Below are 57,671 nucleotides of genomic sequence, written 5' to 3'. Positions count from 1 at the left end.
AATATACCGGGAAAGTTGTGCGTGTAAATGGCAGAGTAGATCAAACCACACAGACTATTAAAGTATTTATTGAACTTGAAGGGTCAGACTCTTTAAAAGAAGGAATGTTTTTGCAAGCTAACTTAGATGCTAGAGATGAGCTTGAAGCGATAAGTGTTCCAAGACAGCTACTGGTAGATAATTCTCAAATTTATATTGTTAAAGATGGCCTTCTTGATCTTATAGAAGTTAATCCAGTTTATTTTTCAGATAAAGAAGTGGTAATAAAAGGTATTCCTGATGGCACTAAATATTTGGCTAAATCTGTACCCGGAGCATATGCTGGTATGCGGGTAAAAGTCTATGATGAAACTACTAACACAGAAGATACGGAATAGTTTTTATGAAGAATTTAATAAGTTATTTCATAAAATACAGTGTAGCCGTAAATGTGGTTATAATGGCTTTTGTGATTTTTGGAATCATTGGAGTTTTGAGGATGAAGTCCTCATTCTTTCCATTAATTGACTCGCAGATTGTAACTATAAGTGTTACCTATCCGGGAGCTTCTCCGCAAGAAATAGAAGAGGGGATAATACTTAAGATCGAGGATAATTTAAAAGGACTAGTTGGGATTGATCGTGTAACATCTACTTCACGCGAAAATGGAGGTAGTGTCACTATAGAAATTGATCAAGACGAGGATATAAATGTAATTCTTGCTGAAGTAAAAAATGCGGTAGATCGGGTTCCTAGTTTTCCTACGGGAATGGAGCCTCTGGTTGTTGCAAAAGAAGAGGCTATACGGCAAACCATTGGATTTGCGGTAAGTGGAGAAACTATAGATCTGGCAACCCTAAAGCAAATAGCAAGATCTATAGAATACGATCTGCGGGCTATGGACGGAATCTCGCAAATAGAAATAAGTGGATATCCAGATGAAGAAATAGAAATCGCTGTGCGCGAGAATGATTTACTCGCTTATGGATTAACTTTTACTGAAGTTTCTCAAGCCGTATCCAGAGCAAATATTCTTACAACAGGGGGGAATATTAAAACAGAGAAAGAAGACTATTTAATACGAGCAAATAATCGAGCTTATTATGGCGATGATCTAACTAATTTAATTGTACGTGCAAATCTAGATGGCTCTTTAGTTAGATTAGGAGATGTTGCAGTAGTACGAGATCGGTTTTCAGAAACTCCCAGTGCATCTTATTTTAATGGAAACCTTGCTGTAAATGTTGAAATTAGTAATACTAATAATGAAGATTTACTCACTACAGCAGAGCAGGTTAAAGAATATATAGAAGATTTTAATGCGAAATATGATGCGGTAAAAATAGATATTACCTCAGACTCTTCAATACGTCTCGAGCAGCGTACAAATTTACTAGTAGTCAATGGGGCAGAAGGAATTTTGCTGGTAATGCTTTTTCTATCTTTCTTTTTAAATACACGTCTTGCTTTTTGGGTGGCTGCAGGTATTCCGGTAGCTTTTTTAGGTATGTTCATCTTTGCAGGAAGCTTCGGAGTTACTATAAACGTTTTGTCGCTCTTTGGGATGATTATCGTTATAGGTATACTCGTAGATGACGGAATTGTAATTTCAGAGAATATCTACCAGCATTATGAAATGGGTAAAACACCTATACGTGCTGCAATAGATGGTACAGTAGAGGTTATTCCACCTATAATTTCAGCAATTATTACTACTGTTCTGGCATTCTCCACATTTTTATTTCTCGATAGCCGCATCGGTGAATTCTTTGGAGAAGTATCCACAGTTGTAATTCTCACCCTTGTAGTTTCTCTAGTGGAAGCTTTAATCATATTGCCTGCGCATATTGCGCATAGTAAGGCTTTGGTACGAGAATCAGAACTGGATATATCTAAGAAGAAAGGTATAGAAAAGTTTATGTATAAACTGCGTTACTTCAATAGAAAGGGAGATCAGTTTATGAGTTATATGCGCGATAAAATTTATACGCCGGCATTACGATTTACTCTTAGAAACCAGCTTATCTCTTTCAGTATTATAGCAGCATTTTTAATACTTACCATAGGATCTATAATGGGAAGTGTGATAGGTGTCACTATATTTCCTAGTATTGCCAGTGATACCGTTTCTATAGAGCTTTTAATGCCCGAAGGAACAAATCCGCAGCGTACCGATAGTATTATTACGATGGTAGAAGAAGCCGCCTGGCGTGTAAATGAAGACTACACAAGCAGACAAACTGATAATATGCAGGTGGTAGAAAACATAATTAAAAGAGTAGGACCGGGTAATAATAAAGCTTCTCTGCGCATAAATTTATTGCCTGGAGAATTCAGAGATTTTTCTTCACCAGATATTACAAACTCAATACGTGATGAAGTAGGTGAGGTTTATGGTGTGGAGCGGTTGACGTTTGGGTCTGGAGGTAACTTTGGAGGAAGTCCTATATCTATTTCCTTACTAGGTAACAACACAGAAGAACTTGAGGCAGCCAAAGATGAGCTACGTGCAAATCTTGAAAATAATGCCCTGTTACGTGATGTAGTAGATACAGATCCTGAGGGAATAAAAGAAATACAGATAGAATTAAAGGAAACAGCATATACATTAGGTTTAGACCTAAGTAGTGTGATGACTCAAGTGCGTAGTGGTTTTTTTGGTACACAAGCACAGCGGTTTCAGCGGGGTCAAGATGAGATACGTGTATGGGTACGTTATGATCGCAGTGACCGTAGTAGTTTAAATGACTTAGATGATATGCGTATTATTACACCTGGTGGAGAGCGCATTCCATTAAGTGAGATTGCAACTTATACAATTTCCCGGGGAGATGAATCTATAAGCCACCTCGAGGGACAGCGTGAGATACAGGTTAATGCAGACATGGCAGATCCTAATGGCAGTACCACCGATATTTTAGCCGAAATTAAAGCGACCGTAATTCCTGATATTTTATCTAAATATCCTACGCTATCAGTTTCTTATGAAGGGCAGAACCGGGAGGCAGAAAAATTAAGCAGCTCTGCTAACGAAGTTATTTGGGTGATATTGTTTCTAATTTATGCGACAATAGCGTTTACCTTCCGTAGTTATAGTCAGCCTTTTCTATTATTATTTATGATTCCATTCAGTATTATAGGAGTAGCTTGGGGGCATTACATACACGGGTTCCCTATAAATGTACTTTCAGCCTTAGGTATCATTGCGCTTATAGGAATTATGGTAAACGATGGTCTTGTACTTATAGGTAAGCTCAACGGATATCTAAAAGATGGGATGAAATTTGAGGAAGCAATATTTGAGGCGGGACGTTCACGATTTAGAGCAATCTTCTTGACCAGTATAACTACAATTGCGGGGCTTGCTCCTTTATTATTGGAAAAAAGCAGACAAGCTCAATTTTTAAAACCTATGGCGATTTCAATTTCCTATGGTATAGGTATCGCAACGGTATTAACCTTACTTATGCTTCCGCTGTTATTATCTATGTCAAACTGGATCAAAACAAAGTCTATTTGGGTGCGTACAGGTAATGAGCCAAGCAAAGAGGATGTTGAACGCGCTATTAAAGAATTAAAAGAGGAAGATGAAGAGCATTAATCTGAAAGTTGTAGTTATAAGTTGCTTCATTTTTACCAATAGCCTTTTGAGCTTTGGTCAGGATGAATTTCTTTCGAGATCTGAAGCGATAGCGTTAACCCTAAATAATAATTACGGAATCGCTATTGCAGATAATAATGTACTCGTATCTGAGAATAATGCAGATTTATTAAACTCAGGTTATTTGCCTACCGTATTTGGGTTGGCAGGAATGAATTATACAGTAGAAGATCAACGTACAGATCGTGATGACGGCGAGTCATTTGTTCTGGAAGGGGCGCAGTCAGAAAGCTATAACGCTTCTGTAAATCTAGATTATACCCTTTTTGACGGACTGGGAAGACTTTATAATTTTAAGCGTTTAAAAGAGAGCTATAATCTTTCTAAGCTTGAAGCGCGAGAAACAATCGAGAATACGATGCTGCAACTGTTTTCGGTTTATTTTGAGGTTGCGAGGCTTACCGAAAATGTCGAAATTTTAGAACAGACTCTTGAAATATCTAAAAATAGGGTAAAACGTGCCGGATATCAATTTGATTATGGTCAAAATACAAAGTTAGAAGTGCTTAATGCTGAAGTTGATGTGACTAATGATAGTATCAACTTAATGAATACACGTCAATCTCTTTTGAATACAAAGAGAGACCTCAATGTAGTACTTGCTCGTGATCTGAAGCTTAATTTTAATGTGGATACACTGGTATCATTTATTCCTAAATTGGAGCTTGATTCCTTTTTAGAAATGGCGAAGGAAAATAATGTAAGACTATTGCAGAGTAATTCTAACATAGCCCTTAGTGAATATGACATACGCATCTCTAAAGCACAATTTTTACCTACTGTAGGGCTTACTGGTTCATATGGATGGAATGAATCTATAAGTCCGGCTTCTGCTTTTTTTACCGGTAGTACTCGACAAAATACAGGGTTTCAGGGTGGGCTTAACTTACGATGGAATCTATTTGATGGAGGATCAAGTGTTACTCAGCTAAAAAATGCCAAAATCTTAAAAGACAACCAAATTCTCCTTAAGCAGCAAGTAGAGATTGAAGTGCAGCGAGATATTGCAAATGCACTGGGTAATTATGAGAATTTAATAGCGGTTTATAATATCCAGGAGCAAAACGTAGTTACTAATAAAAACAATTTTGAACGATCTAGAGAGCGGTTTAATCTCGGTCAGATAACTTCTATTGAGTTTAGGCAGGCACAGATAAATTTGATTAATGCCGAAACAAATAAGAATCTTGCAAAATACGAAGCGAAACTAGCAGAATTACAATTGCTACAACAAGTAGGACAGTTGTTAAATATCCAATTTTAATGGAAGAGCATTTTTTTCAATGTCCGTATTGTTGGGAAGAGATATCGATGTTGCTTGATGTGTCTGTCTCTCATCAAGTATATGTTGAAGATTGTGAAGTTTGTTGTAATCCTATTGAACTTACTGTAGCTTATGAAGATGTTGTTTTAACTACGTTTTCGGCCCAGAGTATCGAGCAATAAAGCTTTACCCTTAACCTGTGAGTTAGGGAGTAATTAAATATTCCGTAATTATTATATTTACTGAAACGCCCCCTCAAATGCTTTTAAATTTCAATTTATCTGATAATGCTATAGGTTACATTGTTGAAGGAGCAATGAACTATTCAGCTATAAACGAATTAAAAGCCGCCATTTTAAAAAAGTTTGAAGAGCACGAGACTATAAATTTATATCTGGAAGATAATAATATTAACCGTTTTACGCTCGACGCTGTTTTTATTGCAGGTATATTTCCTATGCAGCACAAGCACAGGCTTAATAAGATAGCAATTGTAACTAATAGAAAATGGATTCACGCAATTACGAACGTCAATAAATCTATTTTGGGTAAAGATTTTAAAAACTTTACAGTAGATCGACGTTTAGAAGCAATAGAATGGATTTCTTCTAGTTAATCTAAAGCAGTAACCGTTTTAAGCATTCCCTCTTTTAAGTTTATCCATAAATAATTAAAGAACGACTTTGTCTGATTTCTGGTAACTTCACCTGAACCTTCTTTAAAACCTGAATCCTCATTTTTACTTGTTTTAGCTATAAAAATATTAGCAACAGTAGAAGCAAACCATTTTTTCTTTTGCTTTTCTTTATTCAGAATACTTACTTTAAAATCATCATAAGTCATTTGCATATCTATGTGTGAATTGTAGTTATCGCCATAAATAGTAAAATAGGTATGTTCTAAATTTCCTTGCAGTTCTACCCCTAAATTAGGCGATGTAAAAGTGTCAAGATTAGTAACTGGCAGCTTGCTTACACTACCTACAAGATAAAATTTATCCTGAGGGTTTTGAACGTCAAATTCCCACTCTAGACTCATCGGACTTTGCTTCATAAAAATAGCTTTTATGTCTATTTTGGTTTTTTTCTCCTGCTGGCTATAGGTATTTCCTATGTTTGTTAAATTAGCGTTGAGGTTTTTAAAATTTATTGAGCCAGGTTTAGATTGAGTATTTACTTTTTCAGTATAAATGATAGAACCATTTTTGATTTTTAAGGAATCTATCATTAAGTCAAAATTAAGTTCTCTCAACATTTGTGAATACAGCGGTTTAGTAGTGAGATCATCAGGGAGTAATTTATCTCTATAAATATCTAAAGCAGGTTCTACTAAGATCATTGAGGGCGCATTCATATAAAATCTTCCGGTGCGATCACCATATTTTAAAGAATCGATTACAATTTGCTTGATTTTTAAATCAACATGATCTCGTTCTTTATCAATGCGATTGCTTAATTGCTTGCGTGAGATCGAGGTTTTTAATTGAGTATTAGTTAATTGTAAAGAAGAACCATCCCAATGAACATGATCTACGGTAAGATTATCAAATTCATTCATTTGATAAAATAACGATTCATAACTAATATCTATCTGCTTGTAATTGAAGGGTCTTGTTATTGTTTCAGTAATTGTGGGGCTTATATGCTCAAGTTTCAGATTAAAGTGAGCCGTTTTAAGAAGGAGCTCTTCCGTTTTCGGCTTGAATATTTGGATATAATTTGTCACTAATTTAAATTCATCAATTTGAAACGTACTATTTAAGTTTTCAGACTTTATAGGATTTGTTACAGAGCTGTCTTGTTTTGTTTTATTTTTTTTCTTGGCTTGTTGATAGTGAGAAAGACTGTCGGCGTGAATAGTGATTTTTTTAAAATGAATATTTTTATTTTTAAAATAATCCCAATGATCAAGGCCGCGCAAAGACACACTTGCGTTACTTACTTCACTTCTTGGCATAGAGTCGTTTGCTTTTATGCGCACAGTTGCATTAGTCATACTCGCATTGCCACCCCAACTATCAATATCGATATCTTCGTATTCAAGAATAATTGAAGCAGGTAGATCATTTTTTATGATTTCCTGAAGTTGATTTTTTAAATAGGTATTGAGTAAAATAGCTGCAGCTCCTAAGATTGTAAATAGGGCGAAAAGAGTAAGTAGTAGTTTTTTCATTTGGACTAAAGGTATCTATATTTCAGCGCATTAATGTTAGTGAAAATATAATTTTAGAAAATCTGTAAAATATTTTTAAAAAGGCCTTGTGAGAACCAAAGAAGTGTTCTATATTTGCCGTCCAATATCGCGGGATAGAGCAGTAGGTAGCTCGTCGGGCTCATAACCCGAAGGTCACTGGTTCGAGTCCAGTTCCCGCTACTAGTAAAACCAAGGCTTCACAGAAATGTGAAGCCTTTTTTTATGGACTAGGTACAACATAGGTACAACATTTTGCTGTTTTTCTTGAATACTTTTAGTTTGTTATATTTTGGTCTCAAATGCCTATATATTCTATTTTCCTTGCTTTGTTTTCATAAAATTTGGTATTCGTAAACACTCAGCCCATTCCCCTATGATCCGTGAAAAACTGTATTACGGGGGGAAAGCGCTTGATTATAGAGGTCTTGGACACGACCCCCAAAACTTCCTATTCCCATTCCACTTGTCCGCTTATTCCCGAAAAAGTCGGGAAGCGGTCAAACTCCATTTCAATCTACAATTTTAAAGTCAAGTCCGCCTTAAATCATACTTCTGATGGATAATATAGTTTCATAACTCGGTAAGCACATTCCCCTGCATTACGCGAAAAAGCTTCATTTCGGGAATAGCGCTTCCCTATAATAATCTTGGACACAACTCTAAAGCTTCCGTTTTCCATTCCACTTGCCCGCTTCCCGAGAAAAGTCGGGAAGCGGGCAAACTGCATTCCAACCTACACCTTTAAAGTCAAGTCCGCTTTAAATCCTGCATAATCATAATAAATCGCAATAATAAATCCCCTCAGCACATTCCCCTACATTCCACGCTCGCCTGCTGAAAAAGCAGGCAACCACTACACTTCGGGCAAAGAGCTTCACTACACAAGTCTTGGACACAATTCCCAATTTCAGCTTTCCATTCCGCTAACCCTTCCCGCTTCTCTGGGAAGGAACACTTCATTCCAGAGCCAAAATTGTGTATTAAGTCCGCTTTTACATCGGAAAGCCATCGGCTTGATTTTCTTGACAGGATTTTCGGCGCGGCCTTCTTGAGCCCTCACTCGAAAGTCCTTAAAAACCAAACCGCTGTCTTACACATTTTAAGGGGTTTATAATGGATAAAGCCTTTGTTGTTTTTCGGGTCATCGAAAAACAGGCACGACATAACCAGTTCTAATTTAACCACAGCCTCTTATTTCGCTTAACTGTCGGTACGCTCAAACGCAACTGCGTTTAAAAGAATTGCTAATGCCCTTATGGAACTTGTCAAGACTATACAAGTTTTAGTGAAAAATAAGGTTTCTACTTCCTTGAAAATCCAAGGATTTTTCTACGTCGCAAACACACCTGATTTATTCCCTAAAAGTCTTGACAAAACCCACTCTATCCATTGTGCGATGCACAGAAGAAAAGAACAAACACCCCTTAAAATTTAATCTGTTTTAAATCAATAGGGGAAATACAAATCACTTAAATATTTTATTATGACTACTATTAGAAATCACGTACAATTGATTGGAAACGTTGGACAAGAGCCAACAATCACGAACCTTGAAAGCGGTAAGAAAGTAGCTCGTTTTTCATTAGCCACAAACGAGTATTACAAAGACAGCAAAGGCGAAAAGCAAACGGACACTAATTGGCATACCGTAGTAGCTTGGGGTAAAACTGCTGAAATCGTTGAGAAATTTGTTGAAAAAGGCAAAGAAGTAGGAATTACAGGGAAACTAAAGACCCGAACCTACACCACCGATGATGGCAACCAACGCTATGTAACGGAAGTTGTAGCCGATGAAATCCTTTTACTTGGAAGCAAAAACGACAAGTAAACTTCAAAATTATAGAGGACGTTCCTCTCGAAAGTTGCGCCCTCTTTTTCATTATTCACACATTTAAATATATTCACAATGAAAGCACAAGTTAACGAAATAAAAGAGCGATTGCAATATTTTACGGGAACGGAAATGTTCTATCAAATCCCATTATTGCGAACCCGTTTTACGGACGGATTGAAATATTTATCGGAAGCAGCAGAATGTTTTTGGCTCATTACAGACACGTCCGTAATTGCAAAAAGTCTGATGAACCGAAGCGAATTTATCACAATCGATTTTAAAAGATTGCCCGAAGAAAAACAAGATTATTCGGGATATGAAGCCGAGATAATTTACAGCGATGGCAACGATAATATTTTAGAAAAACACGATTATCGATCAACCGATTTTCCACTCGATGAACTGCGGTTATTTTTTGTAAATGATACGCTGATGTTACCAAGCGAATACTAAAATTTTGAAGTTATGATTTACATTAAATTTCAAGATTTGAGCGAGGAAAAACAAGAGGAACTCTTACAGGTTTCGAGAGAACACGTTACACATCTTTTTGGGGAATCTATTCAAAAATATGTTGACGAAACTGGTGCAGATTATGAAAAGTTAATAGATGAAGAAATGATTAAAAATCTATACACCTACGATTATGTTTTCAATATCTGACTCATTAAGATTATATGTGGAACACCTCTGAAATTCCAGGGGTGTTTTTATTTTGAAACAAATCCAAGTCAATAAAAAAGCGTATCTTTATGTCGCTAGAATTCAGCATTCAAATTTACGTAGGGTTATCCACTTTTCGACTTTCGCCGATACCCTTACACATCGAAAAATAACATACTGGAAAATCATTTTCCTTGAAAATGGCAATCGGCTTTTTAGCCGGATTGTATGGATTTTTGTCCCGCGAGCGGGACGAAAAGGAATAGCAAGAGGGTAACACGCTGCGCGATGTTTTGGATTCCTTTTCGTTTTTAAATAGCTGATTATCAAAAATTTAAATATCTTTTAATTTTTTAACAATCAACGATTTGCGACAAACGGGCTAAGAACGCCCACTTTTAGGGATGATTTTGCGACAAATCGGCGAAATATGGACTCATATACTGGAATTAGATTTAAAAAGGAAACCGCAAAACGTTTCCAAACATTCTCGCGTACTTACTTCAAATCGCACACTGAAGCAATGTCCACAATGCTCGATTTTTTCTTTTACAACGAAATATCGCCAAAGGAAAAATTAGGACCAACAGGACGAACTATTGAGGCTAAATTACTCAAAAGAATCAATGCGGTTATTGCAATAATGCGAGACGTAGAAAAGACACAAACCAAACCTACGGTGGCTATGATTCAGTCCCTTTTTGAGACCGAAGAGCCAACCAAAAAACCGCTGATTGTAGAAAAGAAATATGCCGAAGAAAAGAAGGAAATCCGTTTTCGAGAAAAGAAAAATCAAAGCAACCAACTCTAAATTTTAGAGCTATGTACATTACGATAACACCTCAAAAATTAGGCAACAATTATTCACAAAGTTCAGCAGATTTTGTAGGCTATTTGGAAAAGGAAAATCAAGGTTTGGAACAGCACGAAATGGAACATTTTTTCAATCAATATGGCGATGAGATTTCCGCTGAAGAAGTGGTCAAAGAAATTGATGGAAACACCGCAAAATTAAAAAAGAAAGAACCCAAGTTTTATTCGATTACGGTTAGTCCTTCAAAATATGAATTGCGAAAACTTCAAAACAATAGTCAAGATTTAAAAACCTACACCCGTGAGCTGATGAAAGATTATGTTGCCAGCTTCAATAGGGAAATAAACGGGCGACCTATAACCATCGATGACATAAAATACTATGCGAAAATTGAACACCAAAGAACATTCAAGGGAACAGATTTTCAGATAAAAGAGAACCAACCGTTCGCAACAAAAATACTTCAGCTGAAAACCGAAATCAGAAACATTAAAGAAGGACGAGCTGAAGGGAATATTAAAAGGATGGGAAAGGAAATTGCCAAATTGGAACGCCAAGCACCACATCAGCAAAATGGAAAACGAATTGTCCAGGGAATGGCGAAAGATGGAAACCAAAGTCATATCCATATCATCGTGAGCAGAAAGGATGCTTCTAATACGGTCAGTCTTTCGCCTGGAAGTAAACACAAAGCTTCTGAAGTTGAAATGCACGGCAAAAAGGTAAAGCGTGGTTTTGATAGGGATGCCTTTTTCGCCAAAGCGGAAAAAACGTTTGACAAAACTTTTGGCTACAAACGCAACTTTGCCGAGACCTACAAAGCAAAAAAAGATTTTGTAAAGAATCCCAACCTGTATTTCGCCGCCTTGATGAAATTACCAGCCAATGAAAAAGCTTTGGCTTTCAAAATGATTACCAAAAGTGGCTTGCCAATTGTTCCAAGTATTCCAGTCAGTCAAGCACAAATCGCACTTCGTGTTTTCAAACGATTAAGACGTGGTGCTGAAGTGGCCATTAAATCAAGTTCAATAGGAATTTAGCGTATGGAAATAGACAATCTCATAACGATACTCTCAATTATTGGTGTGGCCAGTACTGTTTTCTATGCGATATTTAGAGTGAGCAAGTATGCACTTTTCTTGAATTTCTTAATGCTTTCCTGCTTAATTTTCTATTTAACTGAACAGAACGAATTAGTATCGCTATTACTTTATCTGGTGTGTCCTCTAATGTTAATTAATATAGGACTGTATGTTTTTTTGCATAAAACTGAAAGCTTGCAAAATGGCGATAAAAAGTATCAAGTCAATTTTGCTACGACTAAAGGAAATTTCAAGTTAGATAATATTAAACGTGGCGCATCCATCATCGGATCTGCAGGAAGTGGAAAGACCGAAAGTGTAGTGTATGGATTTTTAAAACATTTCCGGAAAGAGCACTTCTGTGGAATCATTCACGACTACAAGGATTTTGAATTAACCGAAATGGCGTATCCGCTTTTCAAGGATAGCGATATCCCGTTTAAGGTCATTTCCTTCGATAAAATCATCCATAGGGTAAATCCTATTGCACCACGCTATTTAGAGAACGAGGAAAGCGTAAATGAGGTGTCACGAGTATTAATCGAAAACCTTTTGGAACAAAGGGAAAGTGGAACAACCGGAACGACAAAATTCTTTAACGATGCAGCTGAAGGCTTGATTGGAGGATTGATTTGGAAACTGAAAACGGACTATCCCAAATACTGTACGTTACCGCATCTAATAGCCATTTATCAAATACTCGATACCGACAGCCTTATCCAGTTTTTGGAAACAAATACCACATCGAGAGCGATGGCAGACGCTTTTATTAGTGGTAAGGATTCCGATAGACAGACCGCTGGTGTAAAAAGCACATTGGCAAACGCCCTGAAACGAATTAGCACACAACGCATTTTTATGGCATTGTCCGCAGACGAAGTGCCCTTGAATATCAATAGCGAAGAAAACCCTGCAATCATTTCTGTAGTGAACAATCCAAAATATGAGACATCCTATTCGCCAGTAATTGCCACAATCATTCACACCATTACCAAGCAAATGAGCGTTAGGAATTCCAGACCCTCGTTTTTACTAATGGAAGAAGCGCCGACAATTCGGCTATTAAATATGCATCGTATTCCAGCAACTTTAAGAAGTTATGATATTGCTACCATCTACGTAATGCAGGACAAAATCCAGAACGATATGATGTATGGCGACAAAGCAAGCAAAGCAATATTAAGCAATTTATCCTATCAATTTTTCGGCAAGGTCAACGACCCAGATACTGCCAAATATTACGAACGCTTTTTTGAAATCATCAAAGACCCAACTAAAAGCATAAGCCGTGGCCATAATCTCGATTTTGATACCCGAATCACAACGGGCGAAAAAGAGATACCGAAGATAAGAGCAGACGTTTTCTTTCGATTAAAACAGGGCGAATTTATAACCTATGCTGATGGTAAGGATAAGAAAGTGCAGTTTAAATTGTCAAGAATACAGCGGCAGCTTCCTGAAGAATCCAAGCAATATTCTCAGGCAGATTTATCTACTAATTTTGATAGAATTTATGATGAGGCGAAGTCGATATTTAATTGAAATTTGATGTGAATTTTCAAAGAATATTTTATCTGTTAAGAATAAACAATGATTTCTTTTGGCATCAAGCTAATTTTATTGCATTATTAGAGTTTAAAAATTCGGCAATTTATGACTAAAGGGGCAAGATTTCTTAGAGCAGATTTACACATACATTCATACGGGGAATTTGGATCTTACGATGTTAAAGATACCGCAATGACACCAGAGGCGATTGTTGATACCGCCATCGCGAAAGGATTGAAGATTATTAGTATTACTGACCATAATGAGATATTTAATTCAAATACAGCGATAAATTACGCTGCAGATAAGGATATTTTGGTCATTCCCGGAATTGAAGTAACCACTACGCAAGGTCATTTGCTATTGTACTTCGACACTTTTCAAAATTTAAGGTCATTCGCTGGTAAATTAAATATAAGTGAGGATAAGAAAACCACTACACAAGGAATCGTAGAGTGTTTGGATTTTGCCCATCAATGTAGTGGTGTTGGCATATTAGCTCACATCGAACTTGATTCAGGTTTTGAAAAAACTATTGGGCGGTTTGGTCCGCCTATTGAAGAAATTTTTAGCCACCCAAACCTTTTAGGACTTGAGATATCCAAAAAAGAAAATTTCCATTTTTATTCCAATAGCGATGAAGATGCGAATAGGAAGAGGCTTGTGGGGCTGAGGCGCGACAATTTATTAATGGATGATGACCAAATCCTTCCTAAATTGATGGGTTCAGATTCCCATAATTTAAATAAGTTGGGAACCAATGCCGAAGGAAATGAAAAGTTGACCAGGATAAAAGTTGATGAACTAAATTTCCACGCCTTTAAGGTTGCGCTGTTGAGCCACGAATCAAGAATTCGACTGGAAGATTTTATACCTGAGCAACGACCGGTATTTAATAAGATTTTTATAGAAGGTGGATTATTAGATGAAATGGATATAGACCTAAGTCCTAATTTAACCTGTATAATTGGCAGTAGAGGTGCGGGAAAGTCAACCTTATTAGAAACTTTACGAGAAACATCAGGGAATCAATCTTCTTCAAAGGTTGTTGATTCCGATGTGTGGCCTCAGAAAATAACACTTCAATATACTGATGAAGCTGGGCAAACTATTGAATTTTCAAGAGAAAAGAATAATGGTACTCAGAATATAACAGACCCTATAAATGGAATATCACGTGTTGAAATTGAAAGTTATGGTCAAGGCGAAACAGCTGATACTATACAGCACAGCGATGAAAACCCAACGGTTTTGATAGATTTTCTTGATGGGTTTTTAGACTTAAAACCCCTCATTTCCGAAGATAAAGAAATCATCACAGATCTGCTCGAAAACCAAAGCGATGCCAGAAAATTAAGACTCGAATTACTAAGTCTTGATGAAACAAGAAAAGCTCTTAAAAACGAGCAGAAAAAATTAGAGAATTTAAAAAAGCAAAAAGCAGGGGAATTGGTAAAATACCAAAACGCATTAATAAAGGAAAGACAGATACGTCAAGATCTAATTGCCGACCTTAAGCTACTAATTCAGACTTATAAGGATATTTTAAATGATGAAGAAACCTTTGAAAATTTCGAAAAATTATCAGATGAAGAAATAGTCGTTGGTAAGGATTATTTTCAGAAAGTAAAGAATATTGTTAGTGATTTTTCAGCTATTGTCAAATCCAAGGCAGGGGAATTAAATGAAGCCCTCGGAACAAAAGTAGAAGAGCTTAGAACAGAACTTAAAAATTGGGCTTCCAAGGAAAAAGCGATTCAGGTACAGATGGACGCCAAAAAGCAAGAGTTGGCAGCTCAAGGTATTCCTTTTGATTTGGGTAAAATCAACCAAATATCGAAAGATATTATCGATTTAACCAATAGGGTAAAAAAACTTGAAAACAGCAAAAAACTTTTAAATGAATTACAAACTGTGCGTAAAGAATTGATTGGAAAAAGAAAGGACATAAAACAACGAATTTTCTACTACAGAAATGCATTTGGACAAACTATAAATGACAATCTTAAGAATACGCTCGATGGATTATTTATAAATGTAAAATATGACCAGGGAAACTATTCTGACGAATTTGAGCAGTTATTAAAAACGACTATGGATTGGCGAACATCCCAAGTTCCAAGAGCATATTTAATCACTAAAAATTTATCGCCATTTGAGTTCGTCGATATTTGTATGCGCAAAAACAATGATGCATTAAAAGCATTGACAGATGATGAAGGTAAAAGATTTATTGGGGATTATGAAGCTCAAACTATCGTGGAAAAACTTCTTAAAGACCATACTTATGAAGATTTTGAAGCCTTGCCATTTGAAGATAGACCTTCAATTTCCGTTACACGATTATATAAAGATGATGTAACGGGTAAAACATTAAGAAATACAAAGTCGATATCGCAATTGTCGTTAGGTCAACAACAGTCGGTTTTACTTGGAATTTTAATGCTTTCAAAAAGTACTACGCCGCTTATAATTGACCAACCAGAGGATAATTTAGATAGTGAATTCATATTTAAAACGATTGTTAAGAATTTACGTAAAATCAAAGAATCAAGACAGGTAATCATTGTTACCCATAACCCTAACATTGCCGTACTTGGCGATGCAGAATTAATAATTCCATTAAAAAGCACAAGCGTAAAATCACACGTTTTGGAAGCAGGTTCTATTGACAGGAAAGGAACAAGGGAAATTAGTTGCGAAATTCTCGAAGGTGGTAAATCTGCATTTAAACAACGACAATTAATATATGGCATTAAGTAGGCGTAGTGAGAAACCAAATCTATTCCCACAATTTAATATCATTATCTTTACTACCAGATTTTTTTATTTAAATAATGACCTAAACAAACCGCATAGAATACAAACGAGAACTGTCCGATGGACTTGAAAAAGAGGTCATTGCTTTTTTAAACTATCGTGAAGGCGGCATTATTTATATTGGTATTAATAAGGAAGGGAACACTTACGGTCTGGCTGATGCGGATGGCGACCAACTAAAAATTAAAGACAGGTTAAAGAACAATATCCGCCCTTCAGCTTTGGGATTATTTGATATTGTAAGTGAAGAACGAGATGGCAAGAATATCCTGAAAATCATTGTGGCGAGTGGTCCTGAAAAACCATATCATTTCAAAAAATATGGGATGAGCGAAAAGGGTTGTTTTATCCGTCTGGGTTCTGCAGCTGAACCGATGCCACAAAAAATGATTGACGAGCTCTTTGCCAAACGTACCCGAAATTCCATCAGCAAAATTAAAGCCGGTCGGCAGGATTTAAGCTTCGGACAGCTGAAAATATACTACGAAGAATCAGGACATACCCTCGGAAAAGCTTTTGCAAAGAACTTGGAACTATTGACCGAAGATGGCACATTCAATTACGCTGGCTATCTTTTGGCAGATAAGAACAATACTTCTATTAAAGTAGCCAAGTATTCGGGCAAAACCCGAACAGACTTGATAGAAAGCAACGAGTATGGTTACGAATGCCTTTTGAAAGCCACCAAGCAAGTGATTGATAAAATTGCAGTTGAAAACAGAACCAACACAAAAATAACCGCCAAAGAAAGACAGCAAGCCAACCTTTGGAATCCCATCGCATTGCGCGAGGCCATTATCAATGCCTTTGTGCATAACGATTATACCAATGAAATTACCCCAAAGTTTGAAATCTTTGCGGATAGAATTGAAATCACATCGGCAGGCGGTCTTCCGGAAGGATTGAGCAAACAGGAATTTTTCGAGGGCTTTTCAGTTCCACGGAATAAAGAACTGATGCGGATTTTTAAGGATTTGGAACTTGTGGAACAGTTGGGTTCTGGCATCCCTCGTATTTTGGAACACTATGGCAAAGAGAGTTTTGGCTTTTCAGATAACTTCCTTAGAATGACTTTTAACGCTAAAGAAACTGCTGTTGAAGAAGGTGGTCAAATAGGTGGTCTAAAAGGTGGTCAAATAGGTGGTCAAAAGGATGCTGAAATTGATGATATTAAAAAATTAACGCATAGACAAAAGGAGGTTCTAAAATTAATTACTTCAGATAACCGAATAAGCCGTTCAGGAATTGCAGAGGTTTTACACATAAACGAATCTGCAATCCAAAAGCATCTAAACAATTTAAAGAATGCTGGTTTTATAGAGCGTGTAGGTGGTACGAGAGGTTATTGGGAAATCAATCTCGATAAAAATTAAAAAAAAACTTTTAAAAAGGCCCTTTTTCTCTTGGTCCTTTACTGGTCACTTTCCATTGACCGTTTTCCTTAGTCAGTTTAAAAATGCCTGTTTTTCCATCGTAGGTCGTGCTGTATTTTACCCAGGCAAGTTCGCCATCAATAGATTCGTCTAAAATTTCTACCTTGATATCTTTATCAGAATCTGGCATCATATTCTGTACGGTAATCAAACTGGCATAGCCTTCAGAAGTGGTGTGCTTTTTTAAGGCTGATTCATCTTTTGAAAAAAAGCTTGACGCAACAACTTTGGCAGTTTCAGAAGGGGATTTTGTTGTGCTTCCTGAACAAGAAAGGAACAACAATACAAGCGAGCAAATGACTAATCTTTTCATAACAGTATTAATTTGGGTTATTGATATATCTATGTGATAATTTCAGTTCTATGTTTCGCTCGCCATTCTTTTCATTCAATTCTAAAATTGCCCTGCGGTCGTTGGACAATGAAATTTTAGGCATCACATAAACAAATCGTACCGTTTCACTTTCCTTGATTTTAGACGGTAGATTATGTTTGTATATCGGTTCTTTATAGAGTCGTTGCAACGATTTCCTTTTCCCTTTTTGCCGAGTTTCAATCGAAAGGTTCAAGAAATTCAAATCGTAATCCAACGTAGAATTATTTTCAATCTCGATAACAAAATAGAGCTTATCTTTATCAAAAACAATATTCTCTACATTCAAGATAATACCTTCGCTTCGTTTCTTGATGCGCCCTATGCGCTGTTTTCTATTGAGAAGATATGAGCAGAATTTTTGGTAATAATAAGTGCTGTTATCTACAAGTTCTTCAGAAGATTCAACAAGAACCGAATCCTTTACAATCGGTTTTTCATTACCGATACTATTGGATAGCGGAATGAAATAATTGAGCTTAGAAAGCTGTTTTTTATACCTTACAATATACGAAAAAATTGAACCATTTCTGTTGATTACCAGCAAATTACTTTCCTTCCCAGGCTTTGCCTGAAGCAGTCCAAAATACTGTTCTTTTTCACGGTTGTAGGTAAATATAAAATTATCTGAACCGGTTATGCCTTGCCGTATGGGTTCTGGGAAGAATAGCGCAACGTTTTTGGTGTCGTTGGCATAAATGGTGTCGAGTGGTATGGGTTGCTGTTGTTCTGTAGCCTGTGCCGAGCAAAGTCGAGGTGCGAAAGCGGAAATCAACACCGCCAATATTAGGATAAATGTTCTCATAATTTAGGTTTTAGAATTAATCTGTAATTGTTCAATACCGTAACTTTCACGTTTCGGTTACTACGTCTTAGCACTTTGGTTACACCACCAACTTGCGGAACTGTAGGTATGTTGATATCGCCAATAATATCGTCCAACACTTCAGTAGTGGCTTCTGCCCGAAAATTGTTCTGTACGTAGATACCTTCGCTGCCATCAGATAAATCAAAAGCTTTAAGTTTTGTAGGATGGTGCTTTATGTTTTCAATTTCAATTAAAGCTCGATTAGGCTGAAAACTTATAAAACCGAAAATGGGTGTGTTCTTAGGCATTTCTTTACCGTTGATTGTAGCAGTTTTGGTCAGGCGCATTCGCAATCTGGTATTCGCTTTTACTACTTGGTCGCCATCTACCACCACGTAAATTGTTTCATCTGTATTGCCGATGATGGATACCTCATTGGGTTTAGGCGCAGCAGCGAAGAACAGTTGATGTTCCAGGCCCAGTTCTTTCGCTTGGATTTTTTGTTCCCTTTTTACTTCAGCAGAATCGATTGTTGATGCCACTTGGCGAACTGTTCTTCTCTGTCCCAAATTTTGGTATCGCTTTTCTGAATATTGAATCTTACCCGCTTCATAGATGCTATCTACGATACGCTCTTTTTCGCGTTCCGGAAGATCTGGGTCGTAAAATCCCAAGGAATCAATCAACTTTTCATCATAGATGCTGGGCGCATTGTTTTCACGTACTTTTTTCAAATCGTTAATCGCATCCAGTTTGGAATCGTACTCTTTTTGGTCTTCTTCCAAATCTGGCACTAAGGTCTGCTTAAGATTTTCAGTTTCACTTTCATCATCGCCCATTACCATTCCCGAATAGGAAATAAGGAATATGAAAATCACGGCCAATACCGCTGAAAATACTATCTTGTTTTTTTCTACTTTCATAAGAGTGAGTTTTTAAGTGCCGATTATCGGCTTTCAACTTTCATCGTTTAGTTTTTTTAGAGTGTTCTCGAAATAGTTGGTAATCAAAAGTCCGTGTGGATTGTTGGGAAAGTTTCGGTCAACCATAATCAAGTTTCCGGTGGAAACCAATTCGTAAGTGTCGATAATCGAACCTCTATTGATTTCAAAAATGGTCGTCGTTGTAAAACTGTACGAGCCGTTATTTTCGGTTATCCGCGAATCGATACTCAGTACTTTTTGAACCAAGGAATACTGAAGCAATCTATTGTAAACACCATCTGCTTTTTTCTGGCGGTAGAGATTGTCCACGGAACTATTGCCCAACCACAATGCCTTTTCCAAGTTTCGTTCGTAATTACTGGCATCGATGTTATAAAAGTAATTATGGAACAGATCCAAATGAGCCAAAGCTTCCACTCTAAAATTCTCTTTTTGCGTCACGAGCTTTAACGGAATGATACTGCCATCGGTATTGATGGCAAAAGCACTATTGAGCGCTTTTTGATTGGTGTTGAATACCATCCAAACCGAAAATGTGCTGGATAGTAAGGCACAGGCAACAACCGCCAAAACGATAAATCGATTCAGCTTTAGGACGTTGTAAATATTTTTATATGGTGTTTTCATTCTGAATGGATTTAGTTGGTAAATAGTCTGAGTGTAAAAGATGTGGCGCGTTTATACAGTTTGAACTTCAAGAAAACAATAAACCCTACCGAACCTAATTGAACCACAGGTGCAAAAAAGGCTTGACCTGTATCGATTCCAAACAAATTGACCCAAAAATTGGTGTTGATTTCCGTGTAGAGTGCATTCACAAAGACGTTTACTAAAAAGAAAGCAGGTACTAACATATAGACCGCAGCATAAAGCTTGAAGAATGTGTAAGCTAACGAACGGAACTTTTCAAAGACTGCAAGGCTAATGACCAAGGGAAAAAAAGTTTGCATTATTCCGAGTAGAAAAAAGCGTTCTGCCAAAAACAATGGATAAATGAATAAATCTAATATCCAGAGGAACAAGCTAATGATGAATGCAAATATTTTGAATCCGTAAAGCGGTGTAACCAAAGCTTCATATAAAAGCGTCATAGCAGCTTGGGCAACCTCGATGATACTCACGTCCTCTTCAATGGGAATGTCCTGCATTTGCAATGGCAATAAGGCTGGTGCAGTTCCTCGATATTGTCCTTCAATGGCTACTAAGATGCCATCGAAAAAGCCTAATACTTGCGTTGAGAAAATGACCAAAATGACAATGGCAAAATTCTTGGCGAGTTCGCCTGGACTCAATCCCCAAGTGTAGCCATCCTTATCTGCAATGCCTTCATTGTATTTTTTGAGGATGTTGACCAGAAAGAACAGGACAGCGAGCGTTTTCATTCCCGCAATCGTGTATTGCGAAAAGTCGCTGGCCTGTATGGTCTGGAAGACGGTATCGATGTATTCCAGTCCAATTCCTAAGAGAATGGTCGCAGTCATTTTTAGTATTCGGTTTCTCTATTATTGACTTTATCCTGCATTTTTCTAAAAGAAATAATGTCACGATAGCGTTTTGTTTTTGTAGTGATGTTGGAAACCATTTGCTTGGATTCCTGTTCTTTTGCTTTCAGGATTTCAGCACGTTCGGCATCACTCATTTTTAGGTAATCGCTGGATAGGACTTCATCAATAAAATCTACTGTGTCCAACGAGTTTTGTACTATGGCGTCAAATGATTCTACAACCCTTGAAACTGTATCTGGTTTGATGTAGGGCGAATTCAAAATATCCTGTAAATCATTTTGCATTACGTTGATAAGGCGCTGATTATTCTGTCCAATTTCCTCAACTGCTCTCAGTTGCTCAACAACGCTTGATACTTTCTCTATTGCCTCTTTTGCATCTTTTAGGAATTTTACAGACTTAATCATTTGTGCTGTCTGTTTTCCAGATTCTATCAGCTGTTTTACCAAGCTGATAAAATTGGTATTGTCATAAGTGGGCATTCCCTGGCACGCAGCGCGTGCGGGCAATAAAAAGATGAATGCCGTTGCGAGAATTAAAATTTTTGTCTTCATAATATTATGTTTTAGATGTGAATTGAATTATTGCTTTTTGCATATCGTGATGCTCGTTGTAGAGCTTCATTATTTCTTCATTTTCCTGTCCATCGGTCAAATAAGCGGCATATACTTCCTTCGGAACTTCGAGCCGAAAGATGTTACTTTCCCTACCTATCTTGATAAACATTTCGGTGTACTTCCGTGGTCCTGAAAGATTGTTCTTGATGGATTTCAGTTGGTTAAGGTCGTGGCTGGATAGGTTGAGTCTTTTGACCACTTCGTCATATCCTTTTTCATTGTTCAGACTATAAATGACCTGTGTGTTTTCCAGTATGCTTGCCGATGTTGAATTGTTAGGAAGCTGATTTATCGACTGAAGAATAATCCCAATAGCACCGTTTTGTTTACGTATGGCTTGATAGTAGAATTCTACACTTTCCAACACGTTTTCAAACTTCAATTGCTTGGCAAACTCATCAAAAAGGATGATTCCCTTTTCAGCTCTGTTCTTCCAAATAGTTCTTTGAATGGCAGACTTGATGAGCTTGAGCATCACAGACAGGATTTCCTTATTGTCCTTAACTTCATCGAGTTCAAAGACAATCAAGCGTTTGTCTTCGATTTTATAAGTCTGGTCTTCGCTTACTTCAAAAAGAAAGCTATATAGACCATCGCCGACATATTCTGACATTACGTGCAAGAAGCTCGTGACATTGAAGTAGTCGGGATGGATTTTTAAGGTGTCCAGAAGATCCTTCTGATTCCTTTCTATAAAACTGTAAAATCCATCTAAAGAGTGATTTTCTGAAGTACTATCATAATAGTGGCGCAGTATCTTTTTGACCGATACCGATTGTGCTTTGGTAACCTTTAAGTCTGAAGCAAACAATTCAAACAGAAAGACGGATAGGTCTTCCAGTCGCTCAGGTGTGAGGTCATTTGTATCACTTATATAAAAAGGATTGATGCCCAAGTTCTTTCCGCTTTCATAGCGAAGCACCGTATATTTTTCAGGGTAGAGTTTGGCAAACTTGGTGTAGGATCCACCGAGGTCTATGATGACCAAGCGAACGCCACTTTCAAAATACTGACGTAATATGTTATTGGCCAAAAACGATTTGCCTTCGCCCGTTGGTGCAAAAATGGCAAAGTTCCTTGCTTTAATTCGTTTCTTTTTTTCATCCCAAACATCCTTTAAAACAGGAATGTTATGCTCACGGTCGTTGAAGATGATTCCGGTAGGATCGCTTTTGTAATTGGTGTTATTGATGAACAGGCAAAGCGCGTGTTTTAAATCCGTTACATACAAATCGTTGTTCGAGAAATTGGACGAAAAACAGCAGTAACTGTTTAGGATATAATTCTTACGTTCTTCGCCTCTTGGATAGTATGGTATGATATCCAATTCCTTAAATTCGGTCTTTATTTTTGAAGTTATTTTGTCGAGCTCTTTAGCTTCCTTTGCCCAATACACGATATTTAGATGACCACGAATGATTCGGGCATTATCATCGGCATTGATTTGGTCAAGGATGTGTTGGATTTTGCCAAGAACCACTTTATTCTGTGAACCGAAGTTGGAACTTTTATTCAGTTCCTCAATTTTCTTATCGAGTAGTTTACGCCATTTCTGTTTGTCATCCAGATAGAGGATTTGGTTAACGATATGGTTCTCGTTAAGCGTAAGCCCTAAGCCATCAATAAACCCTTGATGAAACACAAAATCATCAGAAGTGAATTTCTCATTGGTTTTGCTACTCTGTACACTTTCGCCAAAGCACAGTTCGCTATTGATGGCCAGGGCATCAAAATGGTTTTCGCCAATATTGACGCTTTTTTTGTCCAGTAAAATGTCAGTATCATAACCTTCATTAAAGCCATTAAAATAGGCACTTGTTAGTTGCTGTATCTCTTCCGCTTTAAGCGTAACAAAATCCATCTTTCGGCTATTGTTGATAAAGGAAACCGAATCACTAACCGAGTTGGCGAAACTCTTGATGTTGTCATCCAGTTTCTGTATGATTCCCTTTGAAACTTTTAGGAAAGGGTTGATGTATTTCGGATTGTTAAGTGCCTTATTTTTGGTCAAGATGAAGAACAAATAGCAGCTGTGCTCGATATGTCCACGACCTTTAAAATGCTCGTGGGTAGCTTTTTCCAAAAAGGTGGAATTCGGAAGTTGTTCTGAAGAATAGGATTTCTTCAAGTAGATATCCTGTTTATGAACCACAGTACCAACTGGCAAAGACTTTAATGCCTGAAACCAAGCACCGTGCATATCTTCAAAATCCTTTTCAGACAACGAGTATATTTCCGGCAGATTTCCTTTGTAGCACAAAATAACATTGCCATTATTGGCAAATACGATATTGTCCTGAATATCTACGATGGGTTGATATGCCGAAAGGTTAATCTTGTTCATAATCGAAGCCAGAATTTCTTTTGTTACTAATGATTTTTGGAAAAGCCTTAGCCATTTGGAATAGTTGTGGATTGTGGGCTATTCTCGTCAGCGCCACATAAAGGGAAGCGTTGAAAACCAACACACCTATTATTATCCCAAAGCTGAAAGAGAAGATGATGATGAGCAACGAAGCCAAAATAGAAACCATCATCAAAGCAAACAGGGAAATGGGCAGCCCAAAAATGACCGCCCTTTTCCTGATGTTTTTATAGACTTCGAACCGTTTCATTTATACAACGATTCCTATTAGGTAAGTAAAGATTCCGACTACTGCACCTGCAATCAATACAAATACTAAAACTCGGGTAATCCCCTTTTTTAAATCTGCATTTTCCCCAAAAAAATGTCCTGCGTTAAACAGGAAACCTACAAGGAAGATTACACCGAGAAGTATTGGAAAAATAGTTCGGATAGTGTCGCCTACATCGTTAACTGAATCTTCAATGCCACCAATTTGAGCAAAAAGCGAAGTGGATAAGAGCGAAAGAATGGATGCTAAATAGTGTGATTTTTTCATAACGGAACAGTTTAAATTTTTGGTTCATTTTCGTTATTGGAAATTTACATATATTTGAACTTAAATAACTGAAAATCAAATAATTGTGAATAAAATATTATTTGATATTGTTTGAATTCCGTTGCTATTATTTGGCATCAAATCCTATGGATTTTTGAAGGGAAGTTGTTGATAACCCGAAAATTGAAAATGAAAAATCTGCTCAAAAACGTCAGTTTTGTGATTTTGGTTCTAAAAATGTGCTTCATTTTTGGACAAGAATCGACTGCTCAAAAACGAATAATAATTGACGTTGGACACGGCGGAAAAGATGCTGGTGCAATTGGTATAAATGACATTCAAGAAAAAGATGTGGTTTTATCGATTGCAAATGAGATTTTAAAGTTAAATGACGACTTGGAAAAACCACTCGATATTTATTTGACCAGGTATAAAGACACTTTAATATCATTATCGGACAGGACTAAACTGACCAAAGCCTTAAATGCTGATTTGTTTGTGTCTTTGCATTGCAATCATTCCGATAATCCGGATGCAAGAGGTATTGAAGTTTACGCTTCAAGAAAACAAGAAAAATTCTCAAAAGCATCGGTTTTTATGGGCTATCAAATTGAAAGTGCACTTTGTGAAGCAATAGGCTATGATAGCAGAGGTGTGAAGTTTGCGAACTTTCAGGTGCTAAGGGAAACAGCAGATTATTGTACTGCCATATTAATAGAATTGGGCTTTTTATCCAATTGGGATGAAGAAAGCTATATCTCAGACAACCACAATATTGAGCGTATCGCACTATCGATATTATTATCCATTCAAAAATCAATAGAATTATGAAAGATATTTTTTTAGAGTTAACGAAGAGCTTGAAGGACATTGTTTTACAATGTGTTTCAGAAGTTATTTTACTGTACAAATCCTTTAGAAGTTAGATTACCTAAGTTTATTATCTACACATTATAAAAAACAATTTATTCAATAGTGTATTTAAGTATTTGCTTAAATAATATAATAATGATATATTTGTGGCCACTTTAAATCAAAAAAGATGAGCTTGGAAATAACCTGTACACGGAACGAAGCAGACAAGAAGCAAATATCGAGATGTAAGGAAACCATAGAGAATTCTTCAGGTAGCTTAGAAGCAATAAGCAAAATTTTGTCTCTTGCGGGAAGCGAGGTACGACTGAAAATTCTATTTCTATTGAACATAGAGAATGAACTGTGTCCTTGCGATATTGCTGACATTCTTGAAATGAGTGTTCCTGCCGTATCCCAACATATCCGTAAAATGAAGGATGCGGGAATTATTACATCGAGACGTGAAGGGCAAACATTGTATTATTCGCTGGTAAAGAGTGAGGACAATGTTTTGAATGGAATTTTCAATTCAATTTCAGCAAGAAAGAAAACAGCTTAGAAAGTTTACATTATGGCACCGAATAAAACTTCAAATACCGCGGCCTATACCGGCATTTTTACCGCAGTTGCAGCATCAATATGTTGTATAACCCCTGTCTTGGCATTAATTGCTGGAACAAGCGGAATTGCATCTACATTCTCTTGGGTCGAGCCATTTAGACCCTATCTTATCGGCTTGACCATTATTGTTTTGGTCTTTGCCTGGTACCAGAAACTACGACCGAAAACACAGGAAGAAATAGATTGCGCCTGTGAAGATGATGCGAAACCATCGTTTTGGCAATCCAAACGGTTCTTATTGATAGTAACACTATTCGCCGCATTGATGCTGGCCTTCCCGTACTATTCCAATCTATTTTATGCACAGCCCGCCAAGGATATCGTCTATGTCTCTCAATCCAATATCAAAAAACAGACTTTTGAAGTCGCTGGAATGACCTGTGCAGGTTGTGAGGCACACGTAGAAAGCGAAGTCAATAAATTGGACGGAATTATTTCTATCAAAGCCAGCTACGAAAATGCTAATACCATAGTGGAATTTGACAAGACCAAAACCGATTTGCCCACAATCCGAAAAGCTATAGAAAGCACGGGGTACAAAATAATAGAATAATGAAGATTCAATTAAAATCTACGATTACCTGTCCAGAATGCGGCCACAAAAAGGCTGAAGAAATGCCAACCACCGCCTGTCAATTCTTTTATGAATGTGAGAATTGCAAAACTGTTCTGAAACCAAAAGAAGGGGATTGTTGTGTATTCTGTTCTTATGGTACTGTGGCTTGTCCGCCGATTCAAGAAAATAAAAATTGTTGTTAAAAAGCCATACCTTAAATTCACTTCCGTTTATCCCCAGCTTTAGTATCAAAAGCAATCAAATTAAAAAGTTCTCGCATTCGGCTACGCACACGATTACCATAGCGTTCTTCCAGTTCTTCAGCATTGAGATTGGTTGTGGCGTGCGTCTTGATTTTGTGTTTGGTTTGTAAGTAAAGCTCGTATCGGGATAAGAGCACTTCGCCCATTACGTTCAAATCCTTTCCGTAGAATCTACCAGATGGTTCCACACCTAAATCATCAAAACAGTAAAATTTGGTATTACCATACTCTTCAACCGTTTTAAACCCAAGATGGTTGAAACTGAAGGTTACATTCCGGCAGGGAATCATTTCGTAAGGTCTTTGTAGTGGAACCAAATGGCGCAACAATTTCATCAAACTGGTTTTGCCGCAGCCAACGGGTCCGGAAAGTAGAATGCCTTTGTCAATGTCAATACCATAAGTCTCACAGTTGTCTTTATCCTTGATGAAGTAGGAACAGAGCTTCAGCAAAATATCCTTGTCTTCATCATATATCCTAAACTTTTCGCCAAACAAAAGTTTGCCTTTGGCATTCAGGTAAATCAAGATTTTTGGAAAATCATAGATCACACTTTTACCATCAAATTTTCCGAGCGAATATTCCACGCCACCTTCGGTTATTTTAGAGGGGTTGTCCATAATCTTTGTTTTTAGTGGTTCGCAAGTTGTCCTTGATTTGGGACGGTTGCTTTTTGTTTGGTTTGTTTTCCTCGTCGAATATTTCGATTCTGTCCATCCAGTTGATGGCTACGGCGCGCCAATCTCTGATTTCCTTGCCATCGCCAGTTTGCCAATTTCTGGTCTGGTAATGCTCATAGAATTTTTTAGCTTCATCAGCATCAAAACCTTTTTCTTCAAAAAAAATAAAAACGGCCTGCCAGCCCTTTGGTTGTTTTATATAGTTTTCTTGTTTGATATTGTTTGTATTAGATACCAATGCTTGTCCATCTATGGGACGGTGTTGGTTCACAACCTGTCCATTTTTGGGATGGTGGTGTCCCTCAAGCGGTACACCTCTGGGATGGTACTGTTCCGCAAGTTGTTCTAATATGGGATTGTACTGTCCCACAACCGGTTCATCACTTGTCCCAATAATGGCCATCTTTATTTTGCTGCCTTTGTAGGGATTGTTGGAAGGGAAATAGGTTAAGTATTGCCAAGAATCTAACTCGACGATGCATCTGTGATATGTAGACTTAGAACCTATTTTAGCACATCGCATCAAATCGCGACGGTTTACATAAAATTCATCCATAAAGCGGCAACTGTTCCATTCTTGGAATAGCGCCATATACAAACTGATATGGGATGGGTTAAGGCGGTCATCAAAATAGAACTTTTCAAAAGCCGCATTAAGTAGCTTTATATAGTTCATCGCTTAAGAATTTAGACCGTGGTGCACACGGTTGGCATCCATAACTTTTTGAATTTCCTCGGTATCGTAATAGATAATGCCACCCACCTTGGTGTATGGTAATGTGCCATTGATACGAAGATTTTGTAAAGTGCCTGGACTTACTTGTAGCAAGTCCATAACCTCAGAAGATTTGAGGTATTTTTTGAGTTTCCCGCTGGCTTGTCTGGTAAGTAATTGTTTAATGTCATCGAGCAATTCCATTTTGAATTCCCGAAGGTCGTCTGTGGTAATAATACTTGTTGGCATAATAGAACGGTTTTAAAAGAAAGGGACTATCTGGGTTTATGATTTTAAATGATAGTCCCTGACCTGATTTGACTTTCGTTCTACAAATTTGAATAGGTTTATTGGATTTTATTCCCCAGTACGACCGTACTACGGTCAAAATTTAACATTTTGAAATTTGATGGGTTTTGTAGTATTATGGTGCTTCTAAAGTGGAAACGGTGTGCTAAATCATATCAAATTATATGAAGACGCCTTCCAAAATAAAAAGACCGTAGGTCAACCGTAGTACGGTCTTTTGTTAACAGTAAAATAGCTTGTTATTCTTCGCTTTTGTCCATTTCTATCAGTAACGAGGTGGAAAGCTCATCGAGAAATAGTGTCCTACTGTTCTTGCGGTTTTTGATGTCCTGATAGGTTTTGTAGATGTCCTTTGGCTCAATATCGAAAAGCTGTTGCATTTTTTTGGAAACCTGCATTATGGCTTGATTATCCTGTTTGCCCAATCCCTTTGAGCAGAGTGCATAAACGAGTTCAACATAATCTGTATTTGAAAATGGCCAATGTATCTTTTCAATTGGTTTAGCACCATTTAATTTGCCGTTCAATCCTTTCCGAATTCGATGCTTTTTTTCATCCAAATATATCACTAACAAATCATACGCCTTGTATTTGCCAAGTAGCATATCCCTTGGTGTGCAAAACTCTGGGTCTTGAAAGTAAAATTTGGAAGTTGTTATATGGAATGTTTCGAGATAATCTCTGGTGTAGTATTCCTTGTCAAAATGGGTAGCACCGGAATTTACATAACGTCCAAAATCGATATTGTACAGGAAAAAGCGATTTATTTTGCTGATTTTCTTTTTAATCGATTTTAGTTGGGCATCCTTATCGCCCTTTGGAAGTTGAATCTCAAAGGAATGTATTTCTGAAAAGTAGATGAGCCTTATAAGAGGAACCTGCTTTACCTTTTTAAAGAAATTTATTTCATCTTGTATCGTCTGAAATTTAGTGTCAATGATTTCCTTTTTGTAAGAACTCAATAGTTTGCGACAGGCTTTGATGGAAAGATATGCCTGTTCTAAAATATTTCCATTCTGAATTTTAAACTCATCCAGATCCTTTAATAATTTTTTTGATTGTAATTGCGAATTCATAAGCAGGAACTTTAACGTTGTAAACCATAGAAATGGGATTTAGTTGATACGATTTATTGGTGGTTGTCATAGTCCTACAAAATGATGTAAATGAAAGTCACGAAACATAAAATTTGTGGCTCATTGTTGTATTTTAGGGAACTCTGTGTAAAGTAGCTTTACTTTGTAATTGTACAAGGAAAACGTGCCGTATATAATTACGGAATAGTCCGTATTTTTCTACGGATTATTTGTTAGGTACTGCAAATAGTGGCTTTTATATAAACTCAATTTACTTACATTTTCTTTCTAAACCGCTTCAAAAATTCACACCTGTTTTTTACATCGGTCTTTTTGAAGATATTTGATGCGTGTTTTGAAACGGTACTTTCGGCAATGAACAAATCTTTAGCAATATTTCTGTAGCTTAGATTACTTAAAATTGACAAAGCCACTTCGATTTCTCTTCTAGTCAAATCCTCATAGATAATCTTGCGCTCTACCGATTCGTCCCGTTGTTTTTTCTTTAAGGCAAATACTTCATACATTCTGTTATTGTTTTCTATGAAATACAAATACCTATCTGCTTCAATAGCGGTTATGGCAAAAAAAGCCAAATTCATTACAGTAAATGTTATCCATTGATAATCACCTATAACTGTGCAAATGGGCAACAAAGCAATACTCGCAATGCTTACCATTGAAAGTTTATTTCGTCTTAGAATAAAAGGATTTGGATTGCTGGGATTCGATATTCGACGGTAGAAAATTAATAGAAAAATAAACGCGATAACTGATATTGGTATGGTAAAAAGAAAACGTGCAGAATTAAGTGAATCTGTCAGAAAATAAGGGATAAGAAATAGTACCACAAAACTCACGCTTGCGAGTATAGCAAGGTTTCTTATGGATGAATTGAATTTCAAAACTACAATATCGTATTCTTTATAGAGATAATAAACGATATAAACACAGAGGGCTATGGCCACACCATACGTGATAATGTACTGTAAAATAAATGGACCAGGAAAGTCGTCAATTGGCAAAAAACCACCAGTAGCATTATAAGCAACAAACAGGATTCCGAGGTAGAGAAAACGCCTTAGACTACTGCGCGTTTTCTTTCTGGAAAAGTAGAGTGTAAGCAATACTATGAACGTATCTATTAATAGATAGAAAAAAGTCGTCCAATGTATCGAAGTACCAAACATCTATTTTACTACTCATTGCGCTCAAATTTGTTGGTTTCTAAATTCTTGGAAACATTGTTCCAATTAAAAATTTGTCCGTTCATAGCAATATAAGCATCCGGTTTTAGAAACTGTAATGAGCTAATTGCATACCCTAAATTAAACGGTGCATCTGTATCTACAGATGAACCTAAAATGAAAGACCCAACCAAAACGATTGTCTTATTCAAATTGAGTTTTCCTATATATTTTGCGGTATCTTCCATTGTGAAAGTGCCATGGGTTATCAGTATCTTAGTCGCATTAGTTTCCTTTATCTTGCTAACCAAAAGTTTTCTGTCATCATCTGTTATGGCACGACTGTCTTTTTTAAAGACACTTGAGATAGTGTATTCAAAATCGACATTTGCTTTATATAAAAAATCTTCAATCCCCACGTTAGATGAAGTAATGCCACCGTCATCAATATAATCCAACCCTTCAATTGTACCACCAGTTGTGAGAATGTGAATCATGGATTTAGACTTCTTATCATTTATAAAGATAGCATTAATTTGTTTGAAACGACTATTATTTACTCGGCCGTAATAAGCGTTCTAAGAATCCTGCCACTTCATTTTCTGCAATCTGACGGCATTGAGAATAGCAAGCAATGCAACACCTACATCAGCAAAAACAGCTTCCCACATCGTGGCTAATCCACCAGCACCAAGAATTAGAACAATTACTTTTACACCGAAGGCTAAACCAATATTTTGCCATACAATTCTTCGAGTTGAACGACCAATTTGAATCGCTCTTGCAATCTTACTCGGTTGATCTGTCTGTATGATGACATCTGCCGTTTCAATGGCGACATCGCTTCCTAAGCCGCCCATCGCAATACCTACACCACTTGCTGCCAAGACAGGTGCGTCGTTGATGCCATCGCCTATAAATGCGACTTTCGTATCAGGTTGTTTTTTGAGCTCTTCAACTTCATTGAGTTTATCTTCAGGCAATAATCCACCTTTCGCCCAATCAATATTTAACTCTTTTGCAACTTGCTGTGTAATAGAGTCCTTGTCGCCTGATAGCATTATAATCGTAGAAATTCCTGCATCCCTAATTTGTTTTATGGCTTGGTGCGCATCATCCTTTAGTTCATCTGCAATGGTTACATAACCTGCAAATTTTCCATCAATGGACATCATAACGATTGATTCTACAATGCTATCCGTTTCCGAAGGAACCTCTATGCTGTTTGAGGTCATCAAAGCTTTGTTTCCTACCAATACTGTCTTCCCGTTGACCGTCCCTTTTAATCCCTTTCCTGCAACTTCTGAAACATTAGTCGCCTCATAATCTGAACCATCTGCTTTGTATTCGAGAATTGCTTTTGCAATAGGATGTGTGGATTGTTCTTCCATCGCCATCAGGTATTTCATAAACTCGGCTTCTTCGAATGTGAGAGAATTGATTTCCTTTATTTTGAAAACACCTTTAGTAACGGTTCCTGTTTTGTCCATAACGACCGTGTTCACTTTGGTCATTGCATCCAAAAATGATGCGCCCTTGAATAAAATTCCATTACGTGATGCAGCTCCCAAACCACCGAAATAACCTAGCGGTATCGAGATAACAAGCGCACAAGGACAAGAAATTACAAGGAATATCAACGCACGATATAACCAATCTCTAAACACGTAATCATCTACAAAAAAGTAAGGAAGAAAGGTCAGGCCGATGGCTAGGAATACAACGATAGGTGTATAAATCCGCGCAAATTTTCTAATGAACAATTCCGTTTTTGATTTTCTAGCAGTTGCGTTTTGCACCATATCGAGAATTCGGGCAATGGAACTGTCCTTAAATTCTTTTGTTGTTTCAACCTCAATTACTCCATCGAGATTAATACTTCCAGCAAAAACATTATCGTCTTTAGCAATGGTATCAGGCTTGCTTTCACCTGTCAAGGCAGCAGTATTAAAAGATCCCTTTTCAGAAAGTAGAATACCATCCAGTGGAACCTTTTCGCCTACACGAACCTGTATCTTTTCGCCTATCTCAACAGTCTCGGGATTTACTGAAACAAAATCGCCATCACGATAAACTAATGCTTCATTGGGACGGACATCCAGTAAGGCTTTTATATTTCCTTTTGCACGGTTTACAGCAGCATTCTGGAAGAGTTCGCCCACTGCATAGAACAACATAACCGCTACACCTTCTGGATATTCGCCAATCGAAAATGCACCCAAGGTGGCAATTGACATTAAAAAAAATTCTGTGAAGACGTCTCCGCGCATAATACTTTTCCAACCTTCTTTAATAACTGGACACCCTACAGGTAAATAAGCAATAGTATACCAGACAATCCGTACCCAACCTTCAAAGGCTGGAATGGCATCAAAATAATCAACGGCTATGCCTAGAATAAGCATCACAAAGCTTACTATCGCAGGGATGAACGTTTTAAATGCACTTCCATCTCCGTGATCGTGATTATGACCATCATCGTGAGAATGTTCGCCTTGATGTTCTTTTGGGTCTATGTCACGTAAGTTTACTTTTTTCTTTTTCATTATAATGGTTTGTATTGGTTCAAAATAGTATTCAAATCTTGTGGAAGCTTCATCTTTTTAAGTGGTGGTACATCAGCACCACCTGTATTTCCAGTCGGTACGTGGTCGATAAACGATTTCCATCCACCGACAAGTAAGCGAACAACTTGACCTAAAACTTCTTTCACATTCTTTTGTCTGAATCCAAATTTGAGCATAAGCCAATGTGAAAAGGTATGCTCAAAAGGATAGGATTGACCAATTATGTGTGAGCGCTCAAGATGATTCCAAGCTTGAGATAAATTTCCTTTAAGTAATGACAACCGGTAAAACAATAATTCGTTATCATAATATTCTTTTAAGCCTTTTGGTATTTTGGTGTTGAATTTCATTTATTGCTAATTAAGAGACAATCCAAGCCTTTGCCAGTTCCTTATCTTTTAAATAAAAATATTTTACTTCCGAGCTTGTAAAAAAATCAGTTGCTTTTACAACCCATTCCTGCCATTTCTTTTCACCAACAAACGCCATTTTTGCATAATCTGAAATATGAGCGCTGTCCACTTTTATATCTTCACAAAAGCCTTTTAGGGTATAGCCGTCAAAGTCCTCCAATTCAAAATATAAATCAACATTGCTTTTATTCTTCAATATTTCGTGAATTCGTGAATTGATTTTTTAAACTTCATCTTTTGAAATTTTACTGCTGATTTTCGCTGAAATCAAATTGACTTTTCTAAAGTTAATAGCTGTATCATTTTTTGCATTTTAACTCTTACAATTTAGTGAAATAGTTGCGCAACTGCTGTGCAAAGTCATCTACTGCACTTTTCACAAACACCTGTAACCAGAAGATTTACGTCTTCTGCTACATAGCCATCTGGTAAATTGATATGCGGTATTTTATGCTCAGTGAGACATACAGTTTCGTTACAATTATTACAGCGAAAATGCAGGTGTAAATCTTGCTCAATCTCACAATTGCAGCCTTGTTCACAAAGTGCATATTTAGTAATTCCGGTGCCGTCTTCTATTTGGTGTACAATGCCATTTTCTTCAAAAGTTTTTAAAGTTCTGAAGATGGTTGAGCGTTCCGCTTTCGCGAAAGCGGTCTCAAGATCAAGCAAGGCCAATGCAATTTTTTGTTGAGCTAGATATTTATAGACTAAAATGCGCATTGCGGTAGGACGTACCTTATGATCGCTCAGAGTTTTTTCGATTTCAGTCATTTATGCAATGTTGTAGTTGATGTTTTTGGCTTTGTTATAGGCTTCCCAGCCTTCTTTTGCCGCATAGGGAACAATAAGTAATGCTGCCACAGGGTCTGCCCACCACCAGTCGAGCCAATTAACCAATAGTAAACCTATAAGTACGACCACGGTCTGGTACAAGCAAATAAAGGTATCCTTGGCATCGGCCATTAAAGCTGGACTGTCCAGTTTCTTTCCATAATTTCTCTTGAAATATATTAGAATTGGATTTACAACCAGGGAAACCAATAATATAATTAGTCCCATTGAACTCCAGTTTGCCGTTTCTTGGTTAATGAGCTTCGTAATAGAGTCATACGTAATAAAAACACAAATGAGCGTAAAGGAAACTGCAATTACGTTTAAGGTGATCTTTTGTCTTCGTTTTACCTTTTCTTCATCGATACCTTTGATTTCACCGTTTAGTCGCCAGCCGAGCGTTCCCGCACTTACCACTTCAATAGTGCTATCCAATCCCCAACCAATCAATGCCGAGCTATTTGCCGTAAATCCTGCTATGAGCGAGACTACTACTTCGGTAACATCATAAACAACGTTCCAAATCTGTAGTGTTTTGGCTTTTTTTAAATAATTTCTTCTTGTTTTATTCATAATATTTAATGTTCATGTTCCGTTTCCCCTTTTTTCATTTCTCCCATAAGATAATAGGCATTATTGAATGCAAAAAGCGTGTTAAGATCTGGGGTTTCAAAAAAGCGTATGGCTATCCAATCTCCATCTTTCTCGCTAGTTGTAACCTCTATTGGTTTAAAACTCCACGCATAGCCATCCTTTTGCGCTGTAAATACATAAGTCTTTCCAGCTTCTGTAACTATGGCACTTTCAGGTAGTGCGGTAATCTGCTGGTTGTCAACTTGAATTTTACCTTTAATGTACATTCCAGGGATAAGATCACTTTCTTTATTTTCAATTTCAGCGTGAACGTGAACCGCTTTGGGATCTTGCTCAAAGGTCTGACTAACTGAATAAATCTCGGCTTCCAGCTCTTTTCCTGGACGTGAATTAATACTGAAACGCACCTTTTGGCCTTTCTTCACTTTGTCCACATCTTTTTCAAAAACCATTAAATCTGCGTGTACGTGGTCTGTATCTACTATTTCCATCAAGTTGGTCTGTGGTTCCACATATTGTCCGGTCTTTATAAACACTTTTTCTACAACACCTGCTATGGGACTGCGCAAAGCCACACGCTGATAAATTGTACCATTGCGCACACCACTAGCATTGATGTTGTACTGTCGCAATTGCGCTTCAAGACCTTTTACTATTGCGGTAGATGATTGATAGTCTGCTGTGGCTTTTTGATAATTCATACCAGATGCCACGCCAGCTTCATAAAGCTTTTTTTGACGTTCATATTCCTGTTTCAGAAATCTACTGTTAGTGTATGCATTTAGGTAATCACTCTGTACCTGTATGATGCTGGGATGCGAGAGGTACGCGACCGCTTGATTTTTTTTGACTTCGTCGCCTTCTATAACTTCAATAGAAGCCACATTTGCTCCAGCAAGTGCGGTAATATTTGCTTCGTTTTGCGGAGGCACTTCAAGCGTACCATTTGCTTCTACATAACCACTCATATTGCGTGGTGTAATTGTGTCAATTTCCATTTGTAAAGCTTCAAACTGCTGTGCTGTGAGCATCACTTCTTCAGCTTCGCCTTCTCTACGGCTTTCTTCAGTTTGTGTACTTTCTTTAGTTTCATCTTCGGTAGTTTTTGAGTCGCCACAACTGGTCAGTAATAATGCTAATAGCATCGCTGTAATAGGTATAAATTTTATCGTTTTCATCTTTTTAGTTTTGGAAATATTGTAGTTCAAACAAGGCTTCTAAATAATCATTGAGGGCGTCCAGCGCATCCATTTCGGTCTGTATGGCATCACGTATAATTTGTGTAAATGCTGCATAATCCAGCGCGCCTTCTTTATACGCGAGCATTGCGCCCTTACGCTGCTCTATCGCAAGTGGCAATGCTTCTGTTTTATAAAAGAACCAGGTATCCCGCCATCGTGCATAATTTTGTTGTGCCTGTATGAATTGCGATTGTAGCTCGCGCTGCTTAAAGGCTGCATTAGATTCTGCAATCTGTGCATCAAGTTTTGCCGCTTTTGTGCGACTACGGAGTGGTCCAGAAAACAGCGGAATGGAAATACCTGCCTGATAGGTGAAAAATCCACTATCGCCATTAACTCGTTGCAGGCCACCTTGCAGATTAAACTGGGGTAGTAAATTTGCCCTTGCTGCATCATAGCTTGCACGTGCTTCGTCAATACGCTTTCGCGAAAGCGATAATTCGGGATGTTCATTCAATGTATCATCAGTCTCTAAAATTGAATGTTCGGTAGCTTCCAATTCATCAGTAACGGTGTACGTCGTATCTGGTGTCAACCAAAGGTTGAGTTTTTGCAGAGCGATGAAATAGTCTGTTTCTGCCTGTTGAAATTTATTATTGATCTGCAAAGCTTGATTGCGGGCAGCAGCATATTCCAGTCTTGAAATGGCTTCCACTTCATAATTGAGTTTTACAGATTGTGCAAACTGACCATATATACTGTCAAATTCTCGGTACAAGACGAACTTCTTCTTTGCCTGAAAAGCTTCTGACCACGCTTTTTTAACTTCCAGTTCTATTTGGATTTCCGAAAGGTCAAGAGCTGTTTCGGCTAACTGGATGCGTTGTTGTTGCAAACGTTTTTTGGCACCTATTCCCAGTAGATCGATATTTTGTTGCCCGATGCCTATCAATGTATAAATGCCTTGACCATCTGCCACTTCTTCGCCACCTGTAAAAACCTGCGTACTCCCAAAGTCATAGGCATTGCCCGTGAGTGCATTCTGTCTTTCGATTTCGAGTTGGTTCACTTTAAGTACAGGATAATTTTCTTTAGCAATTTCTACAGCTCGTGGTAATGTGATGGGCGTGATGCTGTCCTTAACGATGAGATCTTGCACAGGTGCTTGAGATTGTTGCGCTTTCGCGAAAGCGGTACCACCTAACATAAAACCAAGTATCAAAATCGTAGTCAAGGCTTGCGGATTAAATGAACCAATCTTGTCCTGATCTTTGCGCTCGCGTCGCTTTTCTATAAATGTATAGAGTACGGGAAGTACGACCAACGTGAGTAGCGTGGCTGTAAGCATCCCACCGATAACTACCGTAGCGAGCGGTTGCTGCACCTCTGCTCCAGCCGATGTGGAAAAAGCCATAGGTAAAAAGCCAAAAATATCTGTGGTGGCCGTAAGGATAATAGGGCGAATTCGTTCTTTAGTCCCTTGAAATATTCTATCTTTTATACTTATAACACCTTCTTCTTTTAAGGAATTGAATCGGTTAATAAGTACCAGCCCGTTAAGAACCGCGACACCAAATAGCACAATAAAGCCGACACCTGCGGAAATACTAAATGGCATATCTCGCAACCATAAAGCAAACACACCACCGATGGCCGCCAAGGGAATCGCTATGTAAATCATTAGCGATTGTGAAAAGGATTTTAATGCAAAGTATAATAGTATAAATATCAAGAACAGGGCGATGGGCACTACAATGACCAAACGATCCTTTGCGCTTTGTAGGTTTTCAAACTCTCCACCATAGGTAATATAATATCCTGATGGTAAGTCCAGTTCTTCATCTAATTTTTGTTGTATATCTTTTACTATAGATTCCACATCCCTGCCTCGAGCATTTACACCTACGTAGGTTCTTCTATACGTATTGTCACGTGAGATTTGCATAGGTCCAGGGACGTATTCGATCTCGGCTACTTCAATAATGGGCACTTGATTACCATCCTTAAGATCGATGTACATATTGCGTAAGTCATTGATACTTTTTCTATGACTTTCATCAAATCGTACCACGAGATCAAATCGTTTCTCCCCTTCAAAGATGACACCAGCAGTACCACCTGCAAATGCAGTGCTTATGTAATCATTTACTTTTTGAATATCTAGTCCATATTGCGCCATTTTATCACGCCTATATTTTACGGTCATCTGTGGTAATCCAGCTGTACGTTCTGCACTTACATCACCTGCACCAGGAACGGTCTGTATTATCGCTGCCATTTCCTGAACCTTTTCTGATAAAATCTCTAAATCTTCGCCATAAAGCTTTACGGCAATGTCTTCTCTTACACCTTCCAACAGCTCGTTAAATCGCAACTCCACAGGTTGGGTAAATACTAAATTCACACCTACGAGTTCTTCATCCAGTTTATCTCTAATGGCATCTATCAAACCTTCTTTAGTAGAAGCGGTTGTCCAGTCGTCCATATCCTTATTAAGGATGATGTACATATCTGCAATATCCATAGGCATAGGATCTGTAGGAATATCTGCGACACCTATACGTGCTGTAACTGTTTTAATTTCAGGGAAACTCTCTAATAATATCGTTTCTATCTTTTTGGAAACTTCAATGGATTCTGATAGCGAACTTCCTGGTCTTATGAGCGCCTGCATTGCTAAATCTCCTTCATCGAGCTGCGGCACAAATTCCCCTCCCATATTAGAAAAGATAAAACCTGCGATAACAAGTAAAACAGCAGCAGCTGATAAAACGATAAGTTTCAGTTTAAGTGCTCCTTTCAATAAAGGCATATACGCACTATGAATGGCACCAATGATTTTATCACTTATTTTTTCGAGCCATCGCTCAAACCTGCCGAACCAGTTTTTGGTATTTTGTACTGGTTTCATAAAAAGCGCAGACATCATTGGCACATACGTAAGACATAAGATAATAGCACCTATCATTGCAAACCCAAAGGTGTATGCCATCGGTTTAAACATTTTACCTTCAACACCTGTAAGAAAAAGGATAGGTGTGAAAACGATAAGAATAATAATTTGACCAAAAAACGCGGAACTCATCATCGTACTTCCGGCTTCATAGGCCACTTTATCCATTACGCCCTGATTGAATTTTAACTTGCCAGACCTAATTCGTTTTTGGATTTCATACACAGTTCCTTCAATAATAATCACGGCACCGTCGATGATAATCCCAAAGTCGATGGCTCCAAGACTCATTAAGTTTGCCCAAACATTAAATTGCTTCATTAAGATAAAGGCAAAAAGTAAGGACAAGGGTATAGTCGTGGCTGTTATGATTCCACCTCGTAAACTACCCAGCAAAAAAACTAGAGCAAAAATTACGATTAAGGCACCTTCCAATAAATTGGTTTTCACTGTATCTGTAGTTCTGGAAATTAGTTCACTACGATCGATTATTGGGGCAATGGTCAAACCTTCTGGCAGGGATTTTTCAATTTCTGCCATACGGTCCTTTACATTTTGAATGACTGCATTAGGATTAGAACCCTTGAGCATCATTATCATACCACCAACAGCTTCATTCCCGTCCTGTGTAAACGCACCATAACGTACTTGACTCCCAAAATGGACACGAGTTGCCACATCTCCAATAGTTATAGGAATATTACCTTCATTAGCAATCGAGATATTTTTTATATCTTCCAAAGAGCGAATAAGACCTTCGCCTCTTATGAAATTTGACATTTTGTTCTTCTCGATGTAAGCGCCACCTGTATTGACGTTGTTCATAGTAAGAGCCTCATATACTTGTGAAATACTGATCCCCATACTGTTTAACTTCTCTGGATCGACGGCGACTTCGTACTGTTTAATACTTCCGCCATAAGAGTTAACCTCTACTACACCTTCTAGTAAAGTAAGTTGTCGTTTAATAACCCAGTCCTGTATGGTGCGCAATTCCATAGATGAATACTTGGTTTCGAAACCTTCCTCTGGCTTTATAGTGTATTCATAGATTTGACCTAAACCAGTAGAGATGGGGCCCATAGATGGGGTCCCAAATTTGTCAGGTATGGATTCTCCTAATTCGTTAAGTTTCTCCCCTACCAACTGTCGAGGAAGATAGGTTCCCATATCGTCTTCAAAAACGATAGTTACTACGGAGAGTCCAAAACGTGAGATAGATCTTATTTCGGTCACGCCTGGCAAATTACCCATAGATAATTCTACAGGATAGGTCACGAACTGCTCGATATCTTCCGTTCCCAGATTTGGCGATTGGGTAATTATCTGCACCTGATTATTGGTGATATCTGGCACAGAACCAAGGTTTACCGTTGCCATTGACCAGATACCAACTCCTATAAGAGTTAAAGTAAAGAGGCCAATAATAAATTTGTTATTGATTGAAAAATCAATGATTTTGTTAATCATAGATAAGGATGTTAATTCAGTTGAAATTCTTATTGAGCACATTGAATAAAATAAAATACAATACACTTCGTGGACGAATCCAATAGATGGACACGTCAAGACAGGATATAGTTATCCTATAAAACTGAATTATACCCGAGGGGGATGTAAAAGGAAATGTGGAATATCTTTGCCAAGGTTGTCAAAATGGGCAAAATATTGATGTGGAATTGCTGGCTGTAAGAGTTCGAAAGAAACAAGCCCAAAGTCTATAGTGTGAACATGGCAACAATGACAATGACAGAAGGGTGAGCATAAAATGCTATCGTTATGTTCCTGATCTGCATCGGTCACTTGCGAGAATTCTACCTGTGTATTATCACTATTTGGCTTACTGTCGACACAAGGCGTGAAGTTGAGAGCCAGAAAATAAAAGGATAGTATGATTGTAATAATTTTCACGTTCCAAAATTACAGGAATTTTCTTGGAACTGGGTTGCAAAATTTGAGTTATTCAAAAATTGACCACACTATCCAAAGCATCATCAGCATCCTTATGAATGAAATTTGCTTGATAACGTATAGTTGTTGTTACAGATGAGTGACGATATAATTTTTGCAGCATTTGAATAGGGATTTTTTCCCCAGAGATATTACCAAAACTATGCCTGGCAATGTGCATACTTATATTTTTCTTTATTCCCAGTTGCTTAGTGGCAATCTTTAATCTTCTATTCAAATTTCGAGTTATCGATTGTGTTCTTTTGGATATTTCCTCAGTATCATCGAGGTTGGTGCCTTTTAACTGAGGAAAGACAAGCTCATTGTAAGATGAATTGTCTTTGTAAAAATCAAATATTTGAATAGCTTTTTCAGGAATTTTAAGAGAAACAAGCTTACTATTTTTGTTCATTCGATAGAGTAGGCGCCCATCGTTGAAATCTGACCATTTTAGTTGTAATACATCCCCAACTCGAATACCTGCAAAGTAAAAACTGACGAGCCAAATATGAATTGCCTTTTGTTGAGCTTCGGTTAATCCTGTGGCATTTTCGAGGATTTGAATTTCATCTGTCGTAAAACCAATTTTTTGAGATTCAGGTATTCTAATGGTCATTTTACCTTTGCCGAATGGATAGAGGCCTCTTTCTGTAATTAATTCAGAAATAGCTAAATTGAATATGGTTCTAATAAGGATAAGATAGTTTACTACTGTCCTTGGCGAAAGCTTATTATGATGTAGAAGATAGGTTTCAAATTTTTTGAGAACATTAACATTCAACTTATTAAAGGGAATTGAATCCTTTCCAAGAAATTCTTTGAATCTTTTAAGTCGGCCAAACTCAGTGTCGTATTGATGGTGTTTGTTTCTATTCTTGAGATTTTTAAGATGCATTTCAGCTACAGCGAAAAAATCAAGACTTTTAGTAACAATAATTTTATTTTTTATTTCTGAAACCGAGTGGTATTCAGAATTCATTTCAGACTTTACTACTTTATCGTTTGCTTCAGCGATCTTAGTAGTGATAAAATTATTTAAGACATTAGAATTAGGGTGCGACTTACGGACATTCCGATTTGTTTCGTCCCAATACTTTTTTTCGATGTATTGACCCGTATTTAGATAAGAGCTCTTGCGGTCTTTTGTAATTCTAATTGCAATAGGAAACAGCCCTGCTTTGTTCTTCTTTTTCCTTAATACTACTCTAACCGTGGCCATAATAATTATTTTTGGATTATAAAGATAGTCAAATTAGGTACAACATAGGTACAACAATTGTTGATCTTGCTTGCTATTAATTGGTGTTTAATTATATTAAATAATTTTTAAAATATTGATTTACATTGTATTTATGTTAAATTGATAGTATAGTGTCAAAAACTCATAACCCGAAGGTCACTGGTTCGAGTCCAGTTCCCGCTACTAGTAAAACCAAGGCTTCACAGAAATGTGAAGCCTTTTTTTATTTTGATACTATTCGCTAAATAATAAGTTTTGAATTGGCTCTTTTTTTAAGCTAAAATCGGTGTAATTACATCATCAAATGATAATTACCGTTTGAGGACTTTAATTAAGAACATTGATCCCGAGGCGGTTTTTATAAAAATGATCTAACACCAGAAGAATTAATAAGCGCGATACAATCAATTATTACAACCCCCCCCCATATTATACTTCAACTGTTTTAAATTTATTGAGAAAGGAGATATCTAAAGATGTACATATAGATGAAATAGATCGAAAACTATTATATGAACTTTCAATAGGAACTAAAATGGTAGAGCTGCCTGCTATTCTACTTTTATCTAAAGCCGGTGTAGAGAAAAGAAAGCGTAATCTTAAAGCGCTATTAGAAGTTGAAGATCAATCTGATCGTGAGCTTATTCTAAATGCTAAGAATCGTGGTTTTTTGTAAAAACAAAAGCCATACTACAAGTAAGGATTTTAATTGTATTAATAATATTTGCATAATTAGATTTACTTTGTTTCGAAATAAAACCTATTTTCTCATTATTGAAAATTTTATTTATTATGAAAAAATTACTTTGAGGATTATTTGTTTTTAAGTCATTCACTGCAATTGAAGCAAGCGAATTGGTGTAAAATTGTAGTGCTTTTGCTTATGAAGCTGCGAGTGATGAGTGGAATAATTCTTGGGGATCTGGTGGGTCTATGTCTGCCAGTGAATTCTATTCGATTTATTATGAATGGGAGTCCCTTTGTGAGAGCGCGCAATAAGAAAAACGAGAATTAATTTATTTTGTTTAACTATTAAGCACTATTAGGTATATCATGATTTTTACTTGATATAAATAACAGTGCTTTCTTAAAAAATAAAAAGATGAAGATTTTAATCGTTGTTATGCTTTTAATTTCCCAATTTTCAATTGGTCAAATTACAAAGGGTGAAATAAAGTATAGCAAGTCAATAAGATATAGTGATGCTTATAAGGGTAGGGTAAATGCAAAATCTATTAAATCGTCTTCAGAATCTATTAATTATACACTTGTTTTTAATAACAAAGAAGCTTTATTTAAAGTAGATGATAAAATGGTATCTGATAATTCAACAATGGCTGATAGAATGGCTATTATAAAAGGTGAAGGTAAAGGTATTTATTACACTAATTTTGGACAAGGGTATACGATACGGCAAAATGAATTTGGTGGTCAACAATTTCTAATAAAAATGAAGCATCTTAACTTCATCTTAACTGAGAAAACTAAAAAAATAGGAAATTTTTCATGTAGAGAAGCTAAATATTCACTAAAAGAAAAAGCACCAGGAGAAGGAATGAAATCCTATCAAATTGATATAACAGTTTGGTATAGCCCTGAAATTCCATTTTCTATTGGTCCACTTCATTTTTTTAATTTACCGGGGGCTGTTTTAGAAGCAACATTAGGTAATGTTACTTATACAGCTACTAATATTTCAATAGATCCAGAAATGGAATTGATTATTGAAGAACCTAAAAAAGGAAAATTAATTAGTGAAGATAATTTACTTTATGAGTTGCATAGTTTGAGAAAAAAAATATAGTAATTAATAATTCTTTTTAGCTTATTAATAGAAAGTGAAAAATAAATATTCATATTATGAGATTCTTTGCATTCTTAATAGCTCTGTTGTTGCCATTAGTTGGGAATAGTCAAATTAATTACGGTGAAATAAATTATCAAGTAACTTTAGATTCAAAAAAGTCCTTAAAGGAAATTGATAAAAAGGACGTTAGTCCAATGGTTAAGATGATGATGCGAGATACGTATAAAAACACTAAACCAGTGGAACTTATTCTATATTTTGATAAAAAGTATTCACTTTCACGTGCCGTATTAGATTTAAATAAACCTGATGAAGGAGTTAAAATATTAGACATCGTTTCAGGTGTTAAATATGAAGTTTATACTTCATAAAGCCCTCATCAGATTTTAAAAAGTAGTGGTAGTTTAGGAAATGTACTTGTTGAAGAATCCTTACCGCAATGGACTTTGCTTGATGAAACCAAGAAGATAGACATATGCACTGCGTATAAAGCTCAAGGTTACAGAATGATTGAAGGTAGTAAGGGAATTGTAAAGCGCGATTTTATCGCATACTTAAGGTCAACAGGAACTTGTGATTAATCTTTTTTAATTATGAATGATAGGAAAATATTTATCTATACTGTTTTACTCAATCTGTTTTTTATTCAGAGCGTTTCCGCTCAACATAATTATAAGGTTACTTACGGTATATCAAAAGCGAAAATGCACGGCTCCTTGGACAGTCTCGATGATCGTGGAAAAATATTTTTTGGAAAGGTTTTTGACTATGCCCAAAATTTAAATTATAGCCTAACAACTTCTTCAACGGAGTCATTTTTTGAAGAGGAAGCTGATTTGCAAAAGGGTGATTTAACGGCACTAGAAAGTATTTTAATTAAATCGGCCAAAAGATTTCCTTCTTTTCACAAGGCCGTTTATATTTCATATACTAAGGATAGTATTACATTCATTAAGAATTTAGTAGGTAAAGACTTTTATGTTAAGCGTGGACTTTTTGATTTTTCATGGGAGATTAAGGATGATCAAAAGGTCATATTAGGATATCAGGCACGTCGGGCTTTAGGTTCCTATTACGAGCCAGTTACTGGCAAAACATTGGATGTTGAGGCTTGGTTCCTGCCAAGTATCCCTTTATCTTCTGGACCAGATATATTTGTAGGTCTCCCAGGTCTAATTGTTGAAATTGAGCACAAGGGTGCTATTGTGTCTGCAAGAAAAATTGAGAGTCTAAAAAATATAGAAATTGAGAAAATTGAAAATAAACACCCGATGAGTCAAAATGAATTTGACAGGCTTTTAATTAGTTTAAAAAGTAAGTTTATTGATAATCAATAAAATTGCATGAATTATTTAAATTTTTATTACCGATTTATCTTTTGATTCCAATTTGTCTAACGAAAAAAGAAGTTGTTTTAATCCTGCTATTTTTAGCGGGATTCTCCTTTAGCCACGCCCAAAACATCCAATTAACTGGCACGGTAAAAGATACCTTAGCTAAACCACTTCCTAATGCCAATATTCTGGCCTTTCCTCAGGAAACTGGTCATCAGACGCGTTTTGCAATTTCCAGTGCAGAAGGTCTTTACCGCTTACGTCTGGAAAAAGGTATCGCATACCGCGTAGAAGTAAGCTATATGGGGTATGATAAAATTACACATACCATACGCCTGACACAAGATGCCGAGCGTGATTTTATCATGAGACCCCTCAGCGATCAGTTGGGTGAAATCGTCATCAAGCAACGTTTGGCGGTAAAAGTATGAGAAGATACCATAACCTACCGCACCGATAATTTTGTAACCGGAGAAGAGCGCAAACTGCGGGATATCCTTAAAAAATTACCCGGTGTTGAGATTGACCGGGATGGGAATGCCACCGTCAATGGCAAAGAAGTAACTAAACTTATGGTCGAGGGCAAAGACTTTTTTACCGGTGATGAAAAACTGGGCGTTCGTTGACGGGAGGAAGAGGAATTTATTATCGCAACGATACACTTCACTTTAGGCAAATTAATTCTTACGAGCCATTGAATATTAGCTTAACCAAAGAACGCTTCGGAGCTTGGGAAATCACTAACGAACAAAAGGATATTTTAGGCTATACCTGCTTTAAAGCCATTACTTTTAAAAAAGAATTAAATAATGACTTGACGATAAGACAGCAACGTAAAGTCGCCTGGTTTGCTCCAGAACTTAATTTTCCCGCCGGGACCTCAGGGAATCGGCGAACTGCCGGGACTTGTGCTTGAAGCTTCTGAAAATGGGATTTATACCTTTCGCGCTACGGCACTCAAACTTGATGATCGTTGTAAAGAAATAGAAGTCCCTAAAAAAGGAAAAACGCTCACTAAAGAAGAATATGATCAGTTTATAATTGATAGGTTGAAGCTTATAAAATCAAGAGGATAAAAAATTTAGGATATAATGTGCTTCATATTAATCTTTTGATTAAATTCAACTAATAATTTAGTTTTAGAGGTAGTTTATGAAAAATAAGCTTTGTATTTATCTTCTACTTGTACTACCGTTCTTAAGTGTTGCTCAAATCAACACTGGCGAAATTCATTATCAAGTAACTTTAGATTCAAAAAAGTCCTTAAAGGAAATTGATAAAAAGGACGTTAGTCCAATGGTTAAGATGATGATGCGAGATACGTATAAAAACACTAAACCAGTGGAACTTATTCTATATTTTGATAAAAAGTATTCACTTTCACGTGCCGTATTAGATTTAAATAAACCTGATGAAGGAGTTAAAATATTAGACATCGTTTCAGGTGTTAAATATGAAGTTTATACTTCACAAAGCCCTCATCAGATTTTAAAAAGTGGTGGTAATTTAGGAAATGTACTTGTTGAAGAATCCTTACCGCATTGGACTTTGCTTGATGAAACCAAGAAGATAGGCATCTACACTGCGTATCAAGTTCAAGGTTACAGAATGATTGAAGGTAGGAATGGGATTGCTAAACGGGATTTTATCGCTTGGTACACACCAGAGATTCCTGTGCAATACGGCCCTTATGTATACAGCGGTCTTCCCGGGCTTATTCTAGAAGTTCAAGTAGGAGAGGATTTGGTTTTTAAGGCTACAGCTATTGTAATAAATGGAGACGAGCCAGTGGAGATTAAACTTCCTAAATATAAAATAATTACGCAGGAAGAGGCTAACGCGAAGTATAAAAGCTATTTGAAGAATTAGACTGAGCAAATAGCCTAGTATAAGCAATGTTTTTTTTACTACTATTTTTTTTGCTGTTTCCTATGGATGTCTCGCACAGGTCAAAAGCAGCAGGATAGAATATAAAGTACTAATGCCGGAAAGCGCTTCTAGAAGTTGAAGGTCAATCTGATCGTGGGCTTATTTTAAATGCTAAGAATTGGGGTTTTTTGTAAAAACAAAAACCATACTATAAGTAAGGTTTTTGATCGCCTTAAACATATTTAGATAGTTACTTTTATAATGTTTCGAAACAAAATCTATTGTTTAATTTTTTTAAAATTTTATTTATTATAAAAAAAAAGTCTATTTAACGTTTTTTCTCTTTTTGACTGTTAATGTTATTTCTTTTGCAAGTTGTCATACCCAAGGAGATGCAGCCTATGACGCAGCCCTATCAAATGGTACTTCAGAAGAGCAGGCGGCTGCAATTGCTCTTGCTGTAATTGATGCTTGTGAGGAGGATCAAGAAACGGGAGGTCAATAGAAACCTAAAGAATTACTTAATGTGATTTTACAGTAATCTTAAAGGATATATTTCCTAATATATCCTTTTTTAATTTTTCAAAATATGAAATTTAGCAAAATACTATTGTTTTCTTTGTTATTGTCTTCTAACATATTTTCACAAAAAGCACTTATAGTAGATTATGAAGTGGTCGCTATAGAAAACAAGGAGCAAAAACCACAAAAAGAAATTGGTTTTTGGAATATGGTAACCCGCGCAGCCAAAACGCTGCCAGAGAAAAAGCCAAAGCTACGAATTGAGGGGAATCTTTCAGTATATGATGTAGAAGAGGGTATGCCCAATGATGCTCAAGCAGCTTCTATGAGTGTTTTGGCGACCAGTCTATATAATCTTAATCATAATGTGTATATGGATACTAACAAAGGTTTTTTGATCGAAAAATTCTCAGCTTTCAATGAGAATTTCACCGTAAAGGATACGCTAGGGCGTTACGATTGGAAATTAAGTAAAGAAAGAAAGATCATTAATAATTTAGAAGCATTCAAAGCTACTTCTTCTAAAACCGTGATTAACTCTAAAGGAACTTTTGAGTTTCCCATTGAGGCTTGGTACGTTCCTGAATTGCCGTATAATACTGGACCTGCCGACTTTGAAGGCTTGCCGGGATTGATAGTGGAAGTAAAAGTGAAATCCAATATAGGTTATATTTTACGATTAAAAAATATACAAGAAGTGACTACATTAGATATAACTAAACCTGATGAAAAAGGAATGGTATCACAAGAGGTATATAATGACGAGATTAAAAAACTAGCTAATAAAACAAAAGAATTTTTTGAAAATTAAGTGGGCCAAATAATCAAAATTTAATCTTGTTGAAAGCTCAAAGAGGGACAGATGGAAAATTGTACATTCTTGAATAAGTTACTTATAGCTCTGTACTTTACACTTCCTGTGTTGTGTTTTGCACAAAATACACAGCTTTCGGGCACTGTAAAAGACACTTTAAATCAGCCGCTGCCCAACGCCAATATTTTAGCGTTTCCGCAGACAGAGGGAGCACAAACCAGTTTTGCGATTTCGAGTCCGCACGGGCTTTATAAACTGCGTTTAGAAAAAGGGATTCCTTACCGGGTAGAAGTGAGTTATATGGGCTACACAAAAATCACTGATACCCTTAGTCTAACACAGGATGCGGAGCGCGACTTTATCATGATACCCTTAAGCGATCAACTGGGTGAGATTGTGATCAAGCAGCGCTTAGCAGTAAAAGTACGCGAAGATACCATCACCTACCGTACGGATAATTTTGTAACAGGAGAAGAACGCAAATTGCGTGATGTACTCAAAAAGTTACCGGGAGTTGTAATTGACCGCGATGGTAATGCCACAGTCAATGGTAAAGAAGTTACCAAGCTTATGGTCGAGGGGAAAGACTTTTTTACCGGTGACGAGAAGTTGGGCGTTAATAATATTCCGGCAGATGCAGTTGATGAGGTCGAGGCTATAGATAACTACAACGAAGTTTCATTCTTAAAAGGTCTTAGCGATAGTGATAAGATGGTCTTAAACATCAAACTCAAAGAAGGCAAAAAGAAGTTTGCCTTTGGAGATATAGAAGTTGGTGGCGGACTTGAAGATCGGTATTTGATACACCCTAACCTATTTTACTACAGTTCTAAAACGGCGGTGAATGCTATTGGTGATTTTAATAACATTGGCCAAAAGTCATTTTCTTTGAGTGATTACATCAATTTTGAAGGCGGTTTCAGTTTGTTGAGCAAAGATCCTTCGGCTTATTTTAACCTGCGCAATGATGATTTTGCACAGTTTCTAAACAATGATGATTTTGTGTATAATAAAAATGAATTCGGTGCATTTAGCATTTCGCAAGAACTCAGTAAAGCGACAGACCTTGATGCCTACTCTATTGTCTCTAACGGAAAACTCGAAGCCCGAAACGAGAGTGATTTCACCTACTTAACCGGAGATCGCCAGGAAGAAAATCGCACGACGACAAGTAACAACAATCTCTTGTTTACGCTTAATAAAGTGCGTTTGCGGTATATACCAGATAGTGATGTAGATTTTTATGCTGCGAGTTATTTAAAGACCAGTAAAGGCGACGGTTTAAACCGATTGATTTCTCAAACACCAGATCAAAATACCTTTGTAGATACACAGATCCAACCGCAATCTTTAGATTTTAAAACAGATCTGAGTTACAACCGTCAATTTTCATACAAACACACCAGTACAGTAGAGGCCGGCTTTCAATACAGCCGGAATGAAAATGACCGCGATTGGTTGTTTAACCGTCCTGTTTTTTCGGGTATTATTCCGTTTAATACAGAAGATGATACCTATAATTTGCTCCAAACTACGCGGTCTACAAAGTATGATTTCAATATCAATGCAAAGCACTATTGGGTGTTGCATCGCTTTCACCATATTTACCCCGAAGCCGGCATCAATGTAACCCACCAAACCTACAATACCCGAGATACCCAACAATTAAATGGTGGGAATTTGGTCGATTTTACAGACGGCGGCTTTAACAACGATGTAAATTTTAAGTTGAGTGATAGCTATTTTGGATTTCAGTATAAGGCAAAAGCTGATGACTTTATATTTAAGCCAGGATTATTATATCACTATTATTTCTGGACAGTAGATCAATTTGAAACCCGGGAAGTAGGAGCCGGAAAAGCAGTATTATTACCAGAATTACTTGTAGAATGGGAAATGAATAGCGGAGAAAAATTAAGATTGAAATACAACAGACAATCTCAGTTTGGCAATGCCTCCCAGTTGGCAAACCGCTTACGCTTAAGTAGCTTTAATGGTTTGTTTTCAGGGAATGAAAATCTGGAAAATGAGCTCTCACACAGCGCGTCACTGTTCTATTCTAAATTTAGTTTGTACCGTGGCATTTTTATGAATGCCGGGTTGAGTTATCGACATACAGAAAACGCGATACGCAACACCACTCAAATCGAAGGAATAGACCAGATTAACACCCTGATCTATACAGATCTTCCTGAAAATAGCTACAGTGCAAATGCGTCGTTTTCCAAAAAAATAAGCGATTATCGCTTTACAGTGGGAGGAAATTTAAACCTTTCTGATTACTCAAGAATCGTGAATAATGAGACGCTCGCTTATAAGTCTGTGAATTATAGTTACAATTTCAAAACTGAAACTTCTTTTGACGATTGGCCTAACTTAGAAGCCGGAGTCCGTCACAGTTTTAGTGATTTTAGCTCAGATACTTTTGATAGTAATTTTCAGCGGGTAACGCCATTCGCCTATCTCGATTATGACTTTTTAAAAGACTTTATTTTAAAGGCTAGTTACGAGTTTACTTATTACGAGAATCAAACTCAAAATCAAATCAATCGCTTTCAGGAAGCGGGAGCGAGTTTGTTTTACCAAAAGGAGGGAAGCGCCTGGGGTTTTGAGATCGAAGGGCAGAACATTTTTGACATTCGCTATCGAGCGAGCAATTCCTTCAGTCAGTTTCTAATTACAGATCAGCGTACATTTATTCAGCCCAGAACACTTATTTTGAAGGTTTCTTACAAATTATAGAAATTTTCAGAAATTGATTACGCTGTCCAGTGCATCATCCCTATCCTTGTGAATAAAATTCGCTTGATAATTTAAGGTAGTCTTTAAATCGCTGTGTCGATAAAGTTTTGTAGCATTAAAGGGTGGGTCTTGTCCCCGTTAATATTAGCAAAACTATGTCGAACAATATGATTTGATAGATTCTTATATATCATTGTAGGGCTATCCGTTTCAGGTATTTATTAAATAGCTTAGTTGCATTTCTTGTCTTTCTAAAATATCTTCATTGCCGTAAGAATTAGTATTTTTTAAAAAAGGGAAAACATAGCCGTTATTTTCTGCTTGGTCTTTTTTTGTAATAGTGTAATATGGTGTTAGCTTTATCTGGTATTTTAAGACTTAGAGGCTTTTAACTTTTTTCATGATGAAATATGTAATTGAAAACTACTTCAGACTTCTAAGCGAATACTATAATCTTATTGGATTTCTGAATGCTTTGTGTATACCTTCCTTTTTAAATTAGAGAGTGAAGGAATAAAATAAACGTTATTATTAGAGGTTTCTATATTCTCTAGGCGTATATCCGGTACTTTTTTTAAATAACCTATTAAAATGCTGTGGATATTTAAACCCTAATTCATAAGCGACTTGACTTATTGATTTATCAGCATCAAAAATGCGGTCTTTTGCGAGGTCAATTAGTTTTAAATGAATGTGATCTATAGCAGATTTTCCGGTTTCTTTTTTGATGAGATCACCCAGATAATTTGCAGATAAATTAAATTCTTCAGCAAAATAAGATACAGAAGGAAGTCCGATGTTTTGTGGCTTTTCAGAATTGAAGTAAGCATGAAGCATGCGTTCAAAGTTTGAAACAACACCTTGGCTTAAAACTTCTCGGGTGATAAACTGGCGCTCATAAAAGCGCTCACAGTAATTTAAAAGTAACTCTATGGTATTACATACGATCTGTTTACTGTGTTTATCTATAGACTGTTCTAGTTCATAATCTATTTTAGAAAATAGATCCTTTACGATTTGTTGCTCCTTTTCAGAAAGGTGAAGCGCTTCGTTAAGTTCATAAGAAAAAAATGTGTAGGTATGAATTTTCGAGGCAAGGGGAGTTCCTTTGATAAAATCAGCGTGAAAGAGTAAGGCATTGCCTTTAGGATTGTAATCCTTTTGAGTTTTGATCTCAACCGCTTGTCCCGGCCCCATAAAGACTAAAGTGCCCGCTTCATAATCATAGGTGTTGCGACCGTATTGTAATTCTCCACAGTTTACACCTTTTAGAAAAATGGCATAAAAACCAAAGTTGAATTTTCCGCTTTGTAAGGGTTTTGCATCGGCACTATCAAAACACGTGATTAACGGATGTCTGTTAGCGATTTCCTTTAATGTATTGTATTGTGATATCGTTTCTACTTTTAGAATGTCCTTCATAACCAAATGCTTTTGTATACCAGCAAATATACCGAACTGGTTTTAAGAATTTTGGAGCTCACACTGCAAACGGTAAAAATGGTAATAAAGGCAGTAATTCATATACAAATAGGAGCGGTAAAGTAATTGAACTTTGTAAGGAACAAAATAAAGAGCTATGAAAAATAAAGAACTAGGAAAAAGTGGTTTAGAAGTTTCGGCTTTAGGATTGGGATGTATGGGACTTAGTTTTGGTTACGGCCCTGCCACTGAAAAAAGTCTTGCTCTAAAATTGATACGAGATGCTTATAATAAAGCTGTTACTTTTTTTGATACAGCAGAAGCTTATGGTCATTTGTAAATGAAAAACTGTTGGGTGAAGCTTTAAAACCCTTCCGTAAGGAGGTGATAATCGCAACAAAATTTGGTTTTAAGGAGGGTGTCGCAGGTAAGGGATTAGACAGCCGTCCAGAACGTAAACGCGAAGTTGCTGAAGCTTCTTTAAAAAGATTGAATACAGATGTGATTGATCTATTTTATCAGCATCGTGTAGATCCTAATGTGCCCATCGAAGAGGTGGTTGGTACCGTTAAAGATCTTATTACAGAAGGAAAAGTGAAGCATTTTGGTTTATCTGAAGCAGGAGCGAATACTATTAGGAAAGCACATGCCGTTCAATCGGTTGCTGCTTTATAAAGTGAATACTCTCTTTGGTGGCGAGAACCTGAGCAAGAAATTATTCCTATCTTAAATGAATTGGGTATTGGTTTAGTTCCTTTTAGTCCTCTAGGAAAGGGTTTTCTAACCGGAAAAATTGATGATAAAACGAAGTTTAGTGATAACGACTTTAGAAATAGTGTTCCGTGGTTTAATGAAGAAAATAGAAAAGCCAATCAGGCTTTAGTAGAAATATTAGGAAAAATCGCAACAGAAAAAGAAGCTACTTCTGCACAAATAGCTCTTGTCTGGCTGCTTGAGCAAAAACCTAGGATCGTACCCATTCTGGGTACGACAAAATTGCACCAATTGAAAGAAAATATAGGGAGTGAAGCCATTAAATTAGAAACAACGCATTTATAAAAAATTGAAAATGCTCTGAATACAATTGATATTCAGGGTGCGCGCTACCCAGAGCAAATGCAAAAAATGATAGAGAATTAATTGAATTTTAAAATACAATCGAATGAAAAACATATATAAAATAGTAGGATTTTTTATGCTCCTCTTTACTCAGGTTGGCTTTACTCAGGATAGTGATGTAACAAAACAGGTTAAAGAACTTTCAATGAATAAATGGCAGTGGATGGCAGATAAGGATGTAGATAAGCTCAAGGACTTATTTGATGAAGATGCTCGCTTTGTACATATGAGTGGCTCCTGGGATAAGAGCCGGGAATTAGAGATAATTGAAAGTGGCAGTATTTGGTACAAGCAAGCTAATGTGCAAGATACTGTTGTAAAAGAATTTGGAGAAACTGTAATCGTATGGAATCGAATTACACTAGTGGCGCATGTGCGAGGCGATGATGTTTCAACCGAGTTTACAGTAACTGAAGTTTATCAAATGCAGAATGATGCCTGGAAGCTGCTTGACTTAACGTTTAGTAGCGTTCGTGATACTCATAAAATCGTTCATTAAAAATTAAAATTATGAAACACCTAAAATTTGTAAAGAATGTGGTTTTGGTCTTAATGCTTTTAATGACCATTCAATTACACGCGCAGGATACAGAATCTAAAATTAAAGAGCTATCCGCAAACAAATGGCAATGGATGGCAGATAAAAATGTAAGTGAACTTAAAGATTTTTTTCATCCTCAAGCTCAGTTTGTACATATGGGCGGCAGTTGGGGTACAGATCGCGAATTAGCAATTATAGGTAGTGGAGGAATCTGGTATAAAAAAGCAGACGTCCATACTATATCTGTTGATGTAATCGGTGAGACGGCAATTCTTTTGAATGAAATCACTCTTTTAGCTGAAGTAGGAGGCAATGAAGTGACAAATCGTTTTATGGTGACCGAGGTTTATGTATATGAAGACGATGGCTGGAAACTGGCAAATTTATCATTTGTAAAACTACTAACGGGGCCTCCAGGCGAATAGAAATTAGATGAAGTATTTAGTATTACTTATGGTCGTATTTACCCTTTCCTGTCAAGGTCAGGCAGAAAAAACTATGCAGCATTCAACTGAAAATAAAGCGCAGCCTATTTTGATAGTTTATGTGTCGCGTACAAATAATACCCGGGCGGTAGCTCAAATGATACAGAAAAAAACCGGTGGTAACATGACTGCTATAGAATTACAAGACCCTTACCCTGAGAACTATCAGAAAATTGTAGCTCAGGTAGCAGAAGAAAATGAAGCCGGTTTTTTACCTCCTTTACAAACTAAAATTAATAATCTGGATCATTATGATACGGTTTTTATAGGGTTTCCCACCTGGGGAATGCAACTCCCGCCACCTATAAAAAGTTTTTTGACAGAATATAATCTTTCAGGTAAAACCATTTTACCATTTAATACCAATGCCGGATACGGTTTAGGAAGCTCCATAAGAACGATTAATGAATTGTGTCCTAATTCTAAAATATTGGAAGCATTTTCAGTGGAAGGCGGCATAGAACGAGACGGGATCCTTTTTGTTATGGAAGGAGAAAAAGCAGCACAAGTAGAAGAAAAGCTAGATGATTGGCTGGCTAGAATCGACTTCTAATATATAGAATTATGAAAAAGTTTAATGTAAAACAGTCAACCCTTTTAATCGTAATAAGTGTGCTAATTTTTTACAGCTTATCATTTGGTTCTGCATCTGCACAATCTAAAGATGAACTGAGCCCTGTAGAACAAGGGATTGCTTCAATAGCAATCGCTACAGCAAAGGGCGATACGCAATTGCTTAATGCCTCATTACACGCGGGTCTCGACGCTGGAATGACGGTAAATCAGGTAAAGGAGGAATTAGTACACCTCTACGCTTATTGTGGTTTTCCCAGAAGCCTAATGGCTATAAATACATTGACTGAAGTTCTTCAAGATCGAATAAATAAAGGTATTCAGGATCAGGAGGGACTGGCAGCAACTGATTTGAATGCGGGAAATAAATATGAAATAGGGAAAGAAGTTCTTGCTGATTTAACCGGAATTAATAACAGACCTATGGCGGGCTACGCTAAAACAGTTCCTGTGATTGAGGTTTTTCTTAAAGAACATCTTTTTGCAGATATCTTTAAACGAGGAGTACTTAGTTACAAGGAGCGTGAAATTGCAACAGTAGGTGCATTGTTAACAATGGGCGACCTCGACCCCATGGCACGCGGACATATAGGTATTGCGATTAAACAAGGAGTTACTGAAACTCAAATGAACAAAATTATTAATCTGATTGAAACTCAGGCAGGATCAGAAAAAGCTTATAAAGGAAAATTGCTTTTAACAGAGTTAACTACGAGTTCAGAACCAGCGCTTTCTTCAGCCTTGAGTGCAACCGAAAATTTAATATTTCCCAGAGGAGAAAAACTAGACAATCCTGTATTTACAGGTAATGCTTATCTCAATTCGCTAATAACAGCAGATGAGGTGAATACAACTGCTGCGGGCGTAGTGACTTTTGAGCCTGGTGCACGTACTTTTTGGCACCAGCATCCTACGGGTCAGATCATTATTTCAATTTCTGGTACCGGTTTTTATCAGGAAAAAGGAAGTCCTAAACGCATCTTAAAAAAAGGGGATACCGTGAAATGCCCTCCAAATACGCCGCATTGGCACGGCGCAAGTGATACTGAAGCTTTTGTTCAGATTGCAATTACAGATAGGTCTGAAGGGCCTACTCAGTGGTTTGATGTGGTTACAAAAGAAACCTATTTATCACAAAAATAATATATAGAGGTATTTAGTATCTTTAATAGAATTGAACAGCTTAAAAATATACATTATGATTTCACTACACGTTAACGAAAAGGATCTGCAGGTAGATGTTGATCCCGAAACACCTCTTCTATGGGTATTGCGAGATCATTTAGATCTGCCGGGTACAAAATATGGATGTGGTGTGGCACAGTGTGGGGCGTGTGTTGTACATCTTGAGGGCGAAGCCGTGCGCTCTTGTGTTACAAAAGTTAAGCGCGCTGAAAATAAGAAAATAGTGACCATCGAGGGTTTAGCAGAAAATAACGATCATCCGGTACAACTGGCTTGGACCGAAATCGATGTGCCGCAATGTGGATATTGTCACAGCGGTCAGATTATGTCTGCAGCTGTATTGTTAAAGGAGAACCCCAATCCAACCGATGAGGATATAGATCTGGCGATGGCAGGTAATATTTGCCGTTGTGGAACCTATTCCAGAATTCGTAAGGCGATTCATCTTGCAGCAGATATCAATAAAAGCAGTTCCTAATAACTTTTCAATTAGAAATTATGATTCTATTTAAACATAAAAAACAAAGAAAAATAGTCCGCTCAGGTATTGGTTTTTTTCTGATTCTTTTAGTTTTGGGTATTTCAGTAGGTATGTCTGAAAAGAATTTTGATAACGAAAATTATATGACACTCTCAAGCCTTAAAAAAGACAGTGTTGCTTCTAAAGAAGCCTTTAAAAAAGTCTATTCGGTATTGATGCACCCGCGTTGTATGAACTGTCACCCTTCTGGAGACATTCCTTTACAGGGAGATGACAGCCATTTGCATGGTATGTCTCCTCACCGAGGGAAAGATGGTAAAGGGGTGTATGCGATGAAATGTG

At 37.0% G+C, this 57,671-nt stretch carries 60 protein-coding genes, 1 tRNA gene and 1 pseudogene (2 of these 62 cut by a window edge); 36 read left to right on the top strand and 26 right to left on the bottom strand.

The features are described 5' to 3' along the window. From ABVM53_RS03885 to ABVM53_RS03865, 5 genes are all read left to right on the top strand, one after another. On the top strand, positions 1 to 377 hold the end of the coding sequence (locus ABVM53_RS03885; RefSeq protein ID WP_405329674.1) for an efflux RND transporter periplasmic adaptor subunit. Its footprint begins 760 nt before the window's first position; only the last 377 of its 1,137 coding nucleotides appear in the window; the start codon falls outside the window, past its left edge; its stop codon occupies positions 375 to 377. A 5-nt stretch (positions 378 to 382) separates the two neighbouring features. Further along, positions 383 to 3,580 (top strand): efflux RND transporter permease subunit, encoded by a 3,198-nt coding sequence (locus ABVM53_RS03880; protein WP_405329671.1) that lies wholly within the window; start codon positions 383 to 385, stop codon positions 3,578 to 3,580. After that, a complete protein-coding gene (locus ABVM53_RS03875; RefSeq protein ID WP_405329669.1) occupies positions 3,567 to 4,904 on the top strand; it encodes a TolC family protein in 1,338 nt (445 codons plus the stop codon). The genes ABVM53_RS03880 and ABVM53_RS03875 overlap by 14 nt, the downstream gene beginning before the upstream one ends. Then, the gene (locus tag ABVM53_RS03870) at positions 4,904 to 5,086 is read left to right on the top strand and encodes a CPXCG motif-containing cysteine-rich protein (protein WP_405329666.1); all 183 of its coding nucleotides are present in this window, start codon (positions 4,904 to 4,906) and stop codon (positions 5,084 to 5,086) included. The genes ABVM53_RS03875 and ABVM53_RS03870 overlap by 1 nt, the downstream gene beginning before the upstream one ends. Before the next feature lie 77 nt (positions 5,087 to 5,163). Beyond that, positions 5,164 to 5,520 (top strand): STAS/SEC14 domain-containing protein, encoded by a 357-nt coding sequence (locus tag ABVM53_RS03865; RefSeq protein WP_371456883.1) that lies wholly within the window; start codon positions 5,164 to 5,166, stop codon positions 5,518 to 5,520. Here the strand turns inward: ABVM53_RS03865 and ABVM53_RS03860 are convergent. Continuing rightward, positions 5,517 to 7,076, bottom strand: coding sequence for a hypothetical protein (locus ABVM53_RS03860; RefSeq protein ID WP_405329663.1), 1,560 nt, complete (start codon positions 7,074 to 7,076; stop codon positions 5,517 to 5,519). The genes ABVM53_RS03865 and ABVM53_RS03860 overlap by 4 nt on opposite strands. Before the next feature lie 128 nt (positions 7,077 to 7,204). Here ABVM53_RS03860 and ABVM53_RS03855 point away from each other — a divergent pair. The 9 genes from ABVM53_RS03855 to ABVM53_RS03815 all read left to right on the top strand — a co-directional run bounded on the left by ABVM53_RS03855 (position 7,205) and on the right by ABVM53_RS03815 (position 17,231). After that, positions 7,205 to 7,277, top strand: a tRNA-Met gene (locus ABVM53_RS03855). 1,303 nt (positions 7,278 to 8,580) lie between these two features. Then, positions 8,581 to 8,925, top strand: coding sequence for a single-stranded DNA-binding protein (locus ABVM53_RS03850; protein ID WP_236132272.1), 345 nt, complete (start codon positions 8,581 to 8,583; stop codon positions 8,923 to 8,925). 78 nt (positions 8,926 to 9,003) lie between these two features. Continuing rightward, entirely contained in the window at positions 9,004 to 9,384 is a 381-nt protein-coding gene (locus tag ABVM53_RS03845; RefSeq protein ID WP_236132271.1) for a DUF6876 family protein, read from the top strand. Positions 9,385 to 9,396: 12 nt separating this feature from the next. After that, positions 9,397 to 9,594: a hypothetical protein gene (locus ABVM53_RS03840; protein WP_153267900.1), complete on the top strand. Its 198-nt coding sequence runs from the start codon at positions 9,397 to 9,399 to the stop codon at positions 9,592 to 9,594. A 430-nt stretch (positions 9,595 to 10,024) separates the two neighbouring features. Further along, positions 10,025 to 10,405, top strand: coding sequence for a BfmA/BtgA family mobilization protein (locus ABVM53_RS03835; RefSeq protein WP_236132270.1), 381 nt, complete (start codon positions 10,025 to 10,027; stop codon positions 10,403 to 10,405). Positions 10,406 to 10,416: 11 nt separating this feature from the next. Continuing rightward, complete coding sequence (mobB, locus tag ABVM53_RS03830; protein ID WP_236132269.1) at positions 10,417 to 11,448, top strand: MobB family relaxase; 1,032 nt, start codon at positions 10,417 to 10,419, stop codon at positions 11,446 to 11,448. 3 nt (positions 11,449 to 11,451) lie between these two features. After that, positions 11,452 to 13,032, top strand: coding sequence for a type IV secretory system conjugative DNA transfer family protein (locus tag ABVM53_RS03825; RefSeq protein WP_236132268.1), 1,581 nt, complete (start codon positions 11,452 to 11,454; stop codon positions 13,030 to 13,032). A gap of 111 nt (positions 13,033 to 13,143) precedes the next feature. Continuing rightward, entirely contained in the window at positions 13,144 to 15,801 is a 2,658-nt protein-coding gene (locus tag ABVM53_RS03820) for a TrlF family AAA-like ATPase (RefSeq protein ID WP_236132267.1), read from the top strand. A gap of 92 nt (positions 15,802 to 15,893) precedes the next feature. After that, positions 15,894 to 17,231 carry an RNA-binding domain-containing protein gene (locus tag ABVM53_RS03815; protein WP_405330844.1) on the top strand — a complete coding sequence of 446 codons (1,338 nt, stop codon included), beginning with the start codon at positions 15,894 to 15,896 and terminating at the stop codon, positions 17,229 to 17,231. A 10-nt stretch (positions 17,232 to 17,241) separates the two neighbouring features. On the opposite strand, the gene ABVM53_RS03810 is transcribed toward ABVM53_RS03815, so the two are convergent. Genes ABVM53_RS03810 through ABVM53_RS03770 form a run of 9 tightly spaced genes read right to left on the bottom strand, consistent with a single transcriptional unit; the run spans position 17,242 to position 24,441 of the window. Beyond that, positions 17,242 to 17,604 carry a hypothetical protein gene (locus tag ABVM53_RS03810; protein WP_236132266.1) on the bottom strand — a complete coding sequence of 121 codons (363 nt, stop codon included), beginning with the start codon at positions 17,602 to 17,604 and terminating at the stop codon, positions 17,242 to 17,244. A 7-nt stretch (positions 17,605 to 17,611) separates the two neighbouring features. Then, positions 17,612 to 18,469, bottom strand: a complete 858-nt coding sequence (locus ABVM53_RS03805) for a DUF4138 domain-containing protein (protein WP_236132265.1) — start codon at positions 18,467 to 18,469, stop codon at positions 17,612 to 17,614. Beyond that, complete coding sequence (traM, locus tag ABVM53_RS03800) at positions 18,466 to 19,395, bottom strand: conjugative transposon protein TraM (protein WP_405329655.1); 930 nt, start codon at positions 19,393 to 19,395, stop codon at positions 18,466 to 18,468. The genes ABVM53_RS03805 and traM overlap by 4 nt, the downstream gene beginning before the upstream one ends. A 33-nt stretch (positions 19,396 to 19,428) precedes the next feature. After that, positions 19,429 to 20,043, bottom strand: coding sequence for a conjugal transfer protein TraK (locus ABVM53_RS03795; RefSeq protein WP_236132264.1), 615 nt, complete (start codon positions 20,041 to 20,043; stop codon positions 19,429 to 19,431). 11 nt (positions 20,044 to 20,054) lie between these two features. Beyond that, positions 20,055 to 20,897, bottom strand: coding sequence for a hypothetical protein (locus ABVM53_RS03790; RefSeq protein WP_236132263.1), 843 nt, complete (start codon positions 20,895 to 20,897; stop codon positions 20,055 to 20,057). 2 nt (positions 20,898 to 20,899) lie between these two features. After that, on the bottom strand, positions 20,900 to 21,475 hold the full coding sequence (locus ABVM53_RS03785) for a conjugal transfer protein (RefSeq protein WP_405329652.1): 576 nt from the start codon (positions 21,473 to 21,475) through the stop codon (positions 20,900 to 20,902). Positions 21,476 to 21,479: 4 nt separating this feature from the next. Continuing rightward, positions 21,480 to 23,882, bottom strand: coding sequence for a TraG family conjugative transposon ATPase (locus tag ABVM53_RS03780; RefSeq protein WP_236132262.1), 2,403 nt, complete (start codon positions 23,880 to 23,882; stop codon positions 21,480 to 21,482). After that, positions 23,869 to 24,153 (bottom strand): hypothetical protein, encoded by a 285-nt coding sequence (locus ABVM53_RS03775; protein ID WP_031427462.1) that lies wholly within the window; start codon positions 24,151 to 24,153, stop codon positions 23,869 to 23,871. Before ABVM53_RS03775 ends, ABVM53_RS03780 begins: the two co-directional genes overlap by 14 nt. After that, positions 24,154 to 24,441 (bottom strand): hypothetical protein, encoded by a 288-nt coding sequence (locus tag ABVM53_RS03770; RefSeq protein ID WP_008610937.1) that lies wholly within the window; start codon positions 24,439 to 24,441, stop codon positions 24,154 to 24,156. Positions 24,442 to 24,630: 189 nt separating this feature from the next. On the opposite strand from ABVM53_RS03770, the gene ABVM53_RS03765 reads away from it, so the two are divergent. The 4 genes from ABVM53_RS03765 (at position 24,631) to ABVM53_RS03750 (ending at position 26,676) form a co-directional block, all read left to right on the top strand. Continuing rightward, positions 24,631 to 25,272, top strand: coding sequence for an N-acetylmuramoyl-L-alanine amidase (locus tag ABVM53_RS03765; protein WP_008610938.1), 642 nt, complete (start codon positions 24,631 to 24,633; stop codon positions 25,270 to 25,272). 211 nt (positions 25,273 to 25,483) lie between these two features. Continuing rightward, entirely contained in the window at positions 25,484 to 25,855 is a 372-nt protein-coding gene (locus tag ABVM53_RS03760) for a metalloregulator ArsR/SmtB family transcription factor (protein ID WP_008610939.1), read from the top strand. Between the two features lie 12 nt (positions 25,856 to 25,867). Continuing rightward, positions 25,868 to 26,470, top strand: coding sequence for a mercuric transport protein MerTP (gene merTP / locus ABVM53_RS03755; RefSeq protein WP_008610940.1), 603 nt, complete (start codon positions 25,868 to 25,870; stop codon positions 26,468 to 26,470). Next, positions 26,470 to 26,676, top strand: coding sequence for a GDCCVxC domain-containing (seleno)protein (locus tag ABVM53_RS03750; protein ID WP_008610941.1), 207 nt, complete (start codon positions 26,470 to 26,472; stop codon positions 26,674 to 26,676). The genes merTP and ABVM53_RS03750 overlap by 1 nt, the downstream gene beginning before the upstream one ends. Before the next feature lie 17 nt (positions 26,677 to 26,693). Here the strand turns inward: ABVM53_RS03750 and ABVM53_RS03745 are convergent, their stop codons facing one another. From ABVM53_RS03745 to ABVM53_RS03675, 15 genes are all read right to left on the bottom strand, one after another. Continuing rightward, positions 26,694 to 27,356 carry an ATPase gene (locus ABVM53_RS03745; RefSeq protein ID WP_008610942.1) on the bottom strand — a complete coding sequence of 221 codons (663 nt, stop codon included), beginning with the start codon at positions 27,354 to 27,356 and terminating at the stop codon, positions 26,694 to 26,696. Further along, positions 27,340 to 28,092 carry a hypothetical protein gene (locus ABVM53_RS03740; RefSeq protein ID WP_405329645.1) on the bottom strand — a complete coding sequence of 251 codons (753 nt, stop codon included), beginning with the start codon at positions 28,090 to 28,092 and terminating at the stop codon, positions 27,340 to 27,342. The genes ABVM53_RS03745 and ABVM53_RS03740 overlap by 17 nt, the downstream gene beginning before the upstream one ends. A 3-nt stretch (positions 28,093 to 28,095) precedes the next feature. Further along, the gene (locus tag ABVM53_RS03735) at positions 28,096 to 28,380 is read right to left on the bottom strand and encodes a helix-turn-helix domain-containing protein (protein ID WP_047550478.1); all 285 of its coding nucleotides are present in this window, start codon (positions 28,378 to 28,380) and stop codon (positions 28,096 to 28,098) included. Between the two features lie 299 nt (positions 28,381 to 28,679). Beyond that, positions 28,680 to 29,516 (bottom strand): RteC domain-containing protein, encoded by an 837-nt coding sequence (locus tag ABVM53_RS03730; protein ID WP_133642531.1) that lies wholly within the window; start codon positions 29,514 to 29,516, stop codon positions 28,680 to 28,682. 275 nt (positions 29,517 to 29,791) lie between these two features. Further along, positions 29,792 to 30,706: a helix-turn-helix transcriptional regulator gene (locus ABVM53_RS03725; protein WP_236132260.1), complete on the bottom strand. Its 915-nt coding sequence runs from the start codon at positions 30,704 to 30,706 to the stop codon at positions 29,792 to 29,794. 8 nt (positions 30,707 to 30,714) lie between these two features. Next, complete coding sequence (locus ABVM53_RS03720) at positions 30,715 to 31,200, bottom strand: asparaginase domain-containing protein (RefSeq protein ID WP_236132259.1); 486 nt, start codon at positions 31,198 to 31,200, stop codon at positions 30,715 to 30,717. An 81-nt stretch (positions 31,201 to 31,281) separates the two neighbouring features. Then, positions 31,282 to 33,249, bottom strand: a complete 1,968-nt coding sequence (locus tag ABVM53_RS03715; protein WP_236132258.1) for a heavy metal translocating P-type ATPase — start codon at positions 33,247 to 33,249, stop codon at positions 31,282 to 31,284. Then, entirely contained in the window at positions 33,249 to 33,620 is a 372-nt protein-coding gene (locus tag ABVM53_RS03710; RefSeq protein ID WP_236132257.1) for a DUF3703 domain-containing protein, read from the bottom strand. Before ABVM53_RS03710 ends, ABVM53_RS03715 begins: the two co-directional genes overlap by 1 nt. Before the next feature lie 10 nt (positions 33,621 to 33,630). Further along, positions 33,631 to 33,891 carry an STAS/SEC14 domain-containing protein gene (locus ABVM53_RS03705; protein WP_373314912.1) on the bottom strand — a complete coding sequence of 87 codons (261 nt, stop codon included), beginning with the start codon at positions 33,889 to 33,891 and terminating at the stop codon, positions 33,631 to 33,633. Positions 33,892 to 34,043: 152 nt separating this feature from the next. Further along, on the bottom strand, positions 34,044 to 34,457 hold the full coding sequence (locus ABVM53_RS03700) for a Fur family transcriptional regulator (RefSeq protein WP_236132255.1): 414 nt from the start codon (positions 34,455 to 34,457) through the stop codon (positions 34,044 to 34,046). Beyond that, positions 34,458 to 35,090, bottom strand: a complete 633-nt coding sequence (locus ABVM53_RS03695; RefSeq protein WP_236132254.1) for a cation diffusion facilitator family transporter — start codon at positions 35,088 to 35,090, stop codon at positions 34,458 to 34,460. A 5-nt stretch (positions 35,091 to 35,095) separates the two neighbouring features. Beyond that, a complete protein-coding gene (locus ABVM53_RS03690) occupies positions 35,096 to 36,289 on the bottom strand; it encodes an efflux RND transporter periplasmic adaptor subunit (protein ID WP_236132253.1) in 1,194 nt (397 codons plus the stop codon). 4 nt (positions 36,290 to 36,293) lie between these two features. Next, positions 36,294 to 40,715: a CusA/CzcA family heavy metal efflux RND transporter gene (locus ABVM53_RS03685; protein WP_335620032.1), complete on the bottom strand. Its 4,422-nt coding sequence runs from the start codon at positions 40,713 to 40,715 to the stop codon at positions 36,294 to 36,296. Between the two features lie 129 nt (positions 40,716 to 40,844). After that, positions 40,845 to 41,156, bottom strand: coding sequence for a DUF6660 family protein (locus ABVM53_RS03680; RefSeq protein ID WP_308444030.1), 312 nt, complete (start codon positions 41,154 to 41,156; stop codon positions 40,845 to 40,847). Positions 41,157 to 41,208: 52 nt separating this feature from the next. Next, a complete protein-coding gene (locus ABVM53_RS03675) occupies positions 41,209 to 42,414 on the bottom strand; it encodes a site-specific integrase (RefSeq protein WP_236132251.1) in 1,206 nt (401 codons plus the stop codon). A gap of 475 nt (positions 42,415 to 42,889) precedes the next feature. Here ABVM53_RS03675 and ABVM53_RS03670 point away from each other — a divergent pair, with 475 nt between their 5' ends. From ABVM53_RS03670 to ABVM53_RS03625, 10 genes are all read left to right on the top strand, one after another. Next, complete coding sequence (locus ABVM53_RS03670; protein WP_405329634.1) at positions 42,890 to 43,111, top strand: hypothetical protein; 222 nt, start codon at positions 42,890 to 42,892, stop codon at positions 43,109 to 43,111. 426 nt (positions 43,112 to 43,537) lie between these two features. Continuing rightward, a complete protein-coding gene (locus tag ABVM53_RS03665; protein ID WP_405329632.1) occupies positions 43,538 to 44,239 on the top strand; it encodes a GLPGLI family protein in 702 nt (233 codons plus the stop codon). Positions 44,240 to 44,295: 56 nt separating this feature from the next. Continuing rightward, positions 44,296 to 44,613, top strand: a complete 318-nt coding sequence (locus ABVM53_RS03660; protein ID WP_405329630.1) for a hypothetical protein — start codon at positions 44,296 to 44,298, stop codon at positions 44,611 to 44,613. A gap of 222 nt (positions 44,614 to 44,835) precedes the next feature. Continuing rightward, positions 44,836 to 45,579: a GLPGLI family protein gene (locus ABVM53_RS03655; RefSeq protein ID WP_405329628.1), complete on the top strand. Its 744-nt coding sequence runs from the start codon at positions 44,836 to 44,838 to the stop codon at positions 45,577 to 45,579. Between the two features lie 2 nt (positions 45,580 to 45,581). After that, positions 45,582 to 46,007 carry a carboxypeptidase-like regulatory domain-containing protein gene (locus tag ABVM53_RS03650; protein ID WP_405329626.1) on the top strand — a complete coding sequence of 142 codons (426 nt, stop codon included), beginning with the start codon at positions 45,582 to 45,584 and terminating at the stop codon, positions 46,005 to 46,007. Between the two features lie 417 nt (positions 46,008 to 46,424). Beyond that, positions 46,425 to 46,652 (top strand): hypothetical protein, encoded by a 228-nt coding sequence (locus tag ABVM53_RS03645; RefSeq protein ID WP_405329623.1) that lies wholly within the window; start codon positions 46,425 to 46,427, stop codon positions 46,650 to 46,652. A 76-nt stretch (positions 46,653 to 46,728) separates the two neighbouring features. Beyond that, a complete protein-coding gene (locus ABVM53_RS03640; protein ID WP_405329620.1) occupies positions 46,729 to 47,445 on the top strand; it encodes a GLPGLI family protein in 717 nt (238 codons plus the stop codon). A gap of 346 nt (positions 47,446 to 47,791) precedes the next feature. Further along, positions 47,792 to 47,950: a hypothetical protein gene (locus tag ABVM53_RS03635; RefSeq protein ID WP_405329617.1), complete on the top strand. Its 159-nt coding sequence runs from the start codon at positions 47,792 to 47,794 to the stop codon at positions 47,948 to 47,950. 84 nt (positions 47,951 to 48,034) lie between these two features. Then, the gene (locus ABVM53_RS03630; protein WP_405329614.1) at positions 48,035 to 48,778 is read left to right on the top strand and encodes a GLPGLI family protein; all 744 of its coding nucleotides are present in this window, start codon (positions 48,035 to 48,037) and stop codon (positions 48,776 to 48,778) included. Between the two features lie 69 nt (positions 48,779 to 48,847). After that, the gene (locus tag ABVM53_RS03625) at positions 48,848 to 51,523 is read left to right on the top strand and encodes a carboxypeptidase regulatory-like domain-containing protein (RefSeq protein WP_405329611.1); all 2,676 of its coding nucleotides are present in this window, start codon (positions 48,848 to 48,850) and stop codon (positions 51,521 to 51,523) included. Positions 51,524 to 52,054: 531 nt separating this feature from the next. Here the strand turns inward: ABVM53_RS03625 and ABVM53_RS03620 are convergent. Beyond that, complete coding sequence (locus ABVM53_RS03620) at positions 52,055 to 52,945, bottom strand: helix-turn-helix domain-containing protein (protein WP_405329608.1); 891 nt, start codon at positions 52,943 to 52,945, stop codon at positions 52,055 to 52,057. A 157-nt stretch (positions 52,946 to 53,102) separates the two neighbouring features. On the opposite strand from ABVM53_RS03620, the gene ABVM53_RS03615 reads away from it, so the two are divergent. The 8 genes and pseudogenes from ABVM53_RS03615 to ABVM53_RS03580 form a co-directional block, all read left to right on the top strand. Continuing rightward, positions 53,103 to 53,285, top strand: coding sequence for a hypothetical protein (locus ABVM53_RS03615; RefSeq protein ID WP_405329606.1), 183 nt, complete (start codon positions 53,103 to 53,105; stop codon positions 53,283 to 53,285). 44 nt (positions 53,286 to 53,329) lie between these two features. Further along, positions 53,330 to 54,004: pseudogene (locus ABVM53_RS03610) on the top strand (aldo/keto reductase). A gap of 103 nt (positions 54,005 to 54,107) precedes the next feature. Further along, positions 54,108 to 54,563 (top strand): nuclear transport factor 2 family protein, encoded by a 456-nt coding sequence (locus ABVM53_RS03605; protein WP_405329603.1) that lies wholly within the window; start codon positions 54,108 to 54,110, stop codon positions 54,561 to 54,563. 11 nt (positions 54,564 to 54,574) lie between these two features. Next, on the top strand, positions 54,575 to 55,030 hold the full coding sequence (locus ABVM53_RS03600) for a nuclear transport factor 2 family protein (protein WP_405329600.1): 456 nt from the start codon (positions 54,575 to 54,577) through the stop codon (positions 55,028 to 55,030). A gap of 7 nt (positions 55,031 to 55,037) precedes the next feature. Then, a complete protein-coding gene (locus ABVM53_RS03595; protein WP_405329597.1) occupies positions 55,038 to 55,643 on the top strand; it encodes a flavodoxin in 606 nt (201 codons plus the stop codon). Positions 55,644 to 55,654: 11 nt separating this feature from the next. Then, on the top strand, positions 55,655 to 56,806 hold the full coding sequence (locus ABVM53_RS03590; RefSeq protein WP_405329594.1) for a carboxymuconolactone decarboxylase family protein: 1,152 nt from the start codon (positions 55,655 to 55,657) through the stop codon (positions 56,804 to 56,806). A 55-nt stretch (positions 56,807 to 56,861) separates the two neighbouring features. Beyond that, a complete protein-coding gene (locus tag ABVM53_RS03585) occupies positions 56,862 to 57,326 on the top strand; it encodes a (2Fe-2S)-binding protein (protein ID WP_371456892.1) in 465 nt (154 codons plus the stop codon). Positions 57,327 to 57,346: 20 nt separating this feature from the next. Further along, a protein-coding gene (locus ABVM53_RS03580) for a hypothetical protein (RefSeq protein WP_405329592.1) crosses the window boundary here: on the top strand, positions 57,347 to 57,671 show its 5' portion. Its footprint extends 320 nt past the window's final position; 325 of the gene's 645 nt are visible here — the first part of the coding sequence; the start codon lies at positions 57,347 to 57,349; the stop codon falls past the right edge of the window.

The organism is Leeuwenhoekiella sp. LLG6367-2.1 (assembly GCF_045055775.1).
GTDB lineage: Bacteria > Bacteroidota > Bacteroidia > Flavobacteriales > Flavobacteriaceae > Leeuwenhoekiella > Leeuwenhoekiella aequorea.
The sequence above is the reverse complement of the archived record's forward strand: the minus strand, read 5'-3'. Positions and strand labels throughout refer to the sequence as shown.

Excerpts from the sequence above, each read along its gene's own strand:
- ABVM53_RS03600 (WP_405329600.1), top strand. The coding sequence starts at position 54,575 with ATGAAACACCTAAAATTTGTAAAGAATGTGGTTTTGGTCTTAATGCTT.
- ABVM53_RS03835 (WP_236132270.1), top strand. The coding sequence starts at position 10,025 with ATGGACTCATATACTGGAATTAGATTTAAAAAGGAAACCGCAAAACGT.
- ABVM53_RS03720 (WP_236132259.1), bottom strand. The coding sequence starts at position 31,200 with ATGATTCACATTCTCACAACTGGTGGTACAATTGAAGGGTTGGATTAT.
- ABVM53_RS03735 (WP_047550478.1), bottom strand. The coding sequence starts at position 28,380 with ATGCCAACAAGTATTATTACCACAGACGACCTTCGGGAATTCAAAATG.
- ABVM53_RS03585 (WP_371456892.1), top strand. The coding sequence starts at position 56,862 with ATGATTTCACTACACGTTAACGAAAAGGATCTGCAGGTAGATGTTGAT.
- ABVM53_RS03775 (WP_031427462.1), bottom strand. The coding sequence starts at position 24,153 with ATGAAACGGTTCGAAGTCTATAAAAACATCAGGAAAAGGGCGGTCATT.
- ABVM53_RS03865 (WP_371456883.1), top strand. The coding sequence starts at position 5,164 with ATGCTTTTAAATTTCAATTTATCTGATAATGCTATAGGTTACATTGTT.
- ABVM53_RS03715 (WP_236132258.1), bottom strand. The coding sequence starts at position 33,249 with ATGAAAAAGAAAAAAGTAAACTTACGTGACATAGACCCAAAAGAACAT.
- ABVM53_RS03630 (WP_405329614.1), top strand. The coding sequence starts at position 48,035 with ATGAAATTTAGCAAAATACTATTGTTTTCTTTGTTATTGTCTTCTAAC.
- ABVM53_RS03795 (WP_236132264.1), bottom strand. The coding sequence starts at position 20,043 with ATGAAAACACCATATAAAAATATTTACAACGTCCTAAAGCTGAATCGA.
- ABVM53_RS03870 (WP_405329666.1), top strand. The coding sequence starts at position 4,904 with ATGGAAGAGCATTTTTTTCAATGTCCGTATTGTTGGGAAGAGATATCG.
- ABVM53_RS03805 (WP_236132265.1), bottom strand. The coding sequence starts at position 18,469 with ATGAGAACATTTATCCTAATATTGGCGGTGTTGATTTCCGCTTTCGCA.
- traM (WP_405329655.1), bottom strand. The coding sequence starts at position 19,395 with ATGAAAGTAGAAAAAAACAAGATAGTATTTTCAGCGGTATTGGCCGTG.
- ABVM53_RS03685 (WP_335620032.1), bottom strand. The coding sequence starts at position 40,715 with ATGATTAACAAAATCATTGATTTTTCAATCAATAACAAATTTATTATT.
- ABVM53_RS03875 (WP_405329669.1), top strand. The coding sequence starts at position 3,567 with ATGAAGAGCATTAATCTGAAAGTTGTAGTTATAAGTTGCTTCATTTTT.
- ABVM53_RS03690 (WP_236132253.1), bottom strand. The coding sequence starts at position 36,289 with ATGAAAACGATAAAATTTATACCTATTACAGCGATGCTATTAGCATTA.
- ABVM53_RS03710 (WP_236132257.1), bottom strand. The coding sequence starts at position 33,620 with ATGAAATTCAACACCAAAATACCAAAAGGCTTAAAAGAATATTATGAT.
- ABVM53_RS03825 (WP_236132268.1), top strand. The coding sequence starts at position 11,452 with ATGGAAATAGACAATCTCATAACGATACTCTCAATTATTGGTGTGGCC.
- ABVM53_RS03760 (WP_008610939.1), top strand. The coding sequence starts at position 25,484 with ATGAGCTTGGAAATAACCTGTACACGGAACGAAGCAGACAAGAAGCAA.
- ABVM53_RS03845 (WP_236132271.1), top strand. The coding sequence starts at position 9,004 with ATGAAAGCACAAGTTAACGAAATAAAAGAGCGATTGCAATATTTTACG.
- ABVM53_RS03770 (WP_008610937.1), bottom strand. The coding sequence starts at position 24,441 with ATGAAAAAATCACACTATTTAGCATCCATTCTTTCGCTCTTATCCACT.
- ABVM53_RS03675 (WP_236132251.1), bottom strand. The coding sequence starts at position 42,414 with ATGGCCACGGTTAGAGTAGTATTAAGGAAAAAGAAGAACAAAGCAGGG.
- ABVM53_RS03750 (WP_008610941.1), top strand. The coding sequence starts at position 26,470 with ATGAAGATTCAATTAAAATCTACGATTACCTGTCCAGAATGCGGCCAC.
- ABVM53_RS03765 (WP_008610938.1), top strand. The coding sequence starts at position 24,631 with ATGAAAAATCTGCTCAAAAACGTCAGTTTTGTGATTTTGGTTCTAAAA.
- ABVM53_RS03665 (WP_405329632.1), top strand. The coding sequence starts at position 43,538 with ATGAAGATTTTAATCGTTGTTATGCTTTTAATTTCCCAATTTTCAATT.
- ABVM53_RS03790 (WP_236132263.1), bottom strand. The coding sequence starts at position 20,897 with ATGACTGCGACCATTCTCTTAGGAATTGGACTGGAATACATCGATACC.
- ABVM53_RS03590 (WP_405329594.1), top strand. The coding sequence starts at position 55,655 with ATGAAAAAGTTTAATGTAAAACAGTCAACCCTTTTAATCGTAATAAGT.
- ABVM53_RS03615 (WP_405329606.1), top strand. The coding sequence starts at position 53,103 with ATGAAAAATAAAGAACTAGGAAAAAGTGGTTTAGAAGTTTCGGCTTTA.
- ABVM53_RS03820 (WP_236132267.1), top strand. The coding sequence starts at position 13,144 with ATGACTAAAGGGGCAAGATTTCTTAGAGCAGATTTACACATACATTCA.
- ABVM53_RS03785 (WP_405329652.1), bottom strand. The coding sequence starts at position 21,475 with ATGAAGACAAAAATTTTAATTCTCGCAACGGCATTCATCTTTTTATTG.
- merTP (WP_008610940.1), top strand. The coding sequence starts at position 25,868 with ATGGCACCGAATAAAACTTCAAATACCGCGGCCTATACCGGCATTTTT.
- ABVM53_RS03745 (WP_008610942.1), bottom strand. The coding sequence starts at position 27,356 with ATGGACAACCCCTCTAAAATAACCGAAGGTGGCGTGGAATATTCGCTC.
- ABVM53_RS03740 (WP_405329645.1), bottom strand. The coding sequence starts at position 28,092 with ATGAACTATATAAAGCTACTTAATGCGGCTTTTGAAAAGTTCTATTTT.
- ABVM53_RS03640 (WP_405329620.1), top strand. The coding sequence starts at position 46,729 with ATGAAAAATAAGCTTTGTATTTATCTTCTACTTGTACTACCGTTCTTA.
- ABVM53_RS03660 (WP_405329630.1), top strand. The coding sequence starts at position 44,296 with ATGAGATTCTTTGCATTCTTAATAGCTCTGTTGTTGCCATTAGTTGGG.
- ABVM53_RS03620 (WP_405329608.1), bottom strand. The coding sequence starts at position 52,945 with ATGAAGGACATTCTAAAAGTAGAAACGATATCACAATACAATACATTA.
- ABVM53_RS03595 (WP_405329597.1), top strand. The coding sequence starts at position 55,038 with ATGAAGTATTTAGTATTACTTATGGTCGTATTTACCCTTTCCTGTCAA.
- ABVM53_RS03730 (WP_133642531.1), bottom strand. The coding sequence starts at position 29,516 with ATGAATTCGCAATTACAATCAAAAAAATTATTAAAGGATCTGGATGAG.
- ABVM53_RS03810 (WP_236132266.1), bottom strand. The coding sequence starts at position 17,604 with ATGAAAAGATTAGTCATTTGCTCGCTTGTATTGTTGTTCCTTTCTTGT.
- ABVM53_RS03860 (WP_405329663.1), bottom strand. The coding sequence starts at position 7,076 with ATGAAAAAACTACTACTTACTCTTTTCGCCCTATTTACAATCTTAGGA.
- mobB (WP_236132269.1), top strand. The coding sequence starts at position 10,417 with ATGTACATTACGATAACACCTCAAAAATTAGGCAACAATTATTCACAA.
- ABVM53_RS03780 (WP_236132262.1), bottom strand. The coding sequence starts at position 23,882 with ATGAACAAGATTAACCTTTCGGCATATCAACCCATCGTAGATATTCAG.
- ABVM53_RS03840 (WP_153267900.1), top strand. The coding sequence starts at position 9,397 with ATGATTTACATTAAATTTCAAGATTTGAGCGAGGAAAAACAAGAGGAA.
- ABVM53_RS03850 (WP_236132272.1), top strand. The coding sequence starts at position 8,581 with ATGACTACTATTAGAAATCACGTACAATTGATTGGAAACGTTGGACAA.
- ABVM53_RS03880 (WP_405329671.1), top strand. The coding sequence starts at position 383 with ATGAAGAATTTAATAAGTTATTTCATAAAATACAGTGTAGCCGTAAAT.
- ABVM53_RS03695 (WP_236132254.1), bottom strand. The coding sequence starts at position 35,090 with ATGAATAAAACAAGAAGAAATTATTTAAAAAAAGCCAAAACACTACAG.
- ABVM53_RS03655 (WP_405329628.1), top strand. The coding sequence starts at position 44,836 with ATGAATGATAGGAAAATATTTATCTATACTGTTTTACTCAATCTGTTT.
- ABVM53_RS03700 (WP_236132255.1), bottom strand. The coding sequence starts at position 34,457 with ATGACTGAAATCGAAAAAACTCTGAGCGATCATAAGGTACGTCCTACC.
- ABVM53_RS03605 (WP_405329603.1), top strand. The coding sequence starts at position 54,108 with ATGAAAAACATATATAAAATAGTAGGATTTTTTATGCTCCTCTTTACT.
- ABVM53_RS03725 (WP_236132260.1), bottom strand. The coding sequence starts at position 30,706 with ATGTTTGGTACTTCGATACATTGGACGACTTTTTTCTATCTATTAATA.